Here is a 57,671-nt window from a genome sequence, read left to right on the forward strand (position 1 = left end):
GTGGACAGCCATACTTCCGAATTATGGCAGCAAATTTTATCGATTATTCAAACCAAATTAAGCAAGCCGAGCTTTGATACCTGGTTTAAGGCTACTAAAGCGATAACCTTCAACTCCCAGGTTCTCATTATCTCGGCACCTACAACGTTTGCAGTAGAATGGCTGGAAAGTCGTTACACCAAACTGGTAGGAGCAACCGTCTACGAAGTCACAGGGAAACAAGTGGATGTAAAATTCGTGATTGAAGAAAGCAAGCCGCCTGAGCTTGTGGTTCAACAATCCGCTCCGACTCCCGTAGTATCAAGAGAAGAAGCACAAACGCATCTGCTCAATCCAAAGTACACTTTTGACACCTTTGTAATCGGCTCTGGGAACCGCTTTGCGCATGCAGCCTCACTGGCAGTAGCCGAAGCACCAGCCAAAGCATACAATCCCTTGTTTTTATACGGTGGTGTAGGTCTGGGCAAAACCCATTTGATGCACGCAATTGGGCACTATGTCCTGGAACATAACCCAAATAACAAGGTAATTTACATCTCGTCTGAGAAATTCACGAATGAATTTATCAATTCGATCCGTGATAACCGCGGTGAAAGCTTCCGTAACAAGTATCGTAATGTTGACATTTTGCTTATCGACGACATTCAATTCCTCGCTGGAAAAGAGTCTACACAGGAGGAGTTTTTCCATACTTTCAATGCGCTCCACGAAGAACGCAAGCAAATTATCATCTCCAGCGACCGACCACCAAAGGAAATTCCCACACTGGAAGAACGGCTGCGTTCCCGGTTCGAATGGGGCTTGATTACGGATATTCAACCACCAGATCTGGAGACCCGGATTGCGATTTTACGCAAAAAGGCTAAGGCAGAGAACCTTGATATCCCTAATGAGGCCATGATGTATATTGCCAACCAGATTGACACCAATATTCGTGAGCTTGAGGGTGCATTAATCCGGGTAGTTGCTTATTCTTCGCTTACCAACCAGGATGTAACCACTCATTTGGCAGCTGAAGCGCTCAAGGATATTATTCCTTCCAGTCGTCCAAAGATGATCACCATCGCTGATATTCAGCAAAAAGTCGGAGAATACTACAATTTGCGCCTTGAAGACTTCAAAGCACGCAAAAGAACCAAAGCCGTAGCGTTTCCACGTCAAATCGCAATGTATCTATCCCGTGAACTAACGGATTATTCGCTGCCTAAGATTGGTGAGGCTTTCGGAGGACGTGACCATACGACCGTAATTCATGCGCACGATAAAATTACACAGGCATTAAAGGTCGATCAGGAGTTGTACAAAGTGGTAAATAATCTTGCGGAGAAAATTAAAAATCCTTCCTAAGAGGAACAAAGAGCCTATACACAATCTATACACATGTGGGTAGGCTTAATTTTATGCTGTTTGGTGGGGTTATCCACATATTCGTCGCCCCTACTACTAATACTATTAAATAACTATAATAATTCATCATGTAAAGACGCGTAATAAACAGACTCAAATCCATCGAAATTCCCAATTTTTCAGCTAGGAGTGAAATCATGAAAATAAGCATTCTTAAAAATGAGCTCAACGAATCCATTCAACACGTATCCAAAGCTATATCCAGCAGAACAACAATCCCTATTTTGACCGGTATTAAACTGGAAGTTAGCCATCAAGGCGTCACATTAACTGCAAGTGATACCGATATTTCTATTCAATCGTTTATTCCAGCAGAGAATGACAGCCACACCATCGTGAAGATAGATCAGCCAGGAAGTGTTGTCCTTCCCGCTAAATTTTTCGTCGAGATTATTAAGAAGCTGCCCTCCAAAGAAATCCACATGGAAGTAAAAGAAGGATTCCAAACGTACATTTCTTCCGGATCCACTGAGATTCAGATGGTAGGTTTAGACCCTGAAGAATTCCCAGTGTTACCGAGCATTGAAGAGAATGACACGATCTCTCTACCAGGTGATTTGCTGAAAAATATGATTAAACAAACAGCCTTTTCTATTTCTACCCAAGAGACAACTCCGATATTAACGGGTATACTATGGAATCTGAGCGACAATGAGTTTAAGTTTACAGCGACTGACCGTCACCGCTTGGCAACAAGAGCTGCTAAACTTGAAGGCACGGAAAATGTCAATTTCGGAAATATTGTTATTGCCGGTAAAACCCTTAATGAGCTCAGCAAAATTATCCCTGACCAAAATATGCTGGTTGATATTGTCGTTGCGGATAATCAAGTTCTCTTCAAAATCGACAAAGTACTGTTTTATTCACGGATCCTAGATGGGATTTATCCTGATACTTCTAGAATTATTCCAACAACCTACAAAACAGAACTAACTTTAGATACAAAAAAATTAAGCGAATCGATTGATCGTGCTTATTTGCTGTCCCGGGAAGAAAAAACAAATATTGTTCGTATGCAGACGCTTGATCAAGGCGGTATTGAAATTTCTTCAAGCTCATCAGAGCTGGGTAAGGTTCGCGAGGAACTTGAAGTCATTGATTTCAAAGGTGAACCTCTCAAAATATCTTTCAACTCGAAATATATGCTTGATGTATTAAAGGTCATAGAGAGTGAGCAGCTCGTTATTGCATTTACAGGGATGATGAGTCCGATCATTTTGAAACCACTTGACCAAACCAATAGCTTGTATATCATTTTGCCTTACCGTACAACAAATTAATGCCAACATTCATGAACATGTGGATAAGTGGCTGAAAGGATAAAAACCATGAAAAAAATACTTATCCACAGTGGATACATTAAGCTGGACCAATTTCTGAAACTCGCAGATTGTGTATCCACAGGTGGAATGGCCAAAGCTTTATTGCAGGAAGGTCACGTATTGGTCAACGGAGAGGTAGAGGAACGGCGCGGCAGAAAACTTTATCCGGGTGACAAAATCGAAGTGCAGGATAACGGTACCTTTGAGGTTGAAGGCGGAGGAGTAAAAGAGTAGTACGCTAGGGGAGGAACCATTTCGTGTTTGTTAAAAATATCGGTCTGCAGCATTATCGGAATTACGGGCTGCTGCGTCTGGAGAGCCTGGGCGATGTGAATCTGATTCTGGGTCAGAACGCCCAAGGCAAAACAAACCTCATGGAGGCATTGTTCGTCCTGGCGATGACCAAAAGCCACCGTACCTCTAAGGACCGCGAACTTATCTCCTTCGATGCCCCCGGAGATGCAGCTCAGATCGTTGCCGAGGTGGAACGCAAGTATGGCGATCTCAAGCTGGAGCTCACCCTATCTGCCAAAGGTAAAAAAGCCAAGATCAATGGTTTGGAGCAGCGGCGCCTTAGTGAGTTTGTTGGATCTCTGAATGTGGTCATGTTTGCACCGGAAGATTTAGAGATTGTAAAAGGGACCCCTGGTATCAGACGGCGTTTTCTTGATATGGAGATCGGCCAAGTCCAGCCTAGTTATCTATTTCACCTACAGCAGTATCAAAAAATTCTCTTGCAAAGAGGTAATCTCTTAAAGCAATTATGGGGAAAAGAGGCTGCAGGGAAAGAGCTTCTGGAAATCTGGGATGCTCAACTTGTAGAGCATGGTGTTAAAATCGTCAAAAAAAGGAAACAATTCATAAAGAAGCTGCAAATATGGGCTGAAAGCATTCACCGGGGGATTACTAACGGCGGAGAAGAACTGAAATTGCTCTATGTCCCCTCTTTCGGCGATCGGGATGAGGAAGATGAAGCTGTCTTATTAGACAATTTTATGTTAAAGTTATCACAAACGAGAGAACAAGAAATCAGGCGCGGCATGACGCTGACGGGTCCCCATCGGGATGACCTGTCCTTTTTTATCAACGGAAGGGAAGCTCAGGTCTACGGTTCTCAAGGACAGCAGCGTACCACGGCTTTATCGCTTAAGCTGGCGGAAATCGAGCTGATCCATGAGGAAATCGGAGAATATCCTGTGCTGCTTCTTGATGATGTTTTATCCGAGCTTGATCCTTACCGCCAGACCCAGCTTATTGAAACCTTTCAAAGCAAGGTACAGACATTCATTACCGCTACCGGAATTGAGGGTCTGAATGCCGATAAATTAAAGGGCGCCAGCCTATTTCATGTTCATGATGGAAAAGTTGAGTTATAAAAGAGCGGAGGACGATCATGTATATTCATTTGGGCGGGGAGAAGATCATTAGGTCTTCGGAGTTAATTGCTATATTTGATATTTCGATTGAGAAATCTTCCAAGGTATCTAAGCAATTCGTTATTCACTCTGAGCAGGATAAGAAGCTTGAGCGGATTGGCGAAGAGGAAGCAAAATCTATTGTCGTAACTAAAAATATCGTGTATTACTCCCCCATTTCCTCCTCCACTCTTAAAAAAAGAGCCAAAATTTTGCTCGAAATATAACTTGCATTGGGTAACAAAGAGATAATCAGAAAGAAGTAGGTGAAGGCATGTCAATGAATCAACCGACATATGATGAGAGCCAGATTCAGGTACTGGAAGGGCTGGAAGCGGTTCGGAAACGTCCGGGCATGTATATTGGTTCGACTAGTTCTAAAGGTCTCCATCACTTGGTATGGGAGGTCGTCGATAATAGTATCGATGAGGCACTCGCAGGTTATTGTGACCGGATTCAAGTGATTATACATGAGGATAACGCGATCACTGTTATCGATAATGGACGTGGCATACCTGTAGGTGAGAATGTAAAGCTTAAGAAGTCGACGCTTGAAGTCGTAATGACCGTGCTGCATGCAGGTGGTAAATTCGGCGGTGGCGGATATAAAGTTTCCGGTGGTTTGCATGGCGTGGGTATCTCTGTAGTGAATGCCTTGTCTGAAAAGGTCCTTGTTAAGGTCAAACGTGACGGCCATATCTACCAACAGGAATATAGACGTGGTGCACCGCAGTATGACATCAAAATCGTTGGCGATTCAGATGAGACAGGAACGACTACAACCTTTCATCCGGATCCTGAAATATTTACGGAAACCACAGTTTTTGAATATTCGACACTGCTTACTCGTATTCGGGAGCTGGCTTTTCTTAACAAAGGAATCGAGCTTTCACTTCATGATGAGCGGACGGATGTCACCAACGTGTTCAAATACGAGGGTGGTATCGTTGAATATGTGAAATATTTGAATGAGAAAAAAGAAGCACTACATGAGGATCCGATCTACGTGGAAGGCTCACGCGATATGATCCAAGTTGAAGTGGCTCTCCAATATAACGATTCGTATACTGAGAACATCTACTCTTTTGCGAATAATATTAATACGCATGAGGGCGGAACGCATGAATCCGGCTTTAAAAGTGCGCTGACCCGTATCATCAACGATTATGCTCGTAAAGCGGGAGTACTGAAGGATAGCAATTCGAATCTGACTGGTGATGACGTGCGTGAAGGATTGACAGCCATTATTTCTGTCAAAATTCCAGATCCACAATTCGAAGGTCAAACGAAAACTAAGCTCGGAAATAGTGAAGTGCGGGGTATCGTAGAATCACTGTTCGGAGAGAAATTACAAGAGTTCCTGGAAGAAAACCCAGCAGTGTCACGTCGCGTTCTTGAGAAATCACTTTCCGCTTCACGCGCGCGAGAAGCTGCTCGTAAGGCACGTGAGTTAACCCGTCGGAAGAGTGCGCTTGAAGTCAGTGCTCTGCCTGGTAAACTCGCCGACTGTTCATCCAAGGATGCCTCGATCAGCGAACTATACATCGTCGAAGGTGACTCAGCGGGTGGATCGGCTAAGCAAGGCCGGGATCGCCATTTCCAAGCGATTCTACCGTTGCGTGGTAAGATCCTAAACGTTGAAAAAGCTCGCCTTGACCGTATTTTATCTAACGCTGAGATCCGCGCCATCATTACGGCTTTGGGCACAGGGATCAGCGATGACTTTGACTTATCGAAGGCTCGCTACCATAAAGTCGTTATTATGACCGATGCCGACGTCGATGGAGCCCATATTAGAACGCTATTATTAACGTTCTTCTATCGTTACATGCGGAAGCTAGTAGACGCGGGTTATATCTATATTGCACAGCCTCCTCTCTTTAAGATTGAGCGCAATAAGGTTATCCGCTACGCAGGCAGCGAGAAGGAACGCGATGATATTATCGCTTCTTTTGGAGAAAATGCTAAGGTTAACGTCCAACGTTACAAAGGTTTGGGAGAGATGAATGCAACCCAACTTTGGGACACAACGATGGACCCTGAGACCCGTATGATGCTCCAGGTTACGATTGAAGATGCAATGCTGGCAGATAGTATTTTTGATACACTTATGGGTGACAATGTTGAACCAAGACGTGACTTTATCCATGAGCATGCCAAGAACGTTAGATACCTTGATGTGTAAGAACAATATTTAATACAACCTCCGGCTTCTATTCCTAACGGAATGAGAACGCTGGAGGTTCTTTGATTTCAAGCTTTTTTTTAGGCTCTTGTGGATTGTTTATTGCGGGTCGAATAAGGGGATTTTCTTGCTTTTACACGTCCATAGGCTACGGCATAGCGATGTATTTTACGATAGATTGATTTATCAGGAAATAATTTGAATACAGCAATGGACGGAAGAGTGTTGACTTCCAGAAGCCACATATCCAGATGTTGATCCATGGCAATATCCAGACCAATCTCTTTGATTCCTGGATAGGCAGATTGAAGCTGTGTCGCGATTTGTATACCCAAAGCTTTTAAGTGATTGATCGTAACTAGGACTTCAGAGGGCGGCATATAATTTTTTAGTAGAGTACTTACGGAAAGGATACTGCCTCCACTGTGATAATTGGTGACGATTTTTTGAGGGGCAGCTACTCTTCCAAGCATTCCTGTTGTTTCCCATACTCCTGATGGAGTCTTTTGGGTAAGAACCCGAAGATCAAAAGGGCGGTCTTGATGACGCAGAAGGTCAATCCCTTTTTGAATCAAATAGGTTCGATTCTGAATTCGTTTCTGTAAGTTCTCATACAGCTCTTCTGGTGAGAAAAACACTTCCGCAGTCTTCCCATATCTTAAAATATACAAGATCTGTTCTTCAGGCTCTTCTTTATTAACGTTATCGAGGTCGGTACCGTGTTCAGCTTTCTGTTTGCTAGTGCTAAGAGTTACAGTACGCTGCTCAGCTCTCATTACACCGATACCATAACTTCCTCGATCTGGCTTAATATAGACCATTGTATATAACGCAAGCATCTCCTTAAGAGCATTGACATCGAATTTACGGGTATCAGGCACATATTGCAATAGAGAGTGATTTTGAAGGATGACTTTCGTTTTAGCCCATTTGCTTGGGACGCGTTGAATCTTCATTATCTTCCTCCTTATGAGTTTTGTGCAGGAATAGGTCCTTTGGGTTCCTTGTTGTAAAAAATGCAGTGGCAGCATAATCTTTGACAGCTGAAAATCAGGACAAGCTACCTAAACAATGGTATAATATAAGGATATGGGGTTATGCCTTATCGAACGATATTAGGATAATAAAACCGTGTTTCTTGTCTTTACAGTCTATGTAGTAAAGATATTTGCGGAAAGGGCAAATACCCTGATAAGCGCAAAAAGAAATCAATATTAGAAGATAAAAGGCTATCATGTTTAATTGTGCTACTTTTGTGAAAGTAATATAATTAAGGGTAGCGGTTTTTTAACTGAAGGAGGTCCAGCAACTCATGGCTGAACAAAATAACCCACAAGTCAAAGATCGGGACATTGGCGTGGAAATGCGTGAATCCTTTATGGATTACGCAATGAGCATCATTGTTAGCCGGGCTTTGCCAGATGTGCGGGACGGACTCAAGCCGGTTCACCGACGCATTTTGTTTGCGATGTCGGAGCTTGGAATGTCTGCGGATAAGCCTCATAAGAAATCTGCAAGAATCGTCGGTGAGGTTATCGGTAAGTACCACCCTCACGGTGACTCAGCTGTCTATGAAACAATGGTACGGATGGCTCAGGATTTCTCGATGCGCTATATGCTTGTAGACGGTCACGGGAACTTTGGTTCGATTGATGGTGATATGGCCGCGGCGATGCGGTACACAGAAGCCCGTCTCTCCAAGATTGCAGGCGAAATGCTTCGTGATTTGAACAAAGAGACAGTTGACTTCGCACCCAACTATGATGGTGAAGAGAATGAGCCGGTTGTATTGCCAGCCCGTTATCCGAATCTGCTCGTAAATGGGGTATCTGGTATTGCTGTAGGTATGGCTACTAATATTCCACCGCATAACCTTGGTGAAGTTATCGATGGTGTGCAGGCGATGATTAAGAATCCTGATATCACGCCAATGGAATTGATGGAGTTTATCCAAGGTCCGGATTTCCCTACGGCTGGATATATTTTGGGTCGTGAGGGCATTCGTCAGGCTTATCGTACGGGGCGTGGTTCAGTAACCATGCGTGCGAAGGCAACGATCGAAGAGAACAACGGCAAGGCTCGCATCATTGTGCATGAGCTTCCATACCAGGTTAACAAAGCAAGATTGGTTGAAAAAATCGCAGAATTAGTACGTGAGAAACGGATCGAAGGTATAACGGATCTTCGAGATGAGTCTGACCGTAACGGTATGCGTGTAGTTGTTGAGATGAGACGCGATGTTAATCCAAATGTAGTATTAAACAATCTATATAAACATACTTCTATGCAATCCACATTTGGGATCAACATGCTTGCCATCGTAAATAACGAGCCGAAAATTCTTAATCTGCGTGATGTACTTTATCATTATTTGCAGCACCAGATTGAAGTTATTCGTCGTCGTACTATATTTGATCTTAAAAAAGCTGAAGCACGCGCTCATATCTTAGAAGGTCTGCGCATTGCGCTTGATCATCTGGATGAAGTGATTGCGTTAATCCGTGCTTCACGGACAACTGATATAGCCCGCGAAGGATTAATGAGCACCTTTAGCCTCAGTTTAGAGCAGGCTCAGGCTATCCTCGATATGCGGATGCAACGTCTGACCGGTCTGGAACGGGAAAAGATCGAGAATGAATATAACGAATTGATCGTTAAAATTGCAGAGTACCGTGAAATTCTGGCTAACGAGCATCTTGTACTGGAAATCATCAGCAACGAGCTGCAGGATATCCGCGATAGATATTCTGATGAACGCCGGACAGAGATTACGGTTGGTGAAGAAAGTATCCTGGATGAAGACCTTATTCCACGTGAAGAGGTTGTTATCACTATTACACATACAGGATATATCAAACGTCTACCTGTCAGCACCTACCGCAGTCAGAAGCGCGGAGGTCGCGGAGTCATGGGGATGGACACCAAGGACCAGGATTTCGTGGAGCATCTCTTCGTGAGTAACTCTCATAACTATCTGATGTTCTTTACCGATAAGGGTAAAGTTTACCGGATTAAAGCTTATGAGATCCCAGAATTGGGCCGTACAGCCCGGGGGACGCCAATCATCAACCTGATTCAAATCGAACAAGGTGAGAAGATTAGTGCGGTAATCCAAGTGGAAGATGGCGATAGCGACAAATATTTATTCTTTGCTACCCGCGAGGGTATCGTGAAGAAGACGCCTCTTGGGGATTATAACAACATTCGTAAAGGCGGTCTTATTGCTATTAATCTTCGTGAAGAAGATTCCCTAATCGAGGTTAAGCTGACTGATGGACAGCAAAATCTCATTATCGGTACAGCTCGCGGAATGTCGATTACGTTCTCAGAGAATGATGTGCGTTCTATGGGACGTAGCGCGACTGGCGTTAAGGGCATTACGCTTGACGGTAATGACCATGTCATTGGTATGGACTGTGTCGATAAGGAGCTTGAGGTTCTGATTGTTACTACCAAGGGCTATGGTAAACGCACACCAGCCGGTGATTATCGTTCCCAGACTCGTGGCGGTAAAGGGATCAAGACCATTAACCTCACCGATAAGAATGGTCCTGTAGTGGGTCTTAAGGTCGTTAAGAAGGATGAAGACTTAATGATCATTACGACTAGCGGTACCCTGATTCGTACCAGCATGGATGGAATTTCTACTATGGGCCGTTATGCTCAAGGGGTTAAGCTGATTAACATCCGTGAGGATGACGCAGTAGCTACCCTGTGTAGAGCTGACAAGAACGAAGAGGATGAATCTGAGGAAGTGGAAGGTCTGGAAGGCTTGGAAGGGCAAGAAGGCCTGGATGGGCAAGATACAGTCGAGGAATCTGGCAATATTGATCAGCCTGAGATCCTGACTGAGGACGAAGACACTGACTTAGAATAGGTTGAATTCAAAAAAGAGCAAGGGCTTCTTTTACAGAAGTTCTTGCTCTTTTTGTTGCTATTTGAATGACCGATGCTTATAAAAATAAAATAAATATTTTGAAAGAATAGTTTTCACTGCACTAGTGTCTTCCATTTATCCGTACTATAATTAGCCAATAGAATCCTATAAAGTACTAATTTCTCAGAAATTATCTGTCTTATCAATGTGAGGTAATGCTGGGTGTACGGCTTATAGAAATTAAGGGGCTGAGTATATGCCAAATATATTGGTTGGAGAAGTTAAAGCAGGCTCAAAGATAATAAAGGATGTAATTACACCTTTAGGGGGGACTTTATTCACTAAGGGAAAAATATTGCTCCCTCGTGATCTAGATATTTTACAGGCTTTTTTGATTGGGCAAGTGGAAATCGAAGGTGACCAAGGTGAGGCGAGTTCGGATGGAGCCAAAACAACAGCTAAGCAAGCTTCCCCTAAAGCTGGAGCCATTATCAACGAATCGATGTTGGCCAAGACTAATTCTCCTCTACATGATGAATACGATAAAATGCTCACTCTTATTAAGAACAGCTATCGATCGGTAACGGCAGCTTCACTTCCTATTTTTGAGCTTCGCAGTCAGTTAGAGACATTAATAGGTTATTTGAAGGATTATCATGTCTTGAAGTTTACACCGCGCACTTTAAAATATGAGGATTACAACTATCACAATGCTGTGTTGTCCGCGTTGACCTCCTATAAAATCGCTCAGTGGTGTGGGTACCCACAAAAGGATTGGATGCAGATTGCTTTTGCAGGATTATTACATGATATCGGCAATGCAAAAGTAGACAGCTCACTTTTACAGAAACCGGAGTCACTTAACAATAGTGAAATAGAAGAGGTTCGCCGACACACTACATATGGTTATCAATTATTACGCAATGTTACAGCGATTAATGAAGGGGTAAGACTTGCCGCCTTGCAGCATCATGAGAAGATTGATGGCTCTGGTTATCCATTGAAGCTGGACGGCAGTCAGATTCATTTCTACGCTAAAGTAGTCGCAGTAGCAGATATATTCCATGCTATGACCTTAGAAAGAGCCTACAGAAGAGCACAGTCTCCTTATTTGGTACTAGAGCAGATTCTGACGGAAAGCTTCGGTAAACTTGACCCAGTGATTGTGCAGACGTTTATACAGAAGAGTACTGATCTCTTTAATGGCACTAGAATCAAATTAAGTGATGGCCGTCATGGGGAGATTATCTTCACAGATCGCGCAAACCCTACACGTCCGATGGTTAAGATAGAGGAAACAATAGTTAATTTGATGTTGGAACGTGAATTGTATATTCAAGAGATCATTGCTTAGGGCGGTACAAAGGAATAAGGCTGTGCTAGCCATTATATATTGCAGTATTGAGGCTTTTGGCAGCACAGTCTCTCATTTATCTAGTGTATTTCAAAAAAACTCTTGCAATGCAACTCCATACATGATATATTCTAAGTCCGGCCAAGAAGTACACATGCCGAGCTCGAAAAAGAAGTTAAAAAAAGAGCTTGACATTAAATAGCCGAACATGATATAGTATAAGAGTTGCTGCTGAGACATTAAACGGCGCCAACGAGAACTTGATCTTTGAAAACTGAACAACGAGTGAGTAGGAAATCACGCAAGTGAAATCCAAATTAGAGAATTAATTTTCTCGTCAGATGTTTCAAAATGAGCATATCGCTCTTTTCAATACTAATTGGAGAGTTTGATCCTGGCTCAGGACGAACGCTGGCGGCGTGCCTAATACATGCAAGTCGAGCGGAGTTGTTTTGAAAGCTTGCTTTCAAAACAACTTAGCGGCGGACGGGTGAGTAACACGTAGGCAACCTGCCCTTCAGACTGGGATAACTACCGGAAACGGTAGCTAATACCGGATAATTTCTTTTTTCTCCTGAGAGAAGAATGAAAGACGGAGCAATCTGTCACTGAGGGATGGGCCTGCGGCGCATTAGCTAGTTGGTGGGGTAACGGCCCACCAAGGCGACGATGCGTAGCCGACCTGAGAGGGTGAACGGCCACACTGGGACTGAGACACGGCCCAGACTCCTACGGGAGGCAGCAGTAGGGAATCTTCCGCAATGGGCGAAAGCCTGACGGAGCAACGCCGCGTGAGTGATGAAGGTTTTCGGATCGTAAAGCTCTGTTGCCAGGGAAGAACGTCCGGTAGAGTAACTGCTACCGGAGTGACGGTACCTGAGAAGAAAGCCCCGGCTAACTACGTGCCAGCAGCCGCGGTAATACGTAGGGGGCAAGCGTTGTCCGGAATTATTGGGCGTAAAGCGCGCGCAGGCGGCTATTTAAGTCTGGTGTTTAAACCTTGGGCTCAACCTGAGGTCGCACTGGAAACTGGGTGGCTTGAGTACAGAAGAGGAAAGTGGAATTCCACGTGTAGCGGTGAAATGCGTAGATATGTGGAGGAACACCAGTGGCGAAGGCGACTTTCTGGGCTGTAACTGACGCTGAGGCGCGAAAGCGTGGGGAGCAAACAGGATTAGATACCCTGGTAGTCCACGCCGTAAACGATGAGTGCTAGGTGTTAGGGGTTTCGATACCCTTGGTGCCGAAGTTAACACAGTAAGCACTCCGCCTGGGGAGTACGGTCGCAAGACTGAAACTCAAAGGAATTGACGGGGACCCGCACAAGCAGTGGAGTATGTGGTTTAATTCGAAGCAACGCGAAGAACCTTACCAGGTCTTGACATCCCTCTGAATCTGCTAGAGATAGCAGCGGCCTTCGGGACAGAGGAGACAGGTGGTGCATGGTTGTCGTCAGCTCGTGTCGTGAGATGTTGGGTTAAGTCCCGCAACGAGCGCAACCCTTAACTTTAGTTGCCAGCAGGTAATGCTGGGCACTCTAGAGTGACTGCCGGTGACAAACCGGAGGAAGGTGGGGATGACGTCAAATCATCATGCCCCTTATGACCTGGGCTACACACGTACTACAATGGCCGGTACAACGGGAAGCGAAGCCGCGAGGTGGAGCCAATCCCATCAAAGCCGGTCTCAGTTCGGATTGCAGGCTGCAACTCGCCTGCATGAAGTCGGAATTGCTAGTAATCGCGGATCAGCATGCCGCGGTGAATACGTTCCCGGGTCTTGTACACACCGCCCGTCACACCACGAGAGTTTACAACACCCGAAGTCGGTGGGGTAACCCGCAAGGGAGCCAGCCGCCGAAGGTGGGGTAGATGATTGGGGTGAAGTCGTAACAAGGTAGCCGTATCGGAAGGTGCGGCTGGATCACCTCCTTTCTATGGAGAATCGTTCTCTGCAATGAGAACATTCAAATCGGAAGCTAAGCTTCCAAAACTCAGGTTTAGGCCTGTTACTCACTCGTTGCTCAGTTTTGAGAGTTTAAGCTCTCAAGTAAGACTTGATCCTTGAAAACTGGATACCGAAACGAATTTGCGTTTTAGAACATCTTTTAGCAACTTGTGTAAACAAGTAAATGTTATTAGTGAGATGATTCCAAAGAGAATGTCATCGTATGATATTTTCCTGCGGAAAAATCAAGGTTAAGCTAATAAGAGCACACGGAGGATGCCTAGGCGCCAGGAGCCGACGAAGGACGTGGCGAACAACGAAACTGCCTCGGGGAGCTGTAAGCAAGCTTTGATCCGGGGGTGTCCGAATGGGGAAACCCAGCTGTGGTAATTCGCAGTTACTCATACCTGAATACATAGGGTGTGTAGAGGCAGACCAGGGGAACTGAAACATCTAAGTACCCTGAGGAAGAGAAAACAATAGTGATTCCGTCAGTAGCGGCGAGCGAACGCGGAACAGCCTAAACCTAAGAGCTTGCTCTTAGGGGTTGTGGGACGTCTCACATGGAGTTACAAAGGAATATGGTAGGTGAAGAGGTCTGGAAAGGCCCGCGATAGAGGTAAAAGCCCTGTAACCTAAACTGTATTCTCTCCGAGACGGATCCCGAGTAGTGCGGGGCACGTGAAACCCCGTATGAATCCAGCAGGACCATCTGCTAAGGCTAAATACTACCTGGCGACCGATAGTGAAACAGTACCGTGAGGGAAAGGTGAAAAGCACCCCGGAAGGGGAGTGAAATAGAACCTGAAACCGTGTGCTTACAAAAAGTCAGAGCCCTATTAATGGGTGATGGCGTGCCTTTTGTAGAATGAACCGGCGAGTTACGTTTAACATGCAAGGTTAAGCCGAGAAGGTGGAGCCGCAGCGAAAGCGAGTCTGAATAGGGCGAATTAGTATGTGGACGTAGACCCGAAACCGTGTGATCTACCCCTGTCCAGGGTGAAGGTGCGGTAACACGCACTGGAGGCCCGAACCCACGTACGTTGAAAAGTGCGGGGATGAGGTGGGGGTAGCGGAGAAATTCCAATCGAACTCGGAGATAGCTGGTTCTCCCCGAAATAGCTTTAGGGCTAGCCTCGGTATAAGAGTAGTGGAGGTAGAGCACTGATTGGGTGCGGGGTCCGCAAGGATTACCAAGCTCAGTCAAACTCCGAATGCCATATACTTATTGCCGGGAGTCAGACAGTGAGTGCTAAGATCCATTGTCAAAAGGGAAACAGCCCAGACCATCAGCTAAGGTCCCCAAGTGTGTGTTAAGTGGGAAAGGATGTGGAGTTGCACAGACAACCAGGATGTTGGCTTAGAAGCAGCCACCATTGAAAGAGTGCGTAATAGCTCACTGGTCGAGTGACTCTGCGCCGAAAATGTAACGGGGCTAAACACACCACCGAAGCTATGGCTAGATACGTATGTATCTGGGGTAGGGGAGCGTTGTGTAGGGGTTGAAGGTGTACTGAAAAGAGCGCTGGACACTACACAAGTGAGAATGCCGGTATGAGTAACGAAAAGATCAGTGAGAATCTGATCCGCCGAAAGCCCAAGGTTTCCTGAGGAAGGCTCGTCCGCTCAGGGTAAGTCGGGACCTAAGGCGAGGCCGAAAGGCGTAGTCGAAGGACAACAGTTTGAAATTACTGTACCACCGTAATCCGCTATGAGCGATGGGGTGACGCAGGAGGGTAGTGACGCGGACTGATGGATGTCCGTCTAAGCAGTGAGGCTGATGTGTAGGCAAATCCGCACATCGTTAAGGCTGGGCTGTGATGGGGAGCGAAAATTGTAGTAGCGAAGGTCATGATCTCACACTGCCAAGAAAAGCCTCTAGCCAGGAGAAGGTGCCCGTACCGCAAACCGACACAGGTAGGCGAGAAGAGAATTCTAAGGCGCGCGGAAGAACTCTCGTTAAGGAACTCGGCAAAATGACCCCGTAACTTCGGGAGAAGGGGTGCCCCGGTAGTGTGAATAGCACGAGGGGGCCGCAGTGAAAAGGCCCAAGCGACTGTTTAGCAAAAACACAGGTCTGTGCGAAGCCGCAAGGCGAAGTATACGGGCTGACGCCTGCCCGGTGCTGGAAGGTTAAGGGGAGTGGTTAGGGGTAACCCGAAGCTATGAACCGAAGCCCCAGTAAACGGCGGCCGTAACTATAACGGTCCTAAGGTAGCGAAATTCCTTGTCAGGTAAATTCTGACCCGCACGAATGGCGTAACGACTTGGGCGCTGTCTCAACGAGAGATCCGGTGAAATTTTAATACCTGTGAAGATGCAGGTTACCCGCGACAAGACGGAAAGACCCCATGGAGCTTTACTGCAGCTTGATATTGAATTTGGGTACGATCTGTACAGGATAGGTGGGAGCCGTAGAAATCGGAGCGCAAGCTTCGGTGGAGGCGCCGTTGGGATACCACCCTGATCGTATCTAGGTTCTAACCTAGTACCCTTACCGGGTACGGGGACCGTGTCAGGCGGGCAGTTTGACTGGGGCGGTCGCCTCCTAAAGAGTAACGGAGGCGTTCCAAGGTTCCCTCAGAATGGTTGGAAATCATTCGCAGAGTGCAAAGGCATAAGGGAGCTTGACTGCGAGACCTACAAGTCGAGCAGGGACGAAAGTCGGACTTAGTGATCCGGTGGTACCGCATGGAAGGGCCATCGCTCAACGGATAAAAGCTACCCTGGGGATAACAGGCTTATCTCCCCCAAGAGTCCACATCGACGGGGAGGTTTGGCACCTCGATGTCGGCTCATCGCATCCTGGGGCTGAAGTAGGTCCCAAGGGTTGGGCTGTTCGCCCATTAAAGCGGTACGCGAGCTGGGTTCAGAACGTCGTGAGACAGTTCGGTCCCTATCTGTCGTGGGCGCAGGAAATTTGAGAGGAGCTGTCCTTAGTACGAGAGGACCGGGATGGACGTACCGCTGGTGCACCAGTTGTTCCGCCAGGAGCATGGCTGGGTAGCTACGTACGGACGGGATAAGCGCTGAAAGCATCTAAGCGTGAAGCCCCCCTCAAGATGAGATTTCCCAATTAGTAAGACCCCTTGAAGACGACGAGGTAGATAGGTTGGAGGTGGAAGTGCAGCAATGCATGGAGCTGACCAATACTAATCGGTCGAGGGCTTATCCTATACGTAGAATGCAGATTTGTTTCGGATTCAGTTTTCAGGCATCAAGCCTGAAATACGCTTAGAAATTCATTGTCACTTCTGGTGATGAACCGAATTTCACGCGGCAGCGTCTGTTTGACAGACGCATGTTTGGTGGCGATAGCGGAGGGGTTCCACGCGTACCCATCCCGAACACGACCGTTAAGCCCTCCAGCGCCGATGGTACTTGGACCGAAGGGTCCTGGGAGAGTAGGACGTTGCCAAGCACACAAGACCACTGTTGAGTAATCGACAGTGGTCTTTTTGTTATGTATATTTACTTAAGGATTGTTGCAAATTAAATTATGTTTGACAGACTAGAGTGTTTAACCCATAATACAATTCATACTAAACATATAAGAATTATAGGGGGAGCGAATTATGTCGTACTTTAGTGTATCTATTAAGAAACCGATTCTGTTGGGGGCAATAGCAGTTTTGCTATTGATGTTAATTGCAGGGTGCTCGGGGTCTAATAATAAGGCTGATTCAAATAAAGAGGCACAGGAAAGTGCGAGTCCGGCAACTCAAAGTCCTCAAACTGCAGAACCTGCAACGGGAGGGACTTTCGTCTATGGACGACCTGCTTCTGTAACTTCGCTGGATTTGCATAATCAGATTACGTCCAACAATGCTTTTGCAATCGACAAAGTTTTTGAATCATTAGTCGCTTTTGACAGCAAAGGTGAAATTGTAGATTGGCTTGCTAAGTCACATAATATCAGTGAAGATGGTCTGACGTATACATTCGAGCTTCGTGATGGTTTGAAGTTTTCCAATGGTACGGATGTGACCGCAGAAGATGCTGTATTCTCTCTTGAGCGGCACTTGAAGGTAGGCGGCCCGCTGGCAATATCCGCAAAGGTCGACACAATCAAAGCGCAAGATAACAAAACGCTTGTTATTACACTTAAAGAGCCTTATACACCATTTATCTCGGAGCTATCTAATTTCTCAAATGGTATCCTTCCTAACAATTTCGGGGGAGTATCCGAAGAGGAATTCTTCAAGAAACCAATCGGTACGGGACCTTTTGTTGTTGAAACATGGGACACTGCTGGTGATCTGACCTTCACTAAGAATACATTCTACTGGCAAGAAGGTAAACCCTATATTGATAAGCTCGTTTATAAGCTGATTGAAGATGACAGCCAAGCGATTAACCAGCTGAAGGCTGGAGAAGTTAATGCTATTGAATCTTTGGCTCTGCAAAATGCCAATGAGATTAAAGATGGGGCTGACACTAAAGTAGTTACTAACGGTAGTTGGGTGACAGAGCAATTGTTCTTTAATACGTTGGATGAACATTTTTCTGATGTGCATGTCCGTCGCGCTCTGGCGCTGGCGCTTGATCGTGAGGGCTTGACCAAGGCGTTAACCTTTGGTTATGCACAAACAGCAAACTCATTGCTGCCAACAACGATTCCTTATAACGCAAATGATACAATCAAAGCACTGAACTTTAATATCGAAGCAGCCAAGGAGGAGCTTGCCAAATCTGCCTTCCCTAATGGCTTCACTACCAAATTACTTGTAGCATCCGGTAATAGCACAAGAGCTCAAGAGGCACAAATTATTCAGGCAGCGGGCCAAACGATCGGGATTAAGATTGAGATTGAATCGATTGAACTTGCCACTTTCCGTGAACGTTTCTTCGCATATGATTTTGCGGCAATGCTGAACAGTGGCCAAGCGGATTCCCCTGAAGCGAACTCAATTATTGCTTTCCAGACCGATCCGGAAGGCTTCAGCAAATCATATTGGACGCATTATACAAATGATGAAGTAACGAAGCTTCTATATGAGGGACAAAAAACTGCGGATGGCGATGAACGTGCACAAATCTATACTAAGCTGCTGCAGACCCTTGCTGATGAAGTTCCTTATATTCCGCTTTACTATCCAGATGTTTTAAAAGGTATTCGTTCTTCAGTTGACGGTCTCGTTGTTCTACCAAACGGCAGTGCCCGTTTCGAAGATGTCCGCATCAGCCAATGATGAATCTTAAGCAGGTGTTAAATCAACCGAAAGGAAGCAAGGGTTCTTACAACTGGCTTGTGATATCTCTTATAAAAGCATTGGCAGTGATCTTCTGCGTAATGATAGCAGTCTTTTTCATCATACGAATCGTGCCGGGAGATCCAGCAAAAATGATTTTGGGAGAATACAGCACCCCTGAGGCGCTCAAGAGTATGCATCATACTCTTGGGCTGGACCTCCCTTTATGGGAGCAATTCATCCGATTTGTGAAGACGCTGTTTACTCAAGGAGATACTGGAAACTCCATTATTATGGGGACATCAACAAGAGAGTTGATTACACAACGGGCCCCTGTTACTTTGCTGCTCATCGTGATGGCTTGTGTGTTGGCGATTTTTGTATCCCTTCTGCTCGCTACGGTAGCCGCTACGCATAAGGATAAACTGCTGGACCATTTGATACGTATTTTTCCTACAATTACTCTAGGTATGCCAATCTTCTGGGTTGGCTTACTTTTAATTTTGCTCTTTAGTGTCCGGCTTGGCTGGTTCCCTGTTGGGGGAGTAAGTGAAGGGTGGGTCGGAACCTTGCATAGTCTTGCACTTCCAGCAATCACTGTTGCTTTTTCACAGGTTCCTACGCTTGTTCGTTCATTAAGAGCGCAGATGCTTGAAGTGTTAGAATCGGATTTTGTAGTCACCCTTAAGGCTGCGGGCATACCAAACAGGGTTATTTTATTTAAACATGTGCTGCGCAACTCTGCTCTTCCTACGTTAATGCTGCTGGGTGTGAATATTTCTTATTTAATCGGAGGCACCTTGGTCGTTGAGCAGGTATTTGGAATTAAGGGAATTGGCAGCTTATTGTTCACTTCAATTTCGAAACGGGACTTTCCGGTTATTCAAGGAATAGCACTTTACTGTGCGCTATCTGTTGTGATCATCAGTCTCTTGATTGAAATCATTTCCTGGTGGCTTGATCCCAGAACGAAAGGAAAACAATGAAAACTATAAGACTAGACTCGCGATTGTATGAAGACGGTAAGATAACAAGCGGCTTAAAGCGAATATGGAATACCCCATCACTTCTAGTGGGAATTATTATGTTTGCAGCTCTTATTCTCTTGACTGTGTTTATACCTTATATAAGTCCTTATGACCCCTCTGAGCAAAATTTGAGTGCCTTTTTACAGCCTCCGTCAGCCGAACATTGGTTGGGAACTGATCAATTAGGGCGTGATCTGTTTACCAGACTGGTTTATGCAGCGAGGACTGATTTGAAAATCATGGTCTTGGCAGAAATCATTCCCTTTTGCACAGGTGTATTTCTAGGAATGCTGGCAGGATATTACGGCAAATGGATCGATACAGTTATTACGCTGTTGTCAGATACATTCATCGCCTTTCCTTTTTATCTCATCGTTATTATCGTGGCTTTTGCCAGTGGAGCAGGAGAACGAGGCATTTATATTACTTTTATCTTTGTAGGATGGATTGTCTTTGCCCGTGTCGTCAGAGGTCTTAGTGCTTCTTTTCGTAATCAGGAATGGGTGGCGTCCGCTCAAACCTTAGGACTACCAGGAGTGAAAATTATTTTGCGTCATCTCCTGCCGAATGTACTTCCGCAAGCCGTGGTCGTCCTTATGACAGATATGATTGGATTGCTTGTTGCCATTGTTACGCTCGGGTATCTTGGTATCGGCATTACACCGCCAACTCCTGACTGGGGGACAATGATTTCAGATGGACAGCCCTTCATCACTACAGCTTGGTGGCTCTCGGCCGTTCCGGGATTTGCAGTGGTGTATACGGGGATAGCTTTGTCGCTCCTAGGTGATGGTTTGGCAGACATATGGAGGAAAAAATAATGTCTATACAACCCATTTTAGAAATAGAGGCGCTATCGCTGGCAGCTAAGTCAAATGAGAGATTGGTCAATAATGTTAGTTTTTCGCTGGGTAAAGGGGAGAGTCTGGGATTAGTAGGTGAATCGGGATCAGGAAAATCGCTTACGCTGCGTGCAATTTTAGGCTTGCTTCCAAATGGTGTTGAACAGACTGGTGGCACCATTAAAAGTGAGGTAAGCAGTGCAATGGTATTTCAAGATCCAAGAGGTGCGCTTGATCCGCTCTGTACGGTTGTCAAACAACTGGCTGAAGTTGTGTATTACAGACAGAGAGTAAGCCGTAAGACCTCGCGGGTAATTGCACTGGAACTGCTCGAAAGGCTTGGTCTCCCCGATTCATTGAAGAAAAAGGACCGGTATCCGAGTCAGCTGTCAGGCGGTCAGTGTCAACGGGTAGTCATCGCTCTGGCACTGGCGTGTAAGCCAGGCATACTTCTCTGTGATGAGCCGACAACGGCACTGGACGTCACGGTTCAACGGCAAATTATTGAGACGATCACGAGCCTCCAGCATGAGCTCAGTTTTGCCATGGTATTTGTTACGCATAACCTAGCGATTGCAGCAAACTTGTGTTCACGGCTATGTGTAATGAAACAGGGACAGATTGTTGAGCAGGGCAATACTCTTGATATTTTGCAAAATCCGAAAGACCCTTACACACAGATGCTGATTGATTCGGTGCTTCCTTTGCCAGAGCTTGAAGGGAGTAGAGACTCATGGAATTAGCCTTGCAAATAAAAGATTTAACTGTTCATTATGGCGGCTTTACTGCACTGGATCGTATTAATCTGAATCTTGAGCAGCACACCACCCTTGGGCTTGTTGGAGAATCCGGATCAGGGAAATCTACGCTGGCGCGAGTAATTGCTGGACTGATTGCCCCAAATGAGGGACAGATTCTGTTGGGTACCCAAGAATTAAAAAAGAAAAGAAGCCGTGAGCAGCACAAAACAATCCAGATGATTTTCCAAAATCCAGATGCTTCGCTAAATCCTAAACATTCGATTAGGCAAATTCTTTCCGAGCCCTTATTGTTTCATAAAATAGTGGGGCGTACAGATGTTGAACAAAGATGCAAAGAGCTTTTGAATCAAGTTCATTTAGAACAAAAGGCGTTAGACAAATTCCCACATGAATTTTCCGGCGGCCAGCGTCAACGGATAGCGATCGCTCGTGCATTAAGTGTTGAGCCAAACATCCTGATCGCGGATGAACCTACAAGTGCGTTGGATGTATCTGTGCAGCTTAGTGTGCTCGAACTGTTCAATACGCTGAAGGCTGAGCTTAATCTCACCATGCTTTTTATTTCTCATGATCTAGGAGTAATCAATGCAATTAGCGATACGGTAGCAGTTATGCGGCAAGGAAAGCTCGTGGAGCAGAGTCCGCGGGACCAATTCTTCATCCGTCCTAAACATGAATACAGTTATGAGCTGTTGTCGGCGGTTCCGAAAATGCCAAAATAAAGTACATCAGGAGGTTTTTTTATGAACCGAGAACATAAAGGATACGTGCCACTTTCACTAGCTGAGTACAATAAGCTAACACATTTAATTTCCAAAGTCTTGTTTACTGAGCACCCTCCAGTTATCATTCCGGCTGAGGCAATCCTTGGAATCGAGGCGGTAGCCGCCGGAATAGCTGCACCTGGTCGAACCATTGTAAATATAGTAACAGGTCCTTATGGAAGTTTATTTGGAAAATGGCTTGAGCGGGGTGGAGCAACGGTTGTTGAAGTAAAGGTTCCTTTTGATGAAGTGGTCACTAGCGACCAAGTTGCTTCCGCGATTAAGGAGTTTAAACCTTGTGCCCTTTCTTTTGTTCAAGCTGAAGTGGTTACTGGAGGCTCTAATCCTGCTAAAGAAATATTTGAAATTGCAAAAGAATTCAATCTAATTACTGTGTCGGACTCCGTATCTGCGGTTGGGGGAGAGGCCCTGCTGGTGGATGAATGGTCCGTTGATTTTGCAGTTATAGGTGCGCAAAAAGCCTTAGCTGGACCCAACGGTGTTAGTGCCGTAAGTATTTCTCCACGTGGTTGGGAATTTCTTGAGTCGAATGAAAATGCTCCACGCAATTCTATTTTATCCTTGCTGGATCTGAAACCATCACTTGGAGACGCCGCGCCATTGCGGGTTGCCCCAAACATTCCTACGCTGGAGGCTAGAGCCTTGACTCAAGCTTTGACACGAATTGAAGAAGAAGGATTGGATCAAGTAATCAAACGCCATGAGCGAGCCGCAGCAGCTGCTGTAGCTGGTATTAAATCCTTGGGGCTTGAGCCTTGGCAAAAGGACAGCAGACATTATTCTACGCTGACTACAACGGTGCGGATTTCTGGAAAGCAAGAGTTGCGGATTGAGCAGCCTATAGGCATTGTGGCTCCCGGAGACGGAGAATTATTTGGACATCTTCTACGGATCAACCATTTTGGAACGAATGCTGAGCGGCAAAGTGTGGAGAAGGCTATATCCACGCTTGCCGAACTGTTGAAACAAGACCCAGTTCAGGCATTAGCAGCTGTTCGGCTGGCATGGGGGGAATGAAGATGATTCATAAGCATCCAGAGCTGCAAACGTTCAATGACATTTTTATAGCAGGTATCGAAGGCAGACGTTTTGATGTCGTGATAAAGGATGGGCGTTTTTCATCCATTACTGAAGCGGATCCGCATCAAGTAGAGTCAAATCTTGCAGGAACAGATCTGTGGCTAAGTCCGGGTATTATTGATCTTCATACGCATTTAGCTTGGACAGATTTTGACCACTCTGATCAATTGAAGCGCGATTCCAACCAGATCGAAATTATGCAGGCACAAGCTTTTGAAGCTACTCTTAGAACGGGTGTAACGGCTGCCCGTGATGCAGGTGGGATTCTGCCGAGCACAGTGCAGCATCTTGTCCAGCAATATCAGCATCCATTAAGAGTGCAGACCAGTAGCGATATGATTGGAGCAGCAGATGCCCGTGGTCTCAAGCATTTAGAACAACGCATGGCGGAAATCTTTGCTACAGGAGCGGGTTGGATAAAAATCATGGCCACAGGCGGGCTTGGAGCACCTACCGAGAAAGTCGTTGACCCGATCTTTTCCGAAGAAGAGTTCTCGTTCATTGTTCGTAATGCACATGCCCATGATAAGAAGGTACTGGTTCATACCTGGGGCGGAGTGACGATAGACTGGTCCATCCAGGCCGGCGTGGAATCAATAGAGCATGGGATGTTTCTAACTGAGGATCAGGCAGGAAGACTTGCTAACTCGAGGGTAGCGTTTGTACCCACCACATCAATTTATCGTATTGCTGCAGACCCAAAAGGCGTTCTAGCGTTGAACCCGATCATTTGCGACCGAGCTGCCCGCGCTGCCGAATGTCATTCCAAGGCCATTCATTATGCAAAAAGAGAAGGCGTTCGTATTGGATTCGGTACAGATTATGCCACACCTGCACTACATGGCTATAACCTTCAAGAACTGGATACATTGATTGATTATGGCTTAACTCGGAGAGAAGCTTGGCAGGCTGCGACTAAAAGTGCTGCTGATATTCTGGGGAGCGGTAACGAGCTGGGACAAATTGCAGAAGGTTTTATTGCAGATGCTGTTGTTTTCAAAGCGGATCCATATGAAGCGCACAATGCGGAGGCACTTCGAAGCAATATCATTGCCGTAATTACTGGAGCGAAGGAAGCGGAATTAATCTAGAATCGTCTAAGCTTCTTCTAAAAAACAACTGTTATCTTCTGCAGTTGTTTTTTTACTTTCTAGATAATTAGATGATAAGGGGAGGTAGTTATTATAATACGATAATACATAGATGATGTTTTATGCTTTTGATTTTATATAAAAAAACTCTTGCAATGCATCTCCATACATGATATATTCTAAGTCCGGCCAAGAAGTACACATGCCGAGCTCGAAAAAGAAGTTAAAAAAAGAGCTTGACATTAAATAGCCGAACATGATATAGTATAAGAGTTGCTGCTGAGACATTAAACGGCGCCAACGAGAACTTGATCTTTGAAAACTGAACAACGAGTGAGTAGGAAATCACGCAAGTGAAATCCAAATTAGAGAATTAATTTTCTCGTCAGATGTTTCAAAATGAGCATATCGCTCTTTTCAATACTAATTGGAGAGTTTGATCCTGGCTCAGGACGAACGCTGGCGGCGTGCCTAATACATGCAAGTCGAGCGGAGTTACTTTGAAAGCTTGCTTTCAAAGTAACTTAGCGGCGGACGGGTGAGTAACACGTAGGCAACCTGCCCTTCAGACTGGGATAACTACCGGAAACGGTAGCTAATACCGGATAATTTCTTTTTTCTCCTGAGAGAAGAATGAAAGACGGAGCAATCTGTCACTGAGGGATGGGCCTGCGGCGCATTAGCTAGTTGGTGGGGTAACGGCCCACCAAGGCGACGATGCGTAGCCGACCTGAGAGGGTGAACGGCCACACTGGGACTGAGACACGGCCCAGACTCCTACGGGAGGCAGCAGTAGGGAATCTTCCGCAATGGGCGAAAGCCTGACGGAGCAACGCCGCGTGAGTGATGAAGGTTTTCGGATCGTAAAGCTCTGTTGCCAGGGAAGAACGTCCGGTAGAGTAACTGCTACCGGAGTGACGGTACCTGAGAAGAAAGCCCCGGCTAACTACGTGCCAGCAGCCGCGGTAATACGTAGGGGGCAAGCGTTGTCCGGAATTATTGGGCGTAAAGCGCGCGCAGGCGGCTATTTAAGTCTGGTGTTTAAACCTTGGGCTCAACCTGAGGTCGCACTGGAAACTGGGTGGCTTGAGTACAGAAGAGGAAAGTGGAATTCCACGTGTAGCGGTGAAATGCGTAGATATGTGGAGGAACACCAGTGGCGAAGGCGACTTTCTGGGCTGTAACTGACGCTGAGGCGCGAAAGCGTGGGGAGCAAACAGGATTAGATACCCTGGTAGTCCACGCCGTAAACGATGAGTGCTAGGTGTTAGGGGTTTCGATACCCTTGGTGCCGAAGTTAACACAGTAAGCACTCCGCCTGGGGAGTACGGTCGCAAGACTGAAACTCAAAGGAATTGACGGGGACCCGCACAAGCAGTGGAGTATGTGGTTTAATTCGAAGCAACGCGAAGAACCTTACCAGGTCTTGACATCCCTCTGAATCCGCTAGAGATAGCGGCGGCCTTCGGGACAGAGGAGACAGGTGGTGCATGGTTGTCGTCAGCTCGTGTCGTGAGATGTTGGGTTAAGTCCCGCAACGAGCGCAACCCTTAACTTTAGTTGCCAGCAAGTAATGTTGGGCACTCTAGAGTGACTGCCGGTGACAAACCGGAGGAAGGTGGGGATGACGTCAAATCATCATGCCCCTTATGACCTGGGCTACACACGTACTACAATGGCCGGTACAACGGGAAGCGAAGCCGCGAGGTGGAGCCAATCCCATCAAAGCCGGTCTCAGTTCGGATTGCAGGCTGCAACTCGCCTGCATGAAGTCGGAATTGCTAGTAATCGCGGATCAGCATGCCGCGGTGAATACGTTCCCGGGTCTTGTACACACCGCCCGTCACACCACGAGAGTTTACAACACCCGAAGTCGGTGGGGTAACCCGCAAGGGAGCCAGCCGCCGAAGGTGGGGTAGATGATTGGGGTGAAGTCGTAACAAGGTAGCCGTATCGGAAGGTGCGGCTGGATCACCTCCTTTCTATGGAGAATCGTTCTCTGCAATGAGGACATTCAAATCGGAAGCTCAGCTTCCAAAACTCAGGTTTAGGCCTGTTACTCACTCGTTGCTCAGTTTTGAGAGTTTAAGCTCTCAGTAAGACTTGATCCTTGAAAACTGGATACCGAAACGAATTTGCGTTTTAGAACATCTTTTAGCAACTTGTGCAAACAAGTAAATGTTATTAGTGAGATGATTCCAAAGAGAATGTCATCGTATGATATTTTCCTGCGGAAAAATCAAGGTTAAGCTAATAAGAGCACACGGAGGATGCCTAGGCGCCAGGAGCCGACGAAGGACGTGGCGAACAACGAAACTGCCTCGGGGAGCTGTAAGCAAGCTTTGATCCGGGGGTGTCCGAATGGGGAAACCCAGCTGTGGTAATTCGCAGTTACTCATTTCTGAATACATAGGAAATGTAGAGGCAGACCAGGGGAACTGAAACATCTAAGTACCCTGAGGAAGAGAAAACAATAGTGATTCCGTCAGTAGCGGCGAGCGAACGCGGAACAGCCTAAACCTAAGAGCTTGCTCTTAGGGGTTGTGGGACGTCTCACATGGAGTTACAAAGGAATATGGTAGGTGAAGAGGTCTGGAAAGGCCCGCGATAGAGGTAAAAGCCCTGTAACCTAAACTGTGTTCTCTCCGAGACGGATCCCGAGTAGTGCGGGGCACGTGAAACCCCGTATGAATCCAGCAGGACCATCTGCTAAGGCTAAATACTACCTGGCGACCGATAGTGAAACAGTACCGTGAGGGAAAGGTGAAAAGCACCCCGGAAGGGGAGTGAAATAGAACCTGAAACCGTGTGCTTACAAAAAGTCAGAGCCCTATTAATGGGTGATGGCGTGCCTTTTGTAGAATGAACCGGCGAGTTACGTTTAACATGCAAGGTTAAGCCGAGAAGGTGGAGCCGCAGCGAAAGCGAGTCTGAATAGGGCGAATGAGTATGTGGACGTAGACCCGAAACCGTGTGATCTACCCCTGTCCAGGGTGAAGGTGCGGTAACACGCACTGGAGGCCCGAACCCACGTACGTTGAAAAGTGCGGGGATGAGGTGGGGGTAGCGGAGAAATTCCAATCGAACTCGGAGATAGCTGGTTCTCCCCGAAATAGCTTTAGGGCTAGCCTCGGTATAAGAGTAGTGGAGGTAGAGCACTGATTGGGTGCGGGGTCCGCAAGGATTACCAAGCTCAGTCAAACTCCGAATGCCATATACTTATTGCCGGGAGTCAGACAGTGAGTGCTAAGATCCATTGTCAAAAGGGAAACAGCCCAGACCATCAGCTAAGGTCCCCAAGTGTGTGTTAAGTGGGAAAGGATGTGGAGTTGCACAGACAACCAGGATGTTGGCTTAGAAGCAGCCACCATTGAAAGAGTGCGTAATAGCTCACTGGTCGAGTGACTCTGCGCCGAAAATGTAACGGGGCTAAACACACCACCGAAGCTATGGCTAGATACGTATGTATCTGGGGTAGGGGAGCGTTGTGTAGGGGTTGAAGGTGTACTGAAAAGAGCGCTGGACACTACACAAGTGAGAATGCCGGTATGAGTAACGAAAAGATCAGTGAGAATCTGATCCGCCGAAAGCCCAAGGTTTCCTGAGGAAGGCTCGTCCGCTCAGGGTAAGTCGGGACCTAAGGCGAGGCCGAAAGGCGTAGTCGAAGGACAACAGTTTGAAATTACTGTACCACCGTAATCCGCTATGAGCGATGGGGTGACGCAGGAGGGTAGTGACGCGGACTGATGGATGTCCGTCTAAGCAGTGAGGCTGATGTGTAGGCAAATCCGCACATCGTTAAGGCTGGGCTGTGATGGGGAGCGAAAATTATAGTAGCGAAGGTCATGATCTCACACTGCCAAGAAAAGCCTCTAGCCAGGAGAAGGTGCCCGTACCGCAAACCGACACAGGTAGGCGAGAAGAGAATTCTAAGGCGCGCGGAAGAACTCTCGTTAAGGAACTCGGCAAAATGACCCCGTAACTTCGGGAGAAGGGGTGCCCCGGTAGTGTGAATAGCACGAGGGGGCCGCAGTGAAAAGGCCCAAGCGACTGTTTAGCAAAAACACAGGTCTGTGCGAAGCCGCAAGGCGAAGTATACGGGCTGACGCCTGCCCGGTGCTGGAAGGTTAAGGGGAGTGGTTAGGGGTAACCCGAAGCTATGAACCGAAGCCCCAGTAAACGGCGGCCGTAACTATAACGGTCCTAAGGTAGCGAAATTCCTTGTCAGGTAAATTCTGACCCGCACGAATGGCGTAACGACTTGGGCGCTGTCTCAACGAGAGATCCGGTGAAATTTTAATACCTGTGAAGATGCAGGTTACCCGCGACAAGACGGAAAGACCCCATGGAGCTTTACTGCAGCTTGATATTGAATTTGGGTACGATCTGTACAGGATAGGTGGGAGCCGTAGAAATCGGAGCGCAAGCTTCGGTGGAGGCGCCGTTGGGATACCACCCTGATCGTATCTAGGTTCTAACCTAGTACCCTTACCGGGTACGGGGACCGTGTCAGGCGGGCAGTTTGACTGGGGCGGTCGCCTCCTAAAGAGTAACGGAGGCGTTCCAAGGTTCCCTCAGAATGGTTGGAAATCATTCGCAGAGTGCAAAGGCATAAGGGAGCTTGACTGCGAGACCTACAAGTCGAGCAGGGACGAAAGTCGGACTTAGTGATCCGGTGGTACCGCATGGAAGGGCCATCGCTCAACGGATAAAAGCTACCCTGGGGATAACAGGCTTATCTCCCCCAAGAGTCCACATCGACGGGGAGGTTTGGCACCTCGATGTCGGCTCATCGCATCCTGGGGCTGAAGTAGGTCCCAAGGGTTGGGCTGTTCGCCCATTAAAGCGGTACGCGAGCTGGGTTCAGAACGTCGTGAGACAGTTCGGTCCCTATCTGTCGTGGGCGCAGGAAATTTGAGAGGAGCTGTCCTTAGTACGAGAGGACCGGGATGGACGTACCGCTGGTGCACCAGTTGTTCCGCCAGGAGCATGGCTGGGTAGCTACGTACGGACGGGATAAGCGCTGAAAGCATCTAAGCGTGAAGCCCCCCTCAAGATGAGATTTCCCAATTAGTAAGACCCCTTGAAGACGACGAGGTAGATAGGTTGGAGGTGGAAGTGCAGCAATGCATGGAGCTGACCAATACTAATCGGTCGAGGGCTTATCCTATACGTAGAATGCAGATTTGTTTCGGATTCAGTTTTCAGGCATCAAGCCTGAAATACGCTTAGAAATTCATTGTCACTTCTGGTGATGAACCGAATTTCACGCGGCAGCGTCTGTTTGACAGACGCATGTTTGGTGGCGATAGCGGAGGGGTTCCACGCGTACCCATCCCGAACACGACCGTTAAGCCCTCCAGCGCCGATGGTACTTGGACCGAAGGGTCCTGGGAGAGTAGGACGTTGCCAAGCACATTAAGCCATTGTTGATTTATCAGCAGTGGCTTTTTTGTTTTTTTTTTGGACAAGAGTGTTATTTGAAGGGGAGTACAACATCTGAAGGGGCTGTAATTGAGTGACATTTTTGTTACCGACGCTGAGGTCGATACAAGTATAATAGATAAGTGCAAATAATAAGCAACATCTCTAATACGAAGGAACTACTCATAAATTCTAACTTTGAATTTTCTTGTGTCTTTAGATGCATTGTGGAGGTAAGGAGGATTTAAGGCATGAAACAAACAAGAATTATTAAGATATTAATTTTTTCGTGTATAGTAGCTTTAATACTGGCAGGCTGCGGTACGAAAGCGCCCAGCTGGGATGCTTTTGAGGGTGCGCTAAACGAGAAAAATTTCCCTGTGCCCCAAGAGGCGTACTCACCAGACCAGACTACGACAAACGTTGCTATGGATTATGTGCGTTATTCTTTACCTGGATTAAAGGAGAAGAACGGCATCCCAGAGGAGTATATGGATACTATTAAGGCCTGGGGATGGGTTGAACAGGAAGAGGAGAATACCGATTCATCTGGTGTTTTTCAGAAGGATGGAGTAACGGTTCATTTAACAGTGCATGATGATTATTTTATAGTTATGATTCCTAAAGAAAAGAAGGCCTTAATTAAAGGTCTTAAGACAAAATAAATAATCGCCGTCCTTTATGGATGGCGATTATTTATTTATATGCGAACACAGGTTAACTGTACTCTATTGAGAGTAATAGGAGGCATCGGTTGGATTAAACTTAAGCATGCCTTCCTTGTTGCGTTGATTTATTTTGAACAGTGTATAGAGACGGGGCAATAAAAGCCACAAGTGGCAAATAATCAGGGATACTGTAAATGCCGGTGGTGACCAAAAAATAAAGAGAGCTGCAATACAAAGACCAATATAAAAATTATGTAACTGTACTTTACGGAAAATGCGGTAACTAATGTGTTGATCTGGCATGAAGCCAAGCCACGGGATTTTAAATGAGATGGACCATCTTTTTGAAATAGGATGCCCGGAGATTAGAAGTACTGAGCGTGAAATAACATATTGAACCCAGAACATAACCGGAGCAGCTATAATTAAGTAGAGAATACTCCACCAAGAAAGAAAGACTGTCTCGAGCACAAGGACCAAAAGAGGGAGCAAAATATAAACACGCAGCAGAGGTGCCGTTAGATTAATTTTTTTGATTAATTTATATTGATAGAATGTAGCAGCGCCTTTGGTGTTGGGTTCCATATAAAATAGACTAACCTCCTCACAGATTCATATGTTCTTAATATCGGCGAATGAAAGCATTTTATTAAACTATGGGCGAATATTCACCGATATAGGGGCAGCGGAATATATATAATACACGAAACGAAGGATATGAAAAAACTATGAAAAGGTTTAAAATGATAGAAGGTGTATCATACTGTTCTTAAAAGAGTCAAGGTGGGATGGTTATGGAACAGCAAACCGGGCAAGCTTGTATCATTTGTGGGCAGGAAAAAGAAGAAGGTATTGTGATTGTCTCGCATTTTATTTGTGAGGATTGTGAGGCAGAAATGATCCGTACCGAGGCAGAAGATGCTAAGTACCGTTTTTTTATTGGCCAGATGAAGAAGATCGGATTGCAAAAGAACGCTTAAGTAGAGTAACTCTGTTAATTGATGCGGATAAGAGAGCAGTCTGGATGAAAGATATAAGGGCTGCATTAGAGATATTCATATACGGCTTCCTCGTTGTTTAAGCGGGGGGAGCCGTTTTGCTGTTCAGTCAGATGCTTTTATGAGGAAACATAGGAGTTTCTGAATATTTACGTTAAAATAGAAGGAACCCTATGGGAAGGAATTTAATATGAATAAATTACAACGATGTAGGGCACCTGTATACGAAATGCTGGAGCAATATAGAATTGTGGGTAATATATCTTATCATGTGCCGGGACATAAAAATGGAGCGGCATATGACGGCGTAGAAGGCGCTGGGTTTCTAGATGAGGTCATGAAGTACGATGTTACGGAGATTACCGGTACGGATGATCTTCATCATCCTGAGGGAGTCATTAAGGAAGCACAGGAGTTGGCTGCGGATTGCTTTGGAGCAGAGGAGAGTTTTTTTCTAGTTGGCGGAAGTACGGCGGGTAACCTGGCGCTGATTCTAACGGCTTGCCCCGAGCCAGGAATGATTCTGATTCTTCAACGAAATGTGCATAAATCAGTGATTCATGGTCTTATGTTAGCTGGAGTGAGGGCTGTTTTCGTCGAGCCGCTAATTGATCCACTCAGCGGCTTGGCAGTAGCGCCGGCGGCAGAAGCTGTTGAGGCTGCACTTGCAGCCTATCCGGAAGCCGCCGCTGTATTTGTCACCATGCCCAATTACTACGGCATGGGCAGTGACCTTGCGCCCCTCGCGCGTATTTGCCACGACAGCGGTGTACCGCTGCTTGTCGATGAAGCGCATGGGGCGCATTACGGGCAGCACCCGGCACTGCCTGCCGGGGCGCTTGCTTGTGGCGCGGACGGCGTAGTGCAGTCCACGCACAAGATGCTCACTGCGATGACCATGGGCGCTATGCTGCATGTTCAAGGGCAGCGGCTCGACCGTGCCCTGCTCTCGCAGCGGCTCGCCATGGTGCAGAGCTCCAGCCCATCATATCCTATGATGGCGTCGCTTGATCTTGCCCGGCGGCTGCTGCACAGCCGGGGCAGCGAGGCTTTCACGGCAGGGCTGGCCGCCGTGGATGTCCTGCGGCGCGGCCTTGCCGAGCTGCTGCGCTATGGATTGGTGCAGCCGGCAGAGCCGCTGCACGACGGTACGCCGCTGCATAAGGCGGCGTACGAGACGCAGGACCCCTTCAAAGTCGTCATTTATGACGCCACCGGGGTCCTAGGCGGTTTCGAGCTGCAGCGCAGGCTCGAGGCTAAGGGCTGTGTGCCGGAGATGAGTGACGACCGGCACGTAGTGCTGCTGTTCAGCCTCGGTTCGAAGGCCGAAGATGCAGCAAGGTTATTGCAGGCGCTGCGGGAAATAGATTCGGAGGTTACATCCGAATCACCGCACACCGCAGGCATTTCAGAATCTCGAAATATTTCCACGTGGAACAATTTGAATGTTTTACAAATCTCAGCACCTGTTCCCTTCTCTTTGAAGCCGGTGTCAGCCAATGAGGTAGAAAGTATTAATCTTGAACACAGCGTGGGGAGAGTAGCTGCAGAAATGGTAATTCCCTATCCACCAGGCATTCCATTATTATATCCGGGTGAGGTCATCACAGATCAGATACAGCAAAGACTGACTGGTTTAGCTTATGGAGGCGCGAAGTTCCAGGCTTGTGCTGATCCGGTCTTACAGCGTATTAAGGTATACAACATTCAGAAGGGCGGAGAAGTATAAGTGGGCAAAGAAGGTTTCTTCATAACATTAGAAGGGGGCGAAGGCTCCGGAAAAACAACGGTACTGGGCAGAGTAGCAGCATATTTGCAGAATCGGTCCATGCCCTATCGAATTACACGTGAACCTGGAGGCATAGAAATCGCCGAAAAAATTCGCTCTATTATTCTGGATCCTGCCCATACTGCAATGGATGCACGTACTGAGGCATTGCTGTACGCTGCATCAAGAAGCCAACATCTCGCTGAAGTAGTAGAGCCAGCTCTTAGAGAAGGGCTTACAGTCCTCTGTGACCGCTTTGTAGACAGCAGTCTCGTTTATCAAGGACATGCAAGAGGATTAGGTATGGAAGAGGTGTGGAGTATTAACCGTTTTGCTATTGGAAATCGCATGCCCGATCTAACCTTTTATCTGGATGTAGACCCTGAGATTGGATTATCACGGATTGCGGCCAATCAAGATCGCGAAGTCAATCGTCTGGATATGGAGAGTCTTGCCTTTCATCAGAAGGTTCGTGAAGGTTATCATTTATTAATTAAGGCGAATCCGGAGAGAATAGTAGTTCTTGATGCAAACCGCCCTATTCATCTGGTAGAACAAGATATCGTGAGAACTCTTGAAGAGAGAGTATTAAAGGGTTTTTAGGGTGTTTTGTCTAATATAATAAGAGAAGTGGCATATAACTAAGCGTTTGCTTATGAAGTGAGGTTACTACTAAGAACACATTAAGTAGTAATACTCCATAAAACTTTTTTGGGAGGGAATGCGAAGATGAAGTTGATCATTGCAATTATCCAGGATAAAGACAGTAACCGGTTATCCAGTGAGCTAGTAAAAGCCAATTTCCGTGCTACCAAACTCGCAAGTACAGGTGGATTTCTGCGGGCGGGAAATACGACATTTATGATTGGGGTAGAAGACAGTCAGATCGAAGCTGTATTGAACGTTATCCGTAACAGCTGTAAAGTGCGTGAACAACTAGTCACTCCAGTAACTCCGATGAGTGGCACGACGGATTCCTATTTACCGCTCCCTGTTGAAGTACAGGTCGGTGGCGCTACTGTATTCGTGCTTCCTGTAGATCGTTTCGAACATTATTAAGTATAATATAAATGAGTAAGTCATTTACAAAAAAGGGGCGGTAGATAACCTTTGAAGATCAATCCGGGATATAGGCCCTTAAAGAGTGAGCTTCCAAATGCAGAAGGGGCTAATAAGCCTGTTCAGCAGAAATCGTTCTCTGACGTTTTTCAGCAGCAAGGTGAACAGAAAACCAAAGATGAACTAAACCGCCAGATCAAAGAAATACAGTCACAAGGCGACCGTTTATCTAAGTCTATGACCATTCGTGAACTCACCATTTACCGGATGATGATCAAAAGGTTTCTGGAAGAAACCGCTCGTAGAGGCGTTATACTGAAAGAGACACGTGGATGGGATAGACGTGGGCGGGGTAAGCGTTACAAGCTGCTTGAGGAAATTGATGCGGCTTTGCTATCTATGGCAGACGATCTGCTGAATAGTGAGCAGGGCCGAATAGATCTGTTGGGACGTGTTGGAGAAATTCGTGGGTTGTTAATCAACCTTTCTTTTTAAAGTTTTGGGAGGAAATTATGCCTTTTCATGATATAGTAGGCCAGGAGCATGCTAAACGGCTACTCCAAAATGCCTTGCGCAAGGATGCTGTGAGCCATGCTTATTTATTTACAGGACCAGCAGGCAGTGGACAAATGAAGACGGCGCTGATGTTTGCCCAAGCAATTTTTTGCACGGAAAGCAAGGATGACGCCTGTGGCGAATGTCTAGAGTGCCGAAAGGTTGAGCATGGAAACCATCCTGATTTGTCATTGCTGCAGCCCGACGGTGCAAGCATAAAAATAGACCAGATCCGTGAGCTGCAGCGTGTCTTTTCCTATCGATCTGAGGGTGTGAATCCAAAGGTTTATATTATAGATGGGGCAGACAAAATGACGGTACAAGCTGCCAATAGTTTGTTGAAGTTTCTGGAAGAACCGCCAGCTCCGGCAGTGGGAATCCTAATATCTGATAATAGTCGTTCTTTATTGCCGACGATTCAGTCACGGACTCAGCGGATCCCATTTAGTCCGTTAAATCCGGATATTATGCTTCAAGCGCTAGCAAGTGAGGGTGTGCCGATCCCCTTAGCTCGATGTGCAGTATCACTCAGTTCGGGACTTGATGGTTGCAGGGAACTTTTGGAACAGAATTGGTTTGCAGAAATGAGAAATCTAGTGTTACAATTAGCTAAGGAGTCCTTAAGCAAGGGCAGCTCCACGGTAGCAACTGCCGGGCAGAAGCTGTTCAAGACTGGGCTCGCTGAACATTTGGATATCCTTTTCAGCATGTTCCATCTATGGTTTAAAGATATGCTCTACTTCCTGTACCGCAAGCACGAAAGTATCGTTTTTATAGATCAGTTAGACTTTATTTCCAGGCATGCCCGTGGGCGCAGTGCGGAACAATGGGTGGCTTATATGGGATATGCTGCAGAGAGTACTAAGAAGCTGCGTTCCAATGCCAATGCCCAGTTGTGTCTGGAGCAGTTCTTAATCCGACTGGAAAGTTAAAGGATTAGCAATGATATATCCTCCGGATGTCGCTTTACCTGGAAGTATCGTTTTAACAGACGAGGAAGGACAAGCATGGATCATCAGGGAGCGGACATGCCCATAGGTTCCTTTTACCGGCAAACAAGGGGGTTAATTTTTGTACAGCGTAGTAGGTGTCCGTTTTAAAAAAGCGGGTAAAATATATTATTTTGATCCACTTGATTTTCCGATTGAACGAGATCAATGTGTTATTGTTGAGACAGCACGTGGGGTGGAATACGGTAAGGTTGTCGTAGGCAAAAAAGAGGTGGAGGAGTCCGATGTTGTACTACCCCTCAAAAAAGTGATGCGTATTGCCGGAGAAACCGACGCACGCGTTGTTGAGGAGAACAAAAGCGCCGCTAAGGAGGCTTTTACCACCTGTTTAAATAAAATACGCGACCACGGTCTCAAAATGAAGCTCGTAGATGTAGAGTTTACTTTTGACCGTAATAAGATTATATTTTACTTTACGGCTGAAGGACGCGTTGACTTTAGAGAATTGGTTAAGGATCTGGCAAGTATTTTTCGGACCCGCATTGAGCTTCGGCAAATTGGGGTACGTGATGAAGCTAAGATGCTAGGTGGACTTGGACCTTGTGGACGAGTGCTTTGCTGCTCCTCTTGGTTAGGGGATTTTGAACCCGTATCCATAAAAATGGCCAAGGATCAGAACCTTTCACTTAATCCGACCAAGATTTCCGGACTTTGTGGACGTCTGATGTGTTGTTTGAAATTTGAGCATGACAATTATGAGAGTGTAAAGGAAGAAATGCCAGCGGTCGGCAAGATTGTCGTGACCTCATTGGGGGATGGCAAAGTAGTAGGGATCAATGCCGGAAACCGTACGGTTCATGTACAGTTGTTTGAAGTGGGCAAAGTTAAGGAACTTCCAATGGATGATGTTGTCGTCAAGTAAACCATATAAGGTTACTTTCGGGGTGGAAACTTGGAGAAGAAAAATATATTTGCACACATGCAGGATATGGAAGCGCAGATGGAAACGATGCGCGCCAATCTTGGAGAATGGAAACAGACGGTAAAAGAACTGATGGAAGCTAACCAGAGGTTAACTCTGGAGAATGAACAGCTTCGCAAAATTTTAAAGCGGGATGCACCTTTGGATCCTACCGTAGATTCTGCGGAGGCGGAAGCTCTTTTAGCTACCGGAGAGGGAACAGAAGAGGTTGTCGGGGAAGGTTATGACAACTTGGCTCGACTTTACCACGAAGGCTTTCACATCTGTAATGTTTATTTTGGACATTTACGCACGGAAGGTGACTGTCTGTTCTGTCTTTCTTTTCTTAATAAATGAGGATATCCAGCCGTAGGAGATTAATCCTACGGTTTTTTTTGAATTTTAGCCCATAGGCATATGCCTTTGAAACAAGTTTTTCTCATCAAAACCTTTAGGAGATTATTACATGACGAATTCTTTTAATGATATATCTGTCCCCTTGTTACCGACGGAGCGGGTGGATGATTTACTAACACATGACCTGCGCATTATTCAAAGTGATGAAGTATTTAGTTTTTCTATGGATGCTGTATTGCTTGCTCGTTTCGCCAGTGTTCCGCCACGTGGAAGAGTTCTAGATCTTTGTACGGGAAATGGTGTAATACCGATTTTAATGACTACCCGGACAAAAGCTTCTATAGAAGGCATTGAAATACAACCTCGTTTAGCTGATATGGCTCGTCGTAGCGTGGCTCTAAATGGCCTTCAGGATCAGGTTGTAATTCATGAAGGTGATTTGCGCGAGTTATATACTACCGCAGGACATGGTGTGTATGATGCAATAACGGTGAACCCTCCTTATATGCCGCTTAATGGCAGTGATCTGAAGCTGAACAACCATCAAGCTATGGCTCGCCATGAGATAGGCTGTACACTGGAGGAGGTCATTCAGGCTTGTGTGCGATTGGTTCGGACGGGCGGAAAGGTAAGTATGGTTCATAAACCACAACGGTTGGTTGATATTATCAGTCTTATGAGACAATATAGACTCGAGCCAAAGATTATTCGGTTTGTACATCCACGTGCCCACCTGGAGGCAAATATGGTATTAATCGAAGCCGCACGTGATGGAAAGCCTGAGGTTCGTTTACAACCACCGCTCATCGTATATAATGAGGACAATCAATACTGTCCAGAGATTATGGACATCTACTATGGTGCTAAAGAGGGTAAATCATGAAGATATCATGTCAAAGCAGTTTTCAAAACAAGACTAATACCAGTACTCAGGAGACAATAGGGTCGCTTTTTCTGGTGGCTACACCTATCGGTAATCTGGAGGATATGACCTATCGTGCAGTCCGTACATTGCAGGAATGTGATATTATTGCCGCGGAAGATACGAGACAGACCCGAAAATTACTCAGCCACTTTGAGATTTCACCTTCGATGTTGTTTAGTTATCATGAGCATAATAAGGCCGCCAGTGGACCTGAGCTTGTACGCTATATAATAGAAGGAAAAAATTTGGCACTCGTCAGCGACGCCGGTTTACCAGCGATTTCTGACCCTGGAGCGGATCTTGTAGCCCTTGCTATAAGTCATGGAATTCCGGTGATTCCTATCCCTGGAGCTAACGCAGCGTTGTCAGCTTTGATCGCTTCTGGTCTATCTACGAATACGTTCACCTTTATCGGCTTTCTTCCCCGAGAGCGTAAGGACATCCGAGCAGTATTAAGTCCACTTCGTTCGGCTCAAGGCACTTTGTTGTTCTACGAATCTCCCCATCGCGTAGTTAAGACACTTGCTCATCTTCAAGAAGCATTCGGTAATCGCCAGATTGTGTTGGCACGTGAATTAACGAAAAGATATGAGGAGTTTCTACGCGGTTCGATTGAGGAATGTACACTATGGCTGGCTGAACATCCTCCGCTAGGCGAATATGTTATTGTCGTAGAAGGGGAGAGCAAGGAAGATGCAGAAATCGCAGAATCGGCGTGGTGGCGTCAGTTAAGCATTGAAGATCATGTAGCTCATTACGAAGCACAGGATGTACCACGGAAAGAGGCTATGAAAAAAGCGGCATCAGACCGGGGTGTAGCCAAACGGGATATTTATAATGCGTTGCTTGATAGAGCAGAAGAGTAAGTGTTATAGACGAATTCCTAGAATAACTAAGGATTTTTGGAGCCGTTTCGAGCTTGAGTGATTTATCTGTGGGTTAAATGTATTTTGTACAGTTATTTTTGAATTTTTTTATGTATTTGTTCGTTTAGTTGTACTTCATACAGTTATAAAGGTGGAAAGGATTGATTTCACGGAGATATAGGAAATATAAGTGTACAAAATACAATTAATTCGTTTAATGGTAAAAATCATTTAAAATAACTGTAAGAAATACAACTAAGTATTACTAGTTCCGTCTTGAAGCACATTGCCCTTAGGGAGGGGATAACCAGGAGGGCAAACCCAGACATAAAAAATACCTCCCGCGGTCACGGGAGGTCAAGGAGATATGAAAAGGTTAGAATTAACAATTTGATTAGTTCTATTATATACTATTTAATTTAGTTTGTCACAGGGGTAGGGATGGAAGATATGCATTCATGACAAACTATTTTTCCTTTAAAGTAAGTTACGTTCTCAGCGTTGCCACAGAAAATGCAGGCAGGCTCATACTTTTTAAGCATAATCCGTTCGCCATCAACGTAAATTTCCAGTGCGTCCTTTTCGCCAATGCCAAGTGTACGGCGTAATTCAATAGGAATAACAACCCGTCCAAGTTCGTCTACTTTTCTTACAATTCCTGTTGATTTCATCATAACAATCGTTACTCCTCTCAATGTTCCAAAAACGTCATTATTCGACATTGTTCACTGTTTTATGATACTTATAATACCAACGATTCCCAAATCAGTCAACCTTTTTTCATAGGCTGAATAAGAAAATTTCCATAAGAACTTTGAATGTCCCTATAAAAATTAAGAATTACCCTGAAAGCATTTTGTCGATTTACCAAGACCAAAAATGATACTTTTCGACAAAGTACGACATAATTATTTATTATATACTGATATTAGTTAAAATCATATTAAATTATTAGAAGGAGTTGATCTCATGAAGCAGCCGCTCACGGAAGAAAAAGTTTTCAAGGATCCCGTTCATAATTATATTCACGTACAGGATACGATTATTTGGCGACTAATTAATACAAAAGAATTTCAGCGTTTACGCCGGATTCGCCAGTTAGGTACCTCATATCTCACTTTTCATGGTGCAGAGCATAGTCGTTTTTCTCATTCTTTAGGAGTATATGAAATTACACGCAGAATCATTTCGCAATTTGAGCGCAGCGGGTATAAGGATTGGATTCCTGAAGAAAGTTTGCTTACTTTGTGTGCGGCTTTGCTGCATGATTTAGGGCATGGTCCATTTTCACATTCTATAGAAGAAGCTTTTGAAATGAACCATGAGGATTGGACCTGCCGAATTATTTTGGAGGACACGGAGATCACCGAAATATTGCGTGATGTGGAGGAAGATTTTCCTCGTAAAGTAGCCTCAGTTATCTCTAAGACATATGAGCATGAAATTGTTGTCAATTTGGTTTCCAGTCCGCTGGATGCTGATCGTATGGATTATTTGCTGCGTGATGCGTACTATACAGGTGTAAACTATGGAACCATCGACATTGATCGGATTTTGAGAATGCTTCGTCCTTATAATGGGCGGATTGTAGTAAAAGAATCAGGTATGCATGCCATTGAAGATTATTTAATGTCGCGTTATCAAATGTACTGGCAGGTATATTTTCATCCGGTGACGCGCAGCTCTGAAATTATTTTGCGTCAAATCTTCCGTAGAGCTAAAGAATTGTTCCAAGAGGGGTACAAATTTCGCTTTATGATCGCTCCGCTGGAAGATCTCTTTCGAGGAGAAGTAACAGTGAAACAATATTTAATGCTTGATGAGGCACTGATACAGACTGCTTTTATGCAATGGACACTTGAAGAAGATGAGTTATTAAGCGACTTGTGTACCCGTTTTATTCATCGTAAACTGTATAAATATGTAGAGATCGAGAATTTGGATACAGATATGATTACGGAAATCCGCAGCAGTTTTGCGGGAGCGGGACTTAACCCAGAATATGACTTAGAGATTGATTATCCGACAGATTTGCCTTATGATGTGTTCCGTCCAGGAGCAGCCTTCGACAATAATCAAATTTTACTGCTTGATCGCAATGAGCAATTGCGGGAAATTTCAGAGGTATCGGATATTGTGCGCTCAATAAGCGGAATTCATCGTGGCAGATATCACCTATATTTCCCACAGGATAAGCTGAAAAAAGCCCTTACACGGTTGCCCTCTTCTGTAGCAGAGATTTTTGCAAAATAATACAAATATTTATGGAACTATTGATAAAAACAACAAGGAGTGAGCTTTAAAATGTATCTGTTCGACACACATACACATTTAGATGCGCCTCAATTCGACGAGGATCGCGAGGAAGTTATAGCTCGTGCAGTAGAGGCCGGAGTTAGCAAGATGATCAATATAGGATTTAATCGGGAAACGATCCCTTCAACGATGAAGCTGGCTGAATCTTATGATTATATTTATGCAGCGGTGGGCTGGCATCCACAGGATGCGATTGATATGAAAGAGGGGGACCTCGATTGGATCGCCTCTCTTTGCAGCCATGAGAAAGTGGTGGCCATCGGAGAGATTGGGTTGGATTATTATTGGGATACCTCTCCCAAGGATGTGCAGCAGGAGGTCTTCCGCAAACAAATTGGACTAGCCCGTGAACTAAAAATGCCAATCTGCATACATGACCGTGATGCCCATGAAGATGTCGTACGGATTTTACGGGAGGAAAAAGCAAATGAAATTGGTGGCGTAATGCATTCTTTCTCAGGCAGCTGGGAAACCGCAAAAATGTGTCTAGATCTAGGATTTCATTTGTCATTTGGAGGACCGATCACGTTCAAAAATGCCAGAGTGCCTAAAGAGGTGCTTGCACAGACGCCATTGGACCGATTATTGATCGAAACAGACGCTCCATATTTGACTCCACACCCCTTCCGAGGCAAGCGAAATGAGAGTGCTCATGTGAAGTTAGTAGCAGAGGCTGCGGCTGAAATTAAAGGGTTAACATGGGAAGAATTGGCTAAAATTACGTATGCGAACGCACTGGAACGATTTGGGATTGTCTGAAAACAGGAGTAAAACGGGTGAAAAATAGAGAATGGCCGATATATTAAACTTTTTTAATATAAAAACGGCTGATTATTACAATATTTTAACCATATATTTGCGTAAACGTGGTTGAATCGTCCTTTACAACATGCATCAAAACAGGATATCATCTTTTCAGTGATGTGAGCTGTTGTTATTGTGACAGCCATTGATTCATGGATCGTCTCGCTGAGTCTCCGTATGGAGAACGGGGGAACCAATATTGAACTGCCGCATGCCTGTATCTTGAATACGACTAGGAATTGCCGCAGAACAATATTTGATTTCTTCACGTGGTCTTTGGGGTGAATTTAAGGGCAACCGCCGTGAGCGGGTGACCTGAAATAGGGCGTCTCTCTTTCGTCCGAACCCGACAGCTAACCCCGTAAGCGCAAGTAAGAGAGGCAACCTCGTGCACAAACATTCCCGCGTATTCTGACATCGGAGAAGCCACGAAAGAGTCCTCAAGAGAACTCTTTTTAGGCTTCTTTATTTTTGAATAAACTGAATGTTGCCCGCATACTGTTATATAACAGGTGTGGGAGTAGCTGTGCCGAGCAGGCGATCCATGAGCAGGAGACGCTAAGTTAATACGTGCGTATCCTGTGACAATCTCAAATAGTTTCGTCAAAGAAATTCAGTCCTCATGATATACAAATTGACGACGAGGCTATGTAAGGAGGATGGAGAGAATGGGCTTATTCCAACCAGAGGTATCCCATGATTCGCAGTCATCCAGCAGGTCTTTCGCATTACGGTGGGAGCAAGTAAATACTCGCGTACTTTTACTTGCAGGTGTGATTTCAATCGCAATCGCGCTGTTAATTCTGCTGTACGTACACGGTCAAAGTAATAAACAATTAGTTTTAGTAATAGACGGGCAAACACAGACACTTGAAACGCGAGAAGCACTTCTTGGTGATGTGTTGGAGAAAGAGCAAATTTCGCTGCAGCCGCATGATGAATTATCTTTAGGTCTGAGTGATGAAATAAAAGACGGTGACCGTGTCGTTATCAATCGTGCGCAGAAATTTAGCCTTACTGCGGACGGAGCAACAAAAACGTTATATACGACCGAAGACACTATCGGTCAAGCGATTGACAAACTGGGTATCAACCTAGAAGGCTATGATAAGATTTTTCCTTCGTTAGACACCACCATCTCTGCTGACATGGAGATTAAGATCGTTCGTATCAACAAGCAAACGGTACAGCGAACAACTAACTTACCTTTCCGTGTTATTAAGACAGCAGATCCCTCCCTTACTGTGGGAACAGTTAGAGTGGCACAGGCAGGCAAACCAGGCGTCATGGTTCAGCATATTGAAAAGATCTATCAAGACGGAGAACTGGCCTCTATGCGCATGATCGGCAAGGAAGTACAAACGGTAACAAAAGATAAGATCATTGCCGTTGGTACTAAAGCACTTCCTAAGCCTACTGTAGTTGCTAAAGCTACAACAACTTCCAAATCAAGCACTACCTCCAAAACGACTAAAGTTAGCGCTAAGACTAAGAACGTCACAAGCAAGGCTGGCGTAGACTTTGAGTACAAGAAGATGATTAAGAACGTCTCCATGACAGCTTATTCGTCAGAAGAGCCAGGGATAGGTACTAAAACTGCCTCCGGAACACGCGTAACGGAAGGTCGTACAATTGCAGTAGATCCGAATGTAATTCCTATTGGCTGGTGGGTTTATATCGATGGGCTTGGATTCCGCCGTGCAGAGGATACTGGCGGTGCCATTAAAGGCAATAAAGTGGATGTCTATTATGATTCCCTGAGCCATGCTCGTAATTTCGGCCGTAAATCACGTACCGTTTATGTGATTGGACCTGTGAAACCAGAGCTTAACTAGAACTGAAGCTTTTGCAAAAAATCCTTTGATAAGCTATAGTGATGATAACCGTTAAGGAACGCTGGATGATCATTTCGTTGATCGCAGAGCAACCGCTCATCACTTATACATTCTTTAACCAAAAGAAGAGGAGCGAATCCTCTTCTTTTTGCTTTTTTTGGAAGGAGTCAAGAAATATGATTAAGGAATTAATCGTCGTTGAAGGCAAAAGCGATACCGTAGCCATTAAGCGTGCTGTAGAAGCGGATACCATTGAGACAGGCGGCTCTGCTGTAAACCGGACTGTAATTGCTAAGATCGCGCTTGCTATGGAACGTAGAGGGGTTATTATTCTTACGGACCCGGACCATGCTGGGGAGCGAATTCGTAAAATCGTTTCAGCGAAGGTGCCGGGCTGCAAGCATGCTTTTATTCCAGAGAAGGACGCAACTCGAAAAGGGGATATCGGTGTAGAGAATGCATCGCCAGAGGCGATTCGTCATGCGCTGCGTAATGTACATACCTCTTTTGAAGGAGCACCTGCTTTGATTGGTATTGATGATCTTATGGCCGCTGGAATGCTTGTACACCCTCGGGCTGCTGAAAGACGTATGGCACTTGGTAATTTGCTTGGAATCGGATATTGTAACGGCAAACAGCTGTACAAGCGGCTGGCGATGTTTGGGATTACGCGGGAGGAATTTGCCGGGGCTCTCGCCCAAATTGATCAGGGAGGCATTACTTCATGAGTGGTAGAGAGGAAATTTCGACTCCAAAACGGACCAAAGAGATTATTCAACGTTATGGATTCAAGTTCAAGAAAAGCCTGGGACAGAATTTTTTGATTGATCAGAATATTTTGGACAAGATTGTAGACGCTGCTGGACTAGATAGCGATTCTGGGGCGCTGGAGATCGGGCCGGGAATTGGAGCGCTGACGGAGCGTCTGGCACTAACAGCGGGTGCTGTAACTGCCGTAGAGATTGACCGTAGACTGATTCCAATATTAAAAGACGTACTTTCCCCCTATCCCCATGTTAAGGTTCGTAACGATGATGTCCTCAATGTGAACTTGCAGGAAATGTTCAAGGAAGATTTCACCACTGTGAACAAGGTCAGTGTGGTTGCTAACCTGCCTTATTATGTGACTACTCCGATTCTGATGAAGCTGCTCGAAGAGAAGCTTCCCCTTGATAACATCGTTGTAATGATTCAGAAGGAGGTTGCGGAGCGTATGGCTGCATCTCCAGGTGGAAAGGAATACGGAAGTCTTAGCATTGCCGTGCAGTACTACAGCGAGCCTGAGCTCGTCTGTATCGTGCCACGTACGGTATTCATCCCTCAACCTAATGTGGAGTCTGCTGTTATCCGTCTGAAGGTTAGAGAGCATCCTCCGGTAAAGGTGGAGAGTGAGAAGCATTTCTTTGAAGTGGTTCACGCTTCTTTCACACAGCGCCGCAAGACGATTGCTAACAATCTGAAGGCTCGTTACTTCCCTGAACAAGGACGTGAGCAGCTGGAGGCTTTACTCGCAGAAGCGGGTATTGAACCGACCCGTCGCGGAGAAACACTCAGTCTTGAAGAATACGCCCGCTTAAGCGGTGTTTTGCTAGCCGCTGGAATTGAATAAGCAATAGGAAACGGTTGTTGTCTTAAGGACGACAACCGTTTCTCGTAGAAATATAAGGATGTTATTCTGGTGGAGCATTATACATTCTTATATTTTAAAAATATGTTGAGTTATGAACCAACTGAGGCCTTTGCCCATACGATGGGGTAGAGGTGGTGGTTGTAATGAATTTAGGAGACTTGGTCGTTCGCAAATCTTATGGCGGTGATTTAACATTTCGTGTAGATAATATTGTGCAGGATAGAGCCGTCATTAAAGGCACAGATTTCCGCCTGTTGGCGGATTCTCCTCTGGATGACCTGGTTCAAGTGCCTCCTACCCGAATAACGGAACGGGGACAGCAAGCACAGATCAAAGCGAAGGAATCACTGACACAGCTGCGGAAGGACCGTCAGGAGCAAAGTCAGCGGAGCGGGGGAACCCTAACAGAGGGGACATGGGCTCCACCGTCCAAGGAAGCTCCTTATTTTGAAGTGCCAGGTAAAGTACTGCATCTGGATGGCGATCCGGCATATTTGAATAAGAGCCTTAGCTTATACGAGCAGCTGCGGATTCCCGCTGAAGGGCATCATGTTCATGAATCTGCAATGGCTGATACGTTATACCGGCTGTTGCCCCGTGTACGCCCAGATATTGTAGTGATCACTGGTCATGATGGGGTACTGAAGCAACAGCATACTTACGATCTGTATAGTCTGAATAGCTATAAAAATTCGCAAAACTTTATAGCTGCTATTAGGGTAGCTAGGGAGTATGAGCGGAATTTTGATGCGTTGACTATTGTTGCCGGTGCTTGTCAATCTCATTTCGAGGCCTTACTTGGAGCTGGAGCTAATTTTGCCAGTTCACCTGGTCGAATTTTGATCCATGCTCTGGATCCCGTGTATGTAGCAGCAAAATCATCCTTTACTTCCATCAGGGATACTGTAAATCTTAGCGATGTTCTGAATAATACCATCAGCGGTAATCAGGGTATTGGTGGTGTTGAGACCCGTGGCAGCTTCCGCATCGGAATGCCGCGACTGCAGAATCTGTCGGCGCTAAAAGTGACACCATCAGCCATTTAAGCGGCAGAGATAGGTCTATGGTGTCAGGAATATAGGTAATTTGAATGGGTTGAATAGAATATCCGAAAGAAAGGGTGAGCGCTGAGCTTAACCCTTTCTTTTTTTCTTTGTAATGCCTATATTACAGATAACAAGGATATTAGTCCGGCGCTGATTTCTCGCAAAAAAATTCCGTTGACAACGAAATATGCATCAACTATAATTAATTATTTATTTGCTTTGACATTGTCCTGAAAAAGTTGTATAATGGACAAGAAAAGAGGTGGTCGTCAGGTAATGGCTAATAACGCGCTGTTGGAAATCAAACGCAGTCTTGAAGCTCACGTCGGTCATAAGATCACATTGCGTGCAAACGGAGGTCGTCGTAAAACCGTTGAACGCACAGGTGTCCTGGAAGAAACGTACCCTTCTGTATTTATTGTCAAACTGGATCAGGAGCAGCAAACTTTTAAGCGAGTCTCCTATAGCTATGCCGATATACTTACTGAATCTGTGGAAATCACAGTTTGTGAAGACGATGGGCAGATGCGGATTATGTATATTAAAGCTTAATGTTTCACGAACAGTCTCCCTTGGAGGCTGTTTTTTGTTTACGTTTTTTGGGACAAATATTTGGTGCATGATCCGTGTGCTAAGCAAGCATACTAATTGGGCAACGGGTTAATCATTTATTTTCATAAGGGAGGAATTCCGTAATGAGCCGCAGAAAACGAGGCATGATGTCGGAGGAACTGAAGACAGAGTTAGCCAAGGAGCTGGGTTTTTATGAAACCGTGGAACGTGAGGGCTGGGGTGGAATTACAACTCAAGACGCTGGCAACATGGTGAAAAAAGCGATACAGCTTGCTGAACAGGCTGCGCGGAAATCTTAAATTTTAGGCTATAAAGTGAATATTACTGAAAAAGGGTGCGTCTAAATGGCGACACCCTTTTATTATTGGACTTCATTAGAAGTTTCTCATATAATATGTTAAGTTGTTTTTACGGGAAAAGCTGAAGGTGGGTGAACGCCTTGAAAATGTATGAAAAGGCACCAGCTAAAATTAATTTGATGCTGGATGTGCTGCACAAACGTGCTGACGGTTTTCATGAGGTGGAAATGATTATGACCATGGTAGATTTAGCAGACCGCTTAGAGCTGTCTGAGCTGCCAAGGGATACTATTATAATATCAAGTCAGGCTGGTTATATTCCCCTGGACGAGAAAAATTTAGCTTTCCAGGCGGCAAGGCTTATTAAAGACCGTTATAACGTGAAGAATGGGGTACATATCCATCTGGATAAAAGAATTCCGGTTGCGGCTGGCCTGGCTGGCGGCAGCAGTGATGCCGCAGCTACGCTACGCGGTCTAAACCGTCTGTGGCGTCTGGGTATTCCTGCGCAGGAGCTACAGGAGCTTGGCGCTGAGCTGGGTTCTGATGTACCTTTCTGCGTCACAGGCGGCACAGCCTTGGCTACAGGACGAGGCGAAAAGCTGACACCAATCAATAACCCGCCACAATGCTGGGTTGTGTTGGCGAAACCACCGATCAATGTATCGACTGCAGAAGTGTATGGACGCGTTCGGAGCAATAATATAGCGGTTCATCCTTCTGCTCGAAAGATGCAGCAAGCGATAGAAGCTGGAGACTTTGGGGGCGTGTGCAACCATCTGGGCAACGTGCTTGAGGATGTTACCCTAAAGCTGCATCCAGAGGTTCAGCAGCTCAAGGAAGCGATGATAAAGCTTGGAGCAGATGGCGTACTGATGTCAGGCAGCGGACCTACCGTATTCGGGTTAGTGTCCAAGCAGTCTAAAGTAGCAAGGATTTACAACGGACTGCGAGGGTTCTGCAAGGAAGTCTACGCAGTGAGATCACTGAATTAGTCTGCTTCTCTTGTGTAAACCCGTACAAAAGTGATATATTTTTCTAAAATATTCGGTTTTGGCGAGGAGCATTCCGTGAAGAAATTAAAAAGAAGCCAACGTTTGGTAGACATGACTCAGTTTTTACTTGAGCGGCCGCATGAACTACTGCCGCTGTCTATATTTGCCGATCGCTATGGAGCGGCTAAGTCCTCCATTAGTGAAGATTTGGCAATCATAAAAGAAGTATTTGAAGGTGAAGGCATCGGAGAGCTGCAGACTTTAGCTGGTGCAGCGGGTGGAGTACGTTATATCCCGGTTATGCCTAAAGATATGGCGCTTACCTTTGTGCAGCGCTTATGTGTGCAGCTAGAGCAGACTGACCGGATATTGCCTGGCGGTTATTTGTATATGTCGGATCTACTTGGGTTGCCGTCTTTGATGGAACAGGCGGGTAAGATCATCGCAACGGCCTTTTACGGATCGGAAATCGATGTGGTGATGACCGTTGAAACGAAAGGCATTCCACTAGCCTATGCAACAGCAGCACAGCTAGGCTTGCCGGTAGTGCTTGTACGACGTGACCATCAGGTTACAGAGGGATCAGCAGTAAGTATTAACTACGTATCAGGATCTCATAAAAGCATACACACAATGTCTCTCTCCAGACGTGCACTCAAGGAGAAATCGCGAGTACTTATCGTAGATGACTTCATGAAGGCGGGAGGGACTGTACGTGGTATGGTCGATCTGCTCGGTGAATTTAATGCCGAGGTTGCTGGGGTAGGCGTTTTAGTGGAATCAGGCGCTGTAGAGACGGAAGAGCGTCTGTTGCACGATTACGTGTCCTTGGTAAAACTAAGTGAAGTAGACTCGAAAGAGCGGAGAATTTCGGCGCATCCGGGCAACTACTTTTCCTCTTGATTAGCCATTCTCTTACATTTTCAAAAAGCGTGGAAATTGTCGAAAACGTAAGGAATATTAAGAAAACTACTCGATGTATGTCGAAAACAACATATCCCAAAAAATATATTTCTTTTTTAGGTATTTTATGGAATCAAAAAGAAGGAATTCGCTTTGCTGTGTGGAATTATACACCAAGTCTCTGATGGAAAAAGGTGGTGAACACACACATGCAAATTACGGATGTCAGACTCCGCCGCGTTAACTCTGAGGGGAGAATGAAAGCAATCGCATCCATTACCATCGATAACGAGTTTGTTGTTCATGACATTCGCGTCATCGATGGCAATAATGGGATGTTTGTTGCAATGCCCAGCAAGCGTACACCGGACGGCGAATTCCGCGATATCGCGCACCCGATCTCTTCGGGAACACGCGAGAAGATTCAATCCGCGGTTCTGGCCGAGTACGATCGCGCCGCTACGGAAGAAGAAGAAGTTATTGAAGAGGGAGCTTAGGCTTCCTCGGAAGACTGCTACCTTTTGGGTGGCGTAGGATCCGCCGTTTTTGATAAGATCACACCGACATACACTTCATGAATTAGCAGCCTGATCTTGCAAGAAAAGCTATTGCTGGTGAAGGATTTGACGACATCTTCGAAAGGCAGCGATAAATGCTTTTCTAACTTGGGGTTTATAGAAAAGAGAACCATGACTTCATGGTTCTCTTTTCTTTTTGCCCGGAATGAGATATATTCAGTAGTGAGTTCAAGAGTAGGAGGTTGGCATTCTTGAAAAGAATGGCTGTAGTACTTGCCGCAGGTCAAGGCAAGCGAATGAAATCTAAATTATATAAGGTGCTGCACCCCGTTTGCGGTAAGCCGATGGTAGGGCACGTGCTTGATACAGTAAAAGCGACCGGATGCCAGCGCACCGTTGTTGTTGTTGGGCATGGCGCAGAGAAAGTTAAGGCCTATGTAGGTGAAGGAGCGGAATACGTTCTGCAGGAAACTCAGCTCGGCACTGGCCATGCTGTCAAACAAGCAAAGGATTTACTTGCTGGCGAAGAAGGAACAACTATAGTTATTTGTGGAGACACACCACTCGTAACCACGGAGACCCTGGAAGGACTCATGGCGCTTCATGAACAGCGTAATGCGGCTGCAACCGTATTGACAGCTGTTATGGAAAAACCTACTGGCTACGGAAGAATTATTCGTGGTGAAGATGGCGGCGTTCTGAAGATTGTAGAGCAGAAGGATTGCACTACTGAAGAAGATGCCGTTCAAGAAATCAATACAGGCACTTATTGTTTTGATAATGCTAAATTATTTGCTGCACTCGAGAAGGTAACGAACAGTAATAACCAGCAGGAGTATTATTTGACTGATGTGATTGGGATTCTTCGTTCACAAGGGGATACCGTACTAGGATATCAGACCCATGACGCAGCTGAGTCTATCGGCGTTAATGATCGTTTAGCTTTGTCCGAAGCGGAAGCCTTTATGCGTCAACGTATTAATCGTAAACACATGCTGGGCGGTGTGACCATCATTGATCCAGCCTCCACTTATATCGGAGCAGATGTAGTTATCGGATCAGATACTACGCTTTATCCAGGAACCATCCTGAAAGGGAAGACTGTAATCGGGGACAATTGTGTGATCGGACCGGCTAGTGAAATCGAAGACTGTCAGATTATGGATGATGCAACGATTAAGCAGTCCGTATTGAATCAAGCTCAAGTCGGCGCACGGACAACCGTTGGGCCTTTTGCCTATTTGCGTCCAGGCTCTGTGCTTGGAGAAGAGGTTAAGGTTGGAGATTTCGTCGAAATCAAGAATGCTACTATTGGTGACGGTTCAAAAGTGTCACATCTTAGTTATGTCGGCGACGCATCTGTAGGTAAGAATGTAAACGTCGGGTGCGGTGCGATTACCGTTAACTACGACGGGTATAATAAATTCAAGACAACAATCGCAGACGATGCCTTTATTGGCAGTAATGTTAACCTTATTGCTCCAGTTACTGTGGGCAAAGGGGCTTTTGTTGTAGCAGGTTCGACAATTACACGTTCCGTTTCCGAGAACGATCTGGCTGTAGCTAGAGTAAGACAAGAGAACAAACCGGGATATGCAGAGAAGATCCGTTCCCGTGCAAAAGCGAAGAAAGACCACTCGAGTCCATCGTAAAGCGTTGCTAAGAAGCGCCGGACGGACTTATATTTCCGCGCCGGCGCCTTTGGAAAGCTAAATTCCGTCACGGAGGGTTTATATTTTATGACTTATTGTGATTCCAAGTTAAAGATTTTCACCTGTAACTCCAATCCTAAGCTAGCTAGTCAAATTGCTGATTACATCGGGATTCCGATGGGTGAATCACACACCACAAGTTTCAGCGATGGAGAAATTCAGGTCAAGCTGTCAGAAAGCGTTCGGGGATGCCATGTTTATATTGTTCAATCCACTTGTGGCCCTGTAAATGATAACCTGATGGAGCTTTTGGTTATGGTAGATGCGCTTAAACGTGCCTCCGCAAAAAGCATCAACGTGGTTATCCCTTACTACGGATATGCCCGTCAAGATCGTAAAGCCCGTTCCCGTGACCCCATTACCGCTAAGCTGGTAGCGAATCTAATTGAAAAGGCTGGCGCTCACCGTGTAATCACGATGGATCTTCATGCCATGCAGATTCAAGGATTCTTCGATATTCCAGTGGATCACTTGCTTGGTGTACCGATTCTGGCTCAGTATTTCCGTTCCAAGCAAATCGAGAACCCAGTTGTCGTATCGCCGGACCATGGCGGTGTAGTACGTGCAAGAAAGCTTGCTGATTTCCTGAACGCTCCACTGGCTATTATAGACAAGCGTCGTCCAGAACCTAACGTCAGCGAAGTTATGAACATCATCGGTAATATCGAAGGCAAAACAGCCATCCTGATCGATGATATCATCGATACCGCTGGAACGATCGTACTTGGTGCTAATGCTTTGATGGAAGGCGGCGTGAAGGAAGTATACGCATGCTGTACACACCCAGTATTGTCTGGTCCTGCACACGAGCGTCTGGAGAATTCTCCAATCAAAGAAATTATCGTGACGGATACCATTCCAATTCGCAGCGCGAATCCAACCTCTAAGCTCAAGGTGTTGTCCGTGGCTCCACTTATGGGTGAGGCAATTATCCGCGTTCATGAAGAGTTGTCGATTAGTAAATTGTTCGAGATTGAATAAATATAACGAATGAATAGTACAAAAGGGTTACACCTCCGTTCTCGGAGATGTAACCCTTATCGGCGTGCTACAGGTAGAACTACTGGATTTAATATCCGGGACGGGAGACAAAGGTGAATAAACTGCGGTTATAGAGTGTCCCTTGTAGCTCCACGAAAGCTTCGTCTACCGCTGTTAATACACCGATATCAATATGCACGTCGCCCTTGTATATTTCCACGGGCACTGCATATTGGATGTGGTACTGAAAATGGCGTTGATGTGTCAATAATTCGCCTTTGTGCGGCATGGGTTATCACCTGTCTTCGGAGTATAATTTCGCTCTGGTTGCACAGAGATATGTAGATTAGATCTATTGTACCAAAAACGGACTCCTCTTGCCGGAGAGCCCGAACGGAAAGGAAAGGTTCGATAATGAAATGGATTGTCGGATTGGGAAATCCCGGAACACAGTACGCGAAAACAAGGCATAATGTTGGCTTTATGGCTTTGGATGAGCTTGCTGCCCAGAACGGAATTGCCTTCAACCAGAGCAAATGTAAATCCGTCATCGGTGAAGGGGTCATTGGTGGCGTCAAAACCGTATTGATTAAGCCCATGACCTTTATGAACTTATCCGGTGAGGCCGTTCGCGCTTATATGGATTATTACAAAGTTCAACTTGAAGATATGATCGTCGTTTATGATGATTTGGATACAGAAATCGGAAAAGTCCGCTTGCGTTATCAAGGAAGCGCTGGTGGACATAATGGAATTAAATCCATCATACAGCATGTAGGGACACAGAATTTCAATCGGGTACGAATGGGTATTTCTCGTCCTGAGCCAGGTTTTGCTATTGTCGATTATGTTCTTTCTACTTTTCCTAAGAAGGAAAGCGATCCGCTTAAGCAAATGATCCTTAACACTTGTGATGCACTGGAATACAGCTTACAGCATTCATTCGAGCAGACAATGGCTAAGTTCAATGGTTAATCTGTAAACCCTGTTGTTTTTAAGGCTAAAGATGAAGCTGCCCGGACATACTGAAGGTATATAGTACCTTCAGGAGGCATATAGATGGCAATAAACTATGTTTGTAGGCACTGTAAGACATCTCTAGGCAGTATTAATAGAAGTGATGTTACAGAAATGCAGTTGGGCCTTCATTCCTTGACCCCTGCGGAGCGCAGAGATATAATAGCGTATAATTCAGAAGGTGAAATCACGGTAAAGGTTACTTGCGACTATTGCAAGGAGGCTTTAGAGAACAATCCGGAGCTTAGCCTGCTGACAAGTCCGCTTCAGTAAGGTGGAAGCGCCTGTCTCTATCGTCATCCGCAAGCCTTGGCGTTACAGCTGAGGCTTCTTTTCGATTCCAATCATAATAGGTGACGGTGGCTATGCCACCGTTAGCCTGTTTAGTAAGAGAGGTGCGCCTGTTGTTACAAGGTCTTATAGAAGCTTTTTCCAAGGATCCCGATTTCCAGTCTATCACCCATGGTGTTGCTGCAGGTATGAAAGAGCAGCTCATATCGGGGCTTACAGGTTCTGCTAGACAGATTATGCTTGCAGCATTACATGAAGAGACAACTCGTCCCTTACTTGTAGTGACTCATAATATGTTTTCGGCCCAGAAGATGGCCGATGATTTGCAGGAAGCGCTTTCTCCTGACCGGGTTCTGCTCTATCCCGCCAATGAACTAGTGGCTGCAGAAGCGGCTGTATCAAGCCCAGAGACACTGGCTCAGCGTATAGATGTGCTGACCAAATGCGCTCAGGGCTTCCGTGGTATTGTTGTAGTTCCTTACTCAGGAGTGCGTAGATTGCTGCCAGCCCCAGAGGTTATGGCAGAGGCACAAGTCACCGTTTCCCAAGATGGAACGCTTGCTCTGGATGAATTTTTGATGTCCATGATTGAAATGGGCTATGAAAGAGTAGAGCGGGTTGAAAATCGTGGTGAACTGAGCGTACGGGGTGGAATAATTGATTTTTATCCAATGACATCTCCTTTGGCTTATCGGGTTGAGTTATTTGACGATGAGGTTGATTCCATAAGAACTTTTGATCCAGTGGATCAGCGTTCTATTGATAAGGTACGTAGTGTGAAGATTACACCGGCTAAAGAGATTATAGCTAGTAGATTGCGCCAGGAATCTGCTTCTGCTGAAGCCTCAGCTATGATGGAGCGACAGTTGGAGAAGATGGCGGATCGCCAGGCGAAGCTCAGGCTGCGGGAAGAAATTGGCCGTGAGCTGGAAATGCTGCGGGAAGGTACTTATTTCCCGGAGATCTATAAATATATCAGTCTTTTATATCCTGAACGCTCTCATTTATTTGATTACATGGCCCAGGATACCATTCTTATTCTAGATGAGCCGACAAGACTGCTCGAAACGGCGAGACAGCTTGAACGGGATGAATCGGAATGGAACCTGCATTTGCTGCAAAACGGCAAATCATTGCCGGATCTAGATCTCTCTGTCGATACGGATGTTGTTATGTATCAGCGCCCGTTCCAAAGCCTGTTTATGTCAATCTTTTTACGTCAGGTTCCGCATATTCAGCCTCAGAACATTCTTGGATTTATCAGTCGTGGAATGCAGGATTTCCATGGCCAGATGAATGTGCTGAAATCGGAAATGGAGCGTTGGCAGAAGTCCGGTGTTAAGGTAATGATGCTTGCGAGCAGTGAGGAACGGATTGAACGAGTGCGCAGAGTTCTTTATGATTACGGCATTAACGAGCCGATGATTGTACAAGGAAATCTGGGTTCTGGTTTTGAGCTGCCCTCTATTCATCTAGCTGTTATAACTGAGGGAGAAATGTTCTCTCAGAAGCAGCGGAAGGCACGGAAGATCTCCAAAGGAATAGATAATGCAGAACGGATCAAGAGTTACACAGAGCTGAAAATCGGTGATTATGTCGTCCATCAGAACCATGGTATCGGAAAATATATGGGAATCGGCACGCTTGAGGTCAGCGGTATTCACCGTGATTACATGCATATTTTATATGCTGGCGGCGATAAGCTCTCAGTTCCGATTGAGCAGATTGACCTGATTCAGAAATATGTCGGTTCCGAAGATAAAGAGCCGAAAGTATATAAACTAGGCGGCAATGAATGGACACGAGTGACCAATAAGGTTCGTTCCTCCGTTCAGAATATTGCTGATGATTTGATAAAGCTATATGCTGAGCGCCAAAGTGCCGCAGGATATGGTTTTGAAAAGGATACACAGGAACAGCATGAATTTGAAGAAATGTTCCCTTACGAGGAGACCCGAGATCAGCTTCGGGCTATCGAAGAGATTAAGAAGGATATGGAACAAAACCGGCCAATGGACCGATTGCTTTGCGGTGATGTTGGGTATGGTAAGACTGAAGTGGCTATTCGGGCGGCTTTTAAATCAGCGATTGAAGGTAAACAGGTGGCGGTGCTAGTCCCGACAACGATTTTGGCTCAGCAGCATTATGAGACCTTCCGGGAACGTTTCGCTAATTACCCGCTCAATATTCAGGTCTTAAGTCGTTTCCGCAGCCGTAAAGAGCAGAACGAGACGATTAAAGGCGTTAGGGCAGGAACTGTCGACGTAGTTATCGGTACACATCGTCTGTTATCTCAGGACCTTGTATTCAAGGATCTGGGGTTATTAATTGTGGATGAAGAACAGCGTTTCGGCGTGACTCATAAAGAAAAGCTGAAAAAACTGAAAACGAATGTAGACGTTCTTACGCTGACTGCAACTCCAATTCCTCGTACGCTACATATGTCGATGCTCGGAGTGCGGGATTTGTCTGTCATTGAGACCCCGCCAGAGAACAGATTCCCTGTACAGACGTATGTAGTGGAGCATAGCCAGACCCTTACGCGGGAAGCTGTAGAGCGGGAATTAGCTCGTGGTGGTCAAGTCTATTATCTCTATAATCGTGTGCAGGGCATTCAAGAAATGGCTGCTCAAATCTCTATGCTTGTTCCTGAGGCTAGAGTTGGCATCGGACATGGTCAAATGTCGGAATCTGAGCTGGAGAAGACCATTCTCGATTTCCTTGACGGAGAATACGATGTGCTCGTCAGCACAAGTATTATTGAGACGGGCGTAGATATTCCGAACGTTAATACACTTATTGTGCATGATGCGGATAAAATGGGCTTGTCTCAGCTCTATCAGCTGCGTGGACGTGTAGGCCGGTCCAATCGGATCGCTTACGCTTATTTCACGTATCAACGGGACAAGGTGCTGACAGAGGTTGCAGAGAAACGTCTGCAGTCTATTAAGGAATTTACGGAGCTGGGCTCTGGTTTCAAAATAGCGATGCGAGATCTGTCTATTCGCGGTGCAGGTAACTTGCTGGGTGCAGAGCAGCATGGCTTTATCGCATCCGTGGGGTTTGATCTGTACTCACAAATGCTGGCGGAGGAAATTCGTAAGCGTAAGGTTACTGTGCTTGGGGAGGAAGATACATCCCTGAAAGAGGGCAATACAGTCATTGATTTGTCGATTGACGCGTATCTGCCGTCAGAGTATATTTACGACAGTATCCAAAAAATTGAAATTTATAAAAAAGTGGCGGCAGTAACCTCCTTCGATGATGCTTCCGAGCTTGAAGATGAGCTCTTGGATCGGTTCGGTGAGTTACCTGAAGCCGTGGTGAATCTACTATCGGTCGCTCGTTTGAAAGTGTATGGAAAAATGTATGGCATTGATTCCATGATTAGACGCGGAGATGATGTTACCTTGAATTTCTATGAGGGAAGTCTCGGCGCTTTAGACACAGCGAAACTCGCCAAAGTTGGAAATAGCTTCGAAAGACGTGTACAATTTGATAGGGATGCGAAAGCCAGTATCCGGGTCAAATCGAAAGATTTAAGTGATAAACAGCTGCTTGACTTGCTTGAACAGTTTCTTAAGGAAGCTAAACAGTCTTTTAAATCGAAGGGAGAACTACACAATGTCGTTAAATAAAACAAAATCATGGAAAGTGCTGCTCGTTTCATTGGCAGCGGCAGTTTCCTTTTCTATGCTAGCAGCATGTGGAAATAGTGCGGATGATAATCAAGCTGTGGCCACTTATAAAGGTGGAACGATTACACAAAAGGAATTTGCAATGGATCAGAAAATCATGAAATTTCTCTCTCCACAACAAGCGCAATATTTAGAGATCGATGCGTTTAAGGAGTCCATTCTGAAGCAAGAAGTGGGCTTTGAATATTTGGCTTCCCAAGCAACGGATGAAGCGAAAAAGCAAGCGGAGAAAGAAG

47 protein-coding genes, 6 rRNA genes and 1 riboswitch (1 of these 54 running past the window's edge) are annotated in these 57,671 nt (G+C 45.8%); of the genes, 49 read left to right on the plus strand and 4 right to left on the minus strand.

Features of this window, described 5'->3' with window-relative positions; all coding sequences use genetic code 11:
• From dnaA to gyrB, 6 genes are all read left to right on the plus strand, one after another.
• Positions 1-1,347 (plus strand): chromosomal replication initiator protein DnaA, encoded by a 1,347-nt coding sequence (gene dnaA / locus MKY54_RS00005; protein ID WP_036677741.1) that lies wholly within the window; start codon positions 1-3, stop codon positions 1,345-1,347.
• Positions 1,348-1,544: 197 nt separating this feature from the next.
• Entirely contained in the window at positions 1,545-2,687 is a 1,143-nt protein-coding gene (gene dnaN / locus MKY54_RS00010; protein WP_036677739.1) for a DNA polymerase III subunit beta, read from the plus strand.
• 48 nt (positions 2,688-2,735) lie between these two features.
• Complete coding sequence (gene yaaA, locus MKY54_RS00015; protein WP_036677736.1) at positions 2,736-2,963, plus strand: S4 domain-containing protein YaaA; 228 nt, start codon at positions 2,736-2,738, stop codon at positions 2,961-2,963.
• Between the two features lie 23 nt (positions 2,964-2,986).
• Complete coding sequence (recF, locus tag MKY54_RS00020) at positions 2,987-4,105, plus strand: DNA replication/repair protein RecF (protein ID WP_036677733.1); 1,119 nt, start codon at positions 2,987-2,989, stop codon at positions 4,103-4,105.
• A gap of 17 nt (positions 4,106-4,122) precedes the next feature.
• The gene (locus MKY54_RS00025) at positions 4,123-4,371 is read left to right on the plus strand and encodes an extracellular matrix/biofilm biosynthesis regulator RemA family protein (RefSeq protein ID WP_036677731.1); all 249 of its coding nucleotides are present in this window, start codon (positions 4,123-4,125) and stop codon (positions 4,369-4,371) included.
• 47 nt (positions 4,372-4,418) lie between these two features.
• On the plus strand, positions 4,419-6,329 hold the full coding sequence (gene gyrB, locus MKY54_RS00030) for a DNA topoisomerase (ATP-hydrolyzing) subunit B (protein ID WP_036677726.1): 1,911 nt from the start codon (positions 4,419-4,421) through the stop codon (positions 6,327-6,329).
• Between the two features lie 80 nt (positions 6,330-6,409).
• On the opposite strand, the gene MKY54_RS00035 is transcribed toward gyrB, so the two are convergent.
• Positions 6,410-7,285 (minus strand): YheC/YheD family protein, encoded by an 876-nt coding sequence (locus MKY54_RS00035; RefSeq protein ID WP_076282221.1) that lies wholly within the window; start codon positions 7,283-7,285, stop codon positions 6,410-6,412.
• Between the two features lie 356 nt (positions 7,286-7,641).
• Between MKY54_RS00035 and gyrA the strand changes: the two genes are divergently transcribed.
• From gyrA to MKY54_RS00115, 16 genes are all read left to right on the plus strand, one after another.
• Complete coding sequence (gyrA, locus tag MKY54_RS00040; RefSeq protein WP_076191454.1) at positions 7,642-10,206, plus strand: DNA gyrase subunit A; 2,565 nt, start codon at positions 7,642-7,644, stop codon at positions 10,204-10,206.
• A 256-nt stretch (positions 10,207-10,462) separates the two neighbouring features.
• Entirely contained in the window at positions 10,463-11,560 is a 1,098-nt protein-coding gene (locus MKY54_RS00045; RefSeq protein WP_076124333.1) for an HD-GYP domain-containing protein, read from the plus strand.
• A 376-nt stretch (positions 11,561-11,936) separates the two neighbouring features.
• Positions 11,937-13,494: ribosomal RNA gene (locus tag MKY54_RS00050) — 16S ribosomal RNA — on the plus strand.
• A gap of 262 nt (positions 13,495-13,756) precedes the next feature.
• Positions 13,757-16,683 (plus strand): 23S ribosomal RNA (locus MKY54_RS00055).
• Between the two features lie 128 nt (positions 16,684-16,811).
• A 5S ribosomal RNA gene (gene rrf, locus MKY54_RS00060) occupies positions 16,812-16,928 on the plus strand.
• The 16S, 23S and 5S rRNA genes sit together here, the layout of an rRNA operon.
• A 154-nt stretch (positions 16,929-17,082) precedes the next feature.
• A complete protein-coding gene (locus tag MKY54_RS00065; protein ID WP_076130912.1) occupies positions 17,083-18,699 on the plus strand; it encodes an ABC transporter substrate-binding protein in 1,617 nt (538 codons plus the stop codon).
• Entirely contained in the window at positions 18,699-19,685 is a 987-nt protein-coding gene (locus MKY54_RS00070; RefSeq protein ID WP_339189057.1) for an ABC transporter permease, read from the plus strand. The genes MKY54_RS00065 and MKY54_RS00070 overlap by 1 nt, the downstream gene beginning before the upstream one ends.
• Positions 19,682-20,548 (plus strand): ABC transporter permease, encoded by an 867-nt coding sequence (locus MKY54_RS00075; RefSeq protein WP_139330225.1) that lies wholly within the window; start codon positions 19,682-19,684, stop codon positions 20,546-20,548. Before MKY54_RS00070 ends, MKY54_RS00075 begins: the two co-directional genes overlap by 4 nt.
• The gene (locus MKY54_RS00080) at positions 20,548-21,312 is read left to right on the plus strand and encodes an ABC transporter ATP-binding protein (RefSeq protein ID WP_076282766.1); all 765 of its coding nucleotides are present in this window, start codon (positions 20,548-20,550) and stop codon (positions 21,310-21,312) included. The genes MKY54_RS00075 and MKY54_RS00080 overlap by 1 nt, the downstream gene beginning before the upstream one ends.
• On the plus strand, positions 21,303-22,052 hold the full coding sequence (locus tag MKY54_RS00085; RefSeq protein ID WP_076187689.1) for an ATP-binding cassette domain-containing protein: 750 nt from the start codon (positions 21,303-21,305) through the stop codon (positions 22,050-22,052). The genes MKY54_RS00080 and MKY54_RS00085 overlap by 10 nt, the downstream gene beginning before the upstream one ends.
• Positions 22,053-22,073: 21 nt before the next feature.
• Positions 22,074-23,132, plus strand: coding sequence for an aminotransferase class V-fold PLP-dependent enzyme (locus MKY54_RS00090; protein WP_076195264.1), 1,059 nt, complete (start codon positions 22,074-22,076; stop codon positions 23,130-23,132).
• A 2-nt stretch (positions 23,133-23,134) separates the two neighbouring features.
• The gene (locus MKY54_RS00095; protein ID WP_076282765.1) at positions 23,135-24,286 is read left to right on the plus strand and encodes an amidohydrolase family protein; all 1,152 of its coding nucleotides are present in this window, start codon (positions 23,135-23,137) and stop codon (positions 24,284-24,286) included.
• 424 nt (positions 24,287-24,710) lie between these two features.
• Positions 24,711-26,268, plus strand: a 16S ribosomal RNA gene (locus MKY54_RS00100).
• Between the two features lie 261 nt (positions 26,269-26,529).
• Positions 26,530-29,456, plus strand: a 23S ribosomal RNA gene (locus tag MKY54_RS00105).
• Between the two features lie 128 nt (positions 29,457-29,584).
• Positions 29,585-29,701: ribosomal RNA gene (gene rrf, locus MKY54_RS00110) — 5S ribosomal RNA — on the plus strand.
• A 260-nt stretch (positions 29,702-29,961) separates the two neighbouring features.
• Complete coding sequence (locus tag MKY54_RS00115) at positions 29,962-30,375, plus strand: hypothetical protein (RefSeq protein WP_036678856.1); 414 nt, start codon at positions 29,962-29,964, stop codon at positions 30,373-30,375.
• Positions 30,376-30,438: 63 nt separating this feature from the next.
• On the opposite strand, the gene MKY54_RS00120 is transcribed toward MKY54_RS00115, so the two are convergent.
• Positions 30,439-30,963, minus strand: coding sequence for a hypothetical protein (locus MKY54_RS00120; protein ID WP_076130063.1), 525 nt, complete (start codon positions 30,961-30,963; stop codon positions 30,439-30,441).
• A gap of 209 nt (positions 30,964-31,172) precedes the next feature.
• On the opposite strand from MKY54_RS00120, the gene MKY54_RS00125 reads away from it, so the two are divergent.
• The 10 genes from MKY54_RS00125 (at position 31,173) to rsmI (ending at position 38,817) form a co-directional block, all read left to right on the plus strand.
• The gene (locus MKY54_RS00125; protein ID WP_036678851.1) at positions 31,173-31,358 is read left to right on the plus strand and encodes a sigma factor G inhibitor Gin; all 186 of its coding nucleotides are present in this window, start codon (positions 31,173-31,175) and stop codon (positions 31,356-31,358) included.
• Positions 31,359-31,566: 208 nt separating this feature from the next.
• Complete coding sequence (locus MKY54_RS00130; RefSeq protein WP_339189059.1) at positions 31,567-33,105, plus strand: aminotransferase class I/II-fold pyridoxal phosphate-dependent enzyme; 1,539 nt, start codon at positions 31,567-31,569, stop codon at positions 33,103-33,105.
• A complete protein-coding gene (gene tmk, locus MKY54_RS00135) occupies positions 33,106-33,747 on the plus strand; it encodes a dTMP kinase (protein ID WP_036678846.1) in 642 nt (213 codons plus the stop codon). It abuts the gene before it with no gap.
• 126 nt (positions 33,748-33,873) lie between these two features.
• A complete protein-coding gene (locus MKY54_RS00140; protein WP_036678844.1) occupies positions 33,874-34,203 on the plus strand; it encodes a cyclic-di-AMP receptor in 330 nt (109 codons plus the stop codon).
• A 51-nt stretch (positions 34,204-34,254) separates the two neighbouring features.
• Positions 34,255-34,698: a YaaR family protein gene (locus MKY54_RS00145; RefSeq protein ID WP_036678842.1), complete on the plus strand. Its 444-nt coding sequence runs from the start codon at positions 34,255-34,257 to the stop codon at positions 34,696-34,698.
• 17 nt (positions 34,699-34,715) lie between these two features.
• Entirely contained in the window at positions 34,716-35,690 is a 975-nt protein-coding gene (gene holB, locus MKY54_RS00150) for a DNA polymerase III subunit delta' (RefSeq protein ID WP_076099912.1), read from the plus strand.
• Positions 35,691-35,829: 139 nt separating this feature from the next.
• The gene (locus tag MKY54_RS00155; RefSeq protein WP_036678838.1) at positions 35,830-36,630 is read left to right on the plus strand and encodes a stage 0 sporulation family protein; all 801 of its coding nucleotides are present in this window, start codon (positions 35,830-35,832) and stop codon (positions 36,628-36,630) included.
• Positions 36,631-36,660: 30 nt separating this feature from the next.
• The gene (gene yabA / locus MKY54_RS00160) at positions 36,661-37,026 is read left to right on the plus strand and encodes a DNA replication initiation control protein YabA (protein WP_036678835.1); all 366 of its coding nucleotides are present in this window, start codon (positions 36,661-36,663) and stop codon (positions 37,024-37,026) included.
• Positions 37,027-37,135: 109 nt separating this feature from the next.
• Entirely contained in the window at positions 37,136-37,909 is a 774-nt protein-coding gene (locus tag MKY54_RS00165) for a tRNA1(Val) (adenine(37)-N6)-methyltransferase (RefSeq protein ID WP_036678833.1), read from the plus strand.
• The gene (rsmI, locus tag MKY54_RS00170; RefSeq protein WP_339189061.1) at positions 37,906-38,817 is read left to right on the plus strand and encodes a 16S rRNA (cytidine(1402)-2'-O)-methyltransferase; all 912 of its coding nucleotides are present in this window, start codon (positions 37,906-37,908) and stop codon (positions 38,815-38,817) included. Before MKY54_RS00165 ends, rsmI begins: the two co-directional genes overlap by 4 nt.
• A gap of 419 nt (positions 38,818-39,236) precedes the next feature.
• Here the strand turns inward: rsmI and MKY54_RS00175 are convergent, their stop codons facing one another.
• Entirely contained in the window at positions 39,237-39,491 is a 255-nt protein-coding gene (locus MKY54_RS00175) for an AbrB/MazE/SpoVT family DNA-binding domain-containing protein (protein ID WP_036678829.1), read from the minus strand.
• 295 nt (positions 39,492-39,786) lie between these two features.
• Here MKY54_RS00175 and MKY54_RS00180 point away from each other — a divergent pair, with 295 nt between their 5' ends.
• The 13 genes from MKY54_RS00180 to MKY54_RS00240 all read left to right on the plus strand — a co-directional run bounded on the left by MKY54_RS00180 (position 39,787) and on the right by MKY54_RS00240 (position 52,429).
• Positions 39,787-41,070, plus strand: a complete 1,284-nt coding sequence (locus tag MKY54_RS00180) for an HD domain-containing protein (RefSeq protein WP_076282727.1) — start codon at positions 39,787-39,789, stop codon at positions 41,068-41,070.
• Between the two features lie 51 nt (positions 41,071-41,121).
• Positions 41,122-41,892 carry a TatD family hydrolase gene (locus MKY54_RS00185; protein ID WP_036678823.1) on the plus strand — a complete coding sequence of 257 codons (771 nt, stop codon included), beginning with the start codon at positions 41,122-41,124 and terminating at the stop codon, positions 41,890-41,892.
• Between the two features lie 198 nt (positions 41,893-42,090).
• A riboswitch (cyclic di-AMP (ydaO/yuaA leader) is annotated at positions 42,091-42,320 on the plus strand.
• A 285-nt stretch (positions 42,321-42,605) separates the two neighbouring features.
• Positions 42,606-43,772, plus strand: coding sequence for a 3D domain-containing protein (locus MKY54_RS00190; RefSeq protein WP_076105834.1), 1,167 nt, complete (start codon positions 42,606-42,608; stop codon positions 43,770-43,772).
• A gap of 176 nt (positions 43,773-43,948) precedes the next feature.
• Positions 43,949-44,500, plus strand: a complete 552-nt coding sequence (gene rnmV, locus MKY54_RS00195) for a ribonuclease M5 (protein ID WP_036678817.1) — start codon at positions 43,949-43,951, stop codon at positions 44,498-44,500.
• Entirely contained in the window at positions 44,497-45,381 is an 885-nt protein-coding gene (gene rsmA / locus MKY54_RS00200) for a 16S rRNA (adenine(1518)-N(6)/adenine(1519)-N(6))-dimethyltransferase RsmA (RefSeq protein WP_036678815.1), read from the plus strand. The genes rnmV and rsmA overlap by 4 nt, the downstream gene beginning before the upstream one ends.
• Before the next feature lie 164 nt (positions 45,382-45,545).
• Complete coding sequence (yabG, locus tag MKY54_RS00205; protein ID WP_036678813.1) at positions 45,546-46,448, plus strand: sporulation peptidase YabG; 903 nt, start codon at positions 45,546-45,548, stop codon at positions 46,446-46,448.
• A gap of 276 nt (positions 46,449-46,724) precedes the next feature.
• Positions 46,725-47,000 (plus strand): Veg family protein, encoded by a 276-nt coding sequence (locus MKY54_RS00210; protein ID WP_019914493.1) that lies wholly within the window; start codon positions 46,725-46,727, stop codon positions 46,998-47,000.
• Between the two features lie 143 nt (positions 47,001-47,143).
• Entirely contained in the window at positions 47,144-47,320 is a 177-nt protein-coding gene (locus MKY54_RS00215) for a small, acid-soluble spore protein, alpha/beta type (RefSeq protein WP_036678812.1), read from the plus strand.
• A gap of 140 nt (positions 47,321-47,460) precedes the next feature.
• The gene (ispE, locus tag MKY54_RS00220) at positions 47,461-48,315 is read left to right on the plus strand and encodes a 4-(cytidine 5'-diphospho)-2-C-methyl-D-erythritol kinase (RefSeq protein ID WP_076194958.1); all 855 of its coding nucleotides are present in this window, start codon (positions 47,461-47,463) and stop codon (positions 48,313-48,315) included.
• A 75-nt stretch (positions 48,316-48,390) separates the two neighbouring features.
• Positions 48,391-49,218 (plus strand): pur operon repressor, encoded by an 828-nt coding sequence (purR, locus tag MKY54_RS00225; protein ID WP_036678807.1) that lies wholly within the window; start codon positions 48,391-48,393, stop codon positions 49,216-49,218.
• A 209-nt stretch (positions 49,219-49,427) separates the two neighbouring features.
• Entirely contained in the window at positions 49,428-49,715 is a 288-nt protein-coding gene (gene spoVG / locus MKY54_RS00230) for a septation regulator SpoVG (protein WP_020425826.1), read from the plus strand.
• 272 nt (positions 49,716-49,987) lie between these two features.
• A complete protein-coding gene (gene glmU / locus MKY54_RS00235) occupies positions 49,988-51,388 on the plus strand; it encodes a bifunctional UDP-N-acetylglucosamine diphosphorylase/glucosamine-1-phosphate N-acetyltransferase GlmU (RefSeq protein ID WP_076138495.1) in 1,401 nt (466 codons plus the stop codon).
• 87 nt (positions 51,389-51,475) lie between these two features.
• A complete protein-coding gene (locus MKY54_RS00240) occupies positions 51,476-52,429 on the plus strand; it encodes a ribose-phosphate diphosphokinase (protein WP_036678796.1) in 954 nt (317 codons plus the stop codon).
• Between the two features lie 88 nt (positions 52,430-52,517).
• Here MKY54_RS00240 and MKY54_RS00245 read toward each other — a convergent pair whose 3' ends face one another.
• Entirely contained in the window at positions 52,518-52,718 is a 201-nt protein-coding gene (locus MKY54_RS00245; protein ID WP_036678792.1) for a hypothetical protein, read from the minus strand.
• A gap of 125 nt (positions 52,719-52,843) precedes the next feature.
• Between MKY54_RS00245 and pth the strand changes: the two genes are divergently transcribed.
• The 4 genes from pth to MKY54_RS00265 all read left to right on the plus strand — a co-directional run.
• Entirely contained in the window at positions 52,844-53,404 is a 561-nt protein-coding gene (gene pth, locus MKY54_RS00250; RefSeq protein ID WP_076130069.1) for an aminoacyl-tRNA hydrolase, read from the plus strand.
• An 84-nt stretch (positions 53,405-53,488) separates the two neighbouring features.
• A complete protein-coding gene (locus MKY54_RS00255) occupies positions 53,489-53,719 on the plus strand; it encodes an anti-sigma-F factor Fin family protein (protein WP_036678789.1) in 231 nt (76 codons plus the stop codon).
• Positions 53,720-53,850: 131 nt separating this feature from the next.
• Entirely contained in the window at positions 53,851-57,375 is a 3,525-nt protein-coding gene (mfd, locus tag MKY54_RS00260; RefSeq protein ID WP_038568019.1) for a transcription-repair coupling factor, read from the plus strand.
• On the plus strand, positions 57,362-57,671 hold the start of the coding sequence (locus tag MKY54_RS00265; RefSeq protein ID WP_076282728.1) for a peptidylprolyl isomerase. The gene runs 743 nt beyond the window's last position; the window shows 310 of its 1,053 coding nt (coding positions 1-310); its start codon is at positions 57,362-57,364; its stop codon lies off the right edge, out of view. Before mfd ends, MKY54_RS00265 begins: the two co-directional genes overlap by 14 nt.

It is taken from the genome of Paenibacillus sp. FSL P2-0121 (genome assembly GCF_037975345.1).
Classification (GTDB): domain Bacteria; phylum Bacillota; class Bacilli; order Paenibacillales; family Paenibacillaceae; genus Paenibacillus_AQ; species Paenibacillus_AQ odorifer.

Excerpts from the sequence above, each read along its gene's own strand:
- rnmV (WP_036678817.1), top strand. The coding sequence starts at position 43,949 with ATGATTAAGGAATTAATCGTCGTTGAAGGCAAAAGCGATACCGTAGCC.
- gyrA (WP_076191454.1), top strand. The coding sequence starts at position 7,642 with ATGGCTGAACAAAATAACCCACAAGTCAAAGATCGGGACATTGGCGTG.
- MKY54_RS00035 (WP_076282221.1), bottom strand. The coding sequence starts at position 7,285 with ATGAAGATTCAACGCGTCCCAAGCAAATGGGCTAAAACGAAAGTCATC.
- MKY54_RS00130 (WP_339189059.1), top strand. The coding sequence starts at position 31,567 with ATGAATAAATTACAACGATGTAGGGCACCTGTATACGAAATGCTGGAG.
- spoVG (WP_020425826.1), top strand. The coding sequence starts at position 49,428 with ATGCAAATTACGGATGTCAGACTCCGCCGCGTTAACTCTGAGGGGAGA.
- holB (WP_076099912.1), top strand. The coding sequence starts at position 34,716 with ATGCCTTTTCATGATATAGTAGGCCAGGAGCATGCTAAACGGCTACTC.
- MKY54_RS00065 (WP_076130912.1), top strand. The coding sequence starts at position 17,083 with ATGTCGTACTTTAGTGTATCTATTAAGAAACCGATTCTGTTGGGGGCA.
- MKY54_RS00210 (WP_019914493.1), top strand. The coding sequence starts at position 46,725 with ATGGCTAATAACGCGCTGTTGGAAATCAAACGCAGTCTTGAAGCTCAC.
- rsmA (WP_036678815.1), top strand. The coding sequence starts at position 44,497 with ATGAGTGGTAGAGAGGAAATTTCGACTCCAAAACGGACCAAAGAGATT.
- MKY54_RS00085 (WP_076187689.1), top strand. The coding sequence starts at position 21,303 with ATGGAATTAGCCTTGCAAATAAAAGATTTAACTGTTCATTATGGCGGC.
- yabG (WP_036678813.1), top strand. The coding sequence starts at position 45,546 with ATGAATTTAGGAGACTTGGTCGTTCGCAAATCTTATGGCGGTGATTTA.
- MKY54_RS00175 (WP_036678829.1), bottom strand. The coding sequence starts at position 39,491 with ATGATGAAATCAACAGGAATTGTAAGAAAAGTAGACGAACTTGGACGG.
- dnaN (WP_036677739.1), top strand. The coding sequence starts at position 1,545 with ATGAAAATAAGCATTCTTAAAAATGAGCTCAACGAATCCATTCAACAC.
- MKY54_RS00240 (WP_036678796.1), top strand. The coding sequence starts at position 51,476 with ATGACTTATTGTGATTCCAAGTTAAAGATTTTCACCTGTAACTCCAAT.
- MKY54_RS00080 (WP_076282766.1), top strand. The coding sequence starts at position 20,548 with ATGTCTATACAACCCATTTTAGAAATAGAGGCGCTATCGCTGGCAGCT.
- MKY54_RS00045 (WP_076124333.1), top strand. The coding sequence starts at position 10,463 with ATGCCAAATATATTGGTTGGAGAAGTTAAAGCAGGCTCAAAGATAATA.
- MKY54_RS00215 (WP_036678812.1), top strand. The coding sequence starts at position 47,144 with ATGAGCCGCAGAAAACGAGGCATGATGTCGGAGGAACTGAAGACAGAG.
- MKY54_RS00070 (WP_339189057.1), top strand. The coding sequence starts at position 18,699 with ATGAATCTTAAGCAGGTGTTAAATCAACCGAAAGGAAGCAAGGGTTCT.
- gyrB (WP_036677726.1), top strand. The coding sequence starts at position 4,419 with ATGTCAATGAATCAACCGACATATGATGAGAGCCAGATTCAGGTACTG.
- MKY54_RS00185 (WP_036678823.1), top strand. The coding sequence starts at position 41,122 with ATGTATCTGTTCGACACACATACACATTTAGATGCGCCTCAATTCGAC.
- pth (WP_076130069.1), top strand. The coding sequence starts at position 52,844 with ATGAAATGGATTGTCGGATTGGGAAATCCCGGAACACAGTACGCGAAA.
- yaaA (WP_036677736.1), top strand. The coding sequence starts at position 2,736 with ATGAAAAAAATACTTATCCACAGTGGATACATTAAGCTGGACCAATTT.
- MKY54_RS00180 (WP_076282727.1), top strand. The coding sequence starts at position 39,787 with ATGAAGCAGCCGCTCACGGAAGAAAAAGTTTTCAAGGATCCCGTTCAT.
- MKY54_RS00075 (WP_139330225.1), top strand. The coding sequence starts at position 19,682 with ATGAAAACTATAAGACTAGACTCGCGATTGTATGAAGACGGTAAGATA.
- MKY54_RS00255 (WP_036678789.1), top strand. The coding sequence starts at position 53,489 with ATGGCAATAAACTATGTTTGTAGGCACTGTAAGACATCTCTAGGCAGT.
- MKY54_RS00125 (WP_036678851.1), top strand. The coding sequence starts at position 31,173 with ATGGAACAGCAAACCGGGCAAGCTTGTATCATTTGTGGGCAGGAAAAA.
- MKY54_RS00165 (WP_036678833.1), top strand. The coding sequence starts at position 37,136 with ATGACGAATTCTTTTAATGATATATCTGTCCCCTTGTTACCGACGGAG.
- MKY54_RS00095 (WP_076282765.1), top strand. The coding sequence starts at position 23,135 with ATGATTCATAAGCATCCAGAGCTGCAAACGTTCAATGACATTTTTATA.
- MKY54_RS00115 (WP_036678856.1), top strand. The coding sequence starts at position 29,962 with ATGAAACAAACAAGAATTATTAAGATATTAATTTTTTCGTGTATAGTA.
- MKY54_RS00140 (WP_036678844.1), top strand. The coding sequence starts at position 33,874 with ATGAAGTTGATCATTGCAATTATCCAGGATAAAGACAGTAACCGGTTA.
- MKY54_RS00120 (WP_076130063.1), bottom strand. The coding sequence starts at position 30,963 with ATGGAACCCAACACCAAAGGCGCTGCTACATTCTATCAATATAAATTA.
- MKY54_RS00190 (WP_076105834.1), top strand. The coding sequence starts at position 42,606 with ATGGGCTTATTCCAACCAGAGGTATCCCATGATTCGCAGTCATCCAGC.
- MKY54_RS00245 (WP_036678792.1), bottom strand. The coding sequence starts at position 52,718 with ATGCCGCACAAAGGCGAATTATTGACACATCAACGCCATTTTCAGTAC.
- MKY54_RS00025 (WP_036677731.1), top strand. The coding sequence starts at position 4,123 with ATGTATATTCATTTGGGCGGGGAGAAGATCATTAGGTCTTCGGAGTTA.
- MKY54_RS00090 (WP_076195264.1), top strand. The coding sequence starts at position 22,074 with ATGAACCGAGAACATAAAGGATACGTGCCACTTTCACTAGCTGAGTAC.
- rsmI (WP_339189061.1), top strand. The coding sequence starts at position 37,906 with ATGAAGATATCATGTCAAAGCAGTTTTCAAAACAAGACTAATACCAGT.